Below are 57671 nucleotides of genomic sequence, written 5' to 3'. Positions count from 1 at the left end.
GGTAGGTCCCGATATCCATCAGCGAGGGGAGTTCATCGATCGGGATTGCAGAACTGCGGGCGACTTCATTGGTGACCAGGATACCTGCCTTGCACCGGATGCTTATAGCGATACCATCACTTGGCCTACAGTCCATGGTCATTTCGTGGTGGTTATGCTCAAGGATCATGTTTGCATAATACACCCCATCGTCGATTGAGTCTATCACCAGGGTTTTTAACACGATGTTGAATCGTTCGAGGAAATCCACAAACAGGTCGTGAGTGAGAGGCCTGGGCGGGATCTCGTTGTTGAGAGCGGCCTGAATCGACATCGCTTCCCACAGACCGATATAGATGGGCAGGCACGTATCGTCTCCCAGTGTCAGGATCACTGCAGGTGAAACCCCGGCAGTGCCAACGGCCATGTACACACCTTTCACCCTGCATGATACCGTATCCATACGCACTTGATGATTGTTCGGGGGGCACATAAGGGTTATTCAACCCGCCCCACTCGCTTCACGCCGGATGATGATGAGGCTGGAGATGAGCCCGAGCAGGACGTTGAAATAGAAAAGGATCGAGCGCCACAGCACGACAAGGATACCAAGAATTGATGAATTGACAAAAAGGCCATAGAGAGATGTGAACATTATCTCGGCAATTCCCGAACCGCCCGGTGTGAGTGGAATCATCATGATCAGAGCGATGACCAGCTGGATGATGAGCGATTCGATAAAGATGGGCGGCTGCCCGAGCCCGAGCAGAAGCAACGAGACGATGATAAACTCGCAGAACCAGAAGAGAGCGGTGAACAGCCCGCCTGAGATGAGACCTCCTTTTCCATGGCTCAGGAAATCGGTAAGGGTCTTATGGAAATTATCAACTTCCTGATCGATGGATTGGGCGAAGCGTTCAATCTTCCTGCTTTCCCACTTTCGTGTAAAATGCCCGGAAACTGCATGAATGATCCTCTTGAGCAGGTCTGGCTTTTTTACAGAATAGATAAAAAGGACGACAAATGCAGTGATGACAATCCAGGAGATATACATGAAGTAGCTGAAGGCTGACCCGATACGTCTCCATTCACTTCCCAAAACAAACATAAAGAATGCGCCACCCATCCCAAGAACAATCCCATCGAGGATTCTCTCGGTGAGGACGATGGCGGTTGCATCTCCGATCTTAACTCCTGCTTTATAAAGTTCGTGAATCCTGACGGGTTCCCCTCCTGCCTGGGACGGTGTGATGGCAGCAACAAGCATATTGGCGGAAACGAGGTTCAGTGTATATAAAAAACCAACCCGGTAGCCGAGGGAACGACTCATGAATTTTATCCTGAGAGCCCATAACATCAGAGCAACAATGTGGGTAAAGAGAGCAAGGATAAGGAAAAGGGCATTGAGCTGTTTCAGGTAGGTGACGGTTTCAGCATCAACGGTGAAATAGAGAACTGCAACAAGGACCACCGCAGAAAAGCCAAGCGATATCCAGAGCCATTTCTTTTGATTTTTCTCCATTGACGCAGCTCTTATCCCCCGTTTCGGGATTCATAAGGAATTGCCATGCATAGTATAAACGCTTTGAGGAGTGGTGGTGGTTCTATATGGTGAAGAGTTCCCGGTTCCTGAGGACTTTCAATAGGCCGGTTCGTATCCCTGCATCGAGCCATCCAAACCCATAGCTATAGGCGGCGAGTGCCATCTCGTCCTCCCCTTCTCCTTCGCGTCCTGACCCATGGTCATAAAAGATTTTTCCGATGAGAAGAAACCGTAAACCCCCCTTCGAAAGGCAGGTATCCATTTCAGGTGCAGGCTCAAGACTGGCAAGGGCACGTGATAGGAGAGAACGGTACCGGGACGTTTTCTCATGCAGCGCTATGTTCTCCCGACCAGCAGTACGTTGCTGCGGTGTAACAACCGGGATACCACAGTCCTGCGATGAGATCAGGCCAAGGCAGATAGAAGCATCCATCCATCCCAGCGCATAGCTGAAGCTTGCAAGGGCATTGGGATAGTCACCACGGGAAAGGAATACCAGACCATCCTTGTGATACGCCAGAACCATATCGACACTGTCGCGGGCACAATCATGGAGGATACTTCTCCCGGTAGGGACGAGCATCCTGTCCGCAAGCCGCTTTTCAAGGGCTTCCAGGCAACGGCACATCATAAGCCCGCAAACATCTCCAGGTATTCACGTTCCATGACGTGTAGTTCTGCCGGTATGATAAGGATATGAAGAGGTGGGCCAAAGTCCACCTCTTTCATTCTCGCGGCGTTTCCGGCGGCAACTACAGGAGACTCCGACCCGGCACGGGCGATCCCTACGTAAAGTGGTAAAGAAAGATCAATTTTTCCGGCCATTGTTTCAAGGATGTCGACCGCTTCGGAAATGGTCATGCACCGGTCTTCCTGGATATCGAGATAGACAAGGGTATGGAGGCCGAACGCGCGGTTTGCCTGTACCACTTTGGCAGGCGCCAGAGGGATCCATGACCGGTGGGGATAGGGAAGGGAGCAGGACTTACCGAACCGGTAGTTCTGGAGGCCTGAAAGACCACAGACTGCCGTGGAAATGGATGATGCATGGATGATGCGTGTCGCTATTCCCCGGCGGAAGGCTCGCATCCGCAGGTCGATATGGGTCGTGGAAACCATCGGGTCCCCACCAATCAGGAGTGCCACGTTGAACTCTTCGGCCAGGCCAAGCATGAAGTCGGGGTCGACCTCAACCTGATCACGTGACAGGATCGTTATCGTTTTTCCATAGAGCTCTTCCATATCCCTGATGGTTGTGCCAGAAAGTCGCGAGGTATATGATTCGAGGAAGACGTGATCGGCTTTCCTGATACTGTCGAGCCCCTTGAGTGGAATGTCACCAAGATCATACAGCCCAAGACCCACAAACGTTAGCATCCTGCCTCCTTTGCTGGTAATGTTCCCCGGTCACTTCCTCCCACGAGAACCCACACTCCTGATTCAATCGTTCGGGGCTTTCAAATTAGATGTCACCATCGAAGGATAAAGCAGTAATTGACCGGTGTTTGTCTTCATGTCAGGAGCATATTGAGGAGCGCACCGACAAGGATGCCTGTAATGAGGGTATAGGCCGAAACCACGAAAGCTGTCTTTATCCCCACTTCTTTCTTCAGGACTGCTATGGTTGCGATGCACGGGATAAAAAGTACACTGACCACGGCGAAGATATAAATTTGAGCCATGGAAAGGACCGAGCCGAGATCTGCTGTCCCGGCAAGGATCACCAGCGTTTCGAGGGCCATCTCCTTTCGCAGGATTCCAAATATGAGAGCGGTTGTTGCATAGGAGGGGATGCCGAACACTGCAATCGAAAATGGTTCGATGAACTCCTCAAATGCGGCCATGAGTCCCGAGTACTGGAAGAGTCCGAGCACAATGCTGGCAACGACCAGAAGGGGCATGGCTATGACCAGGAATTCTCTTATCCGCAGCCATGATTTGAGGAGGACGTTCTTTGCGATCGGGCGCCGGAGCGGGCTCATCTCGAGGATCATGCCAAACTGTTCACCAGGAGTGACCCGGGAGAGTATCATCCCGGTAATGAGAATGATGACCATGACAATCAGGTATACGCTCATCGCTGCAGCGAGCCCGATAAATGCGGCAACAAGCCCGGCAATGATGACGGTTCGTGCCGAGCAGGGGATGAGGGTCACGAGGAATGACGCGATCACCCGCTCCCGTCGCGTCCGCAGGAGCCTGATGCTCATGATTGCCGGGACATTGCACCCGAACCCAAGAACCAGGGGAATGATCCCTTGCCCGTGCATACCGAAACTGTGAAGAGTGCGATCAGCCAGAAATGCAGCGCGGGTGAGATATCCAGAATCCTCCAGTAACGCGATGAACACGTAGAAGGTGAAAATAAACGGAAAGGCTATTCCAAACCCAGCCTGTATGGCAAGGATGATCGAGGTTCCGAGTTGCTCGGCGAGGGGATGAAATCCTGCAGCGAGAAACGGCTGCATGACAAGGTTTTCGATAAGGTTCACAATCGCCTCTTCCAGCCATGATCCGATGATGAAGACCGTCAGGAGGATGCTGATAAGAATAGTGGCAAGTATCGGTATTCCGGGAATCCGTGTGGTGAGGAGGCGATCGATATCAGGACCCTGTTTGGGAAGACGAGACAGGATTACTTCAGAGGCAATACGCTCGGCACAGTGATGCCGATTCCCTGCAACAATCTGGGCTACAGTCATGCGATGCATCCGTTCGATCTCCTCAGAGAGGGCGGATACTGCTTCTAAGACATCAGGATTGTCGGTATGACCCAGCAGGGCCATAATGGCCTTGTCCCAGTCCAGATTATGGATCGTCTTAAGGCTTTTTGCCGCAGCTTCGATATGGTGGTCGTAGAGAACTTTTACAGTCGGCACGCGCGCTGCTGAAAGGGCCAAGGGTATGATGGTGCCAGTATTTTTACCCTGAACAGCAACGGTTGGAATAACTTCGACACCAAGGAGCGATGAGAGTTTCCGGGTATCAATCTGGATGCCGGATCTCTCCGCTTCATCCATCATATTCAGGACTACCAGCATCGGGCGCCTGTACTCGGCAACCTGGAGCATGAGGTAGAGATTGCGTTCCAGCCTTCCTGCATCGAGAACTGCCACAATAACATCGGCTTCACCCGAATCGACAAACGCCCTGACGGTTCGCTCCTCTTCGGTATCTCCTTCGATGGAGTAAATGCCTGGCAGGTCTACGACCTCGATAATCTCCTTCTCAAAACAGATATTCCCACTCTGGAGACCGATGGTGGTGCCGGGATAATTGCTTACCTCGACCCCGAGCCCGGTCAATTGGTGAAAGATAAGTGATTTACCTACGTTTGGATTTCCGATGAGCCCAATCTTCATCCTGGCCGCTCCACGAGAATCGATGCGGCAATTTCTGGGCTGAGAGCGATATCCGACTCTTTTACCCGTATTACAATTCCATTCCCGGGGATTTTCCGGACAACCGATATCGGTGTACCAGGGAAAAGGCCAAGGTCGTTCAGGCGGCTTCCCGGACCCCGGCACCTGACACACGAGATGACGAGGTGTTCACCCTCAGCCGCCTCGATAAGTGTCAGGGCCTGCCACCGCTTTCCCCGTCGCATTCCACGGGGCCCGCCACGGCCCGGGCCCCTGATATACCGCCCCAGCCGTTCTATTGTCTCGTCCGAGATACTATGTTCGAGCGTGCAGGCCTCCTTCCCGGCAGTCTCAGGGGCCATGCCAAGCATCTCCGAGAAGAAACATTCGAGGATACGGTGTTTCCTCATAATTTTTCCCCCTGTTTCTGCTCCCCGGGAAGTAAGTATGATGTTGTTGTCAGGAGAGATCTCAAGATCGCCGTCCTTTTCCATTTTACTGAGGATTCCATCGAGATCTTTGGCCTCTCGCCCAAGCAATGTGGCAAGACGCTGGACAGGAGTGGCCGGGGCACCGGTCACTTTCTCTTTATAGAGCGTTTCCAGAATATCCTCCCGGAATGAGGACTGCATTGTGGATAATTCTGCACGAAGCCACTTATGGATTTGTATTATACCTATGTGGCCTGACTGTGCCAGAAAAAGGATATCCTTTTTCTAAGATCGATTATATTGCTTCTGGCGAATTGGGTTAAGTCGTTTAAATTTTATGGAACTACGAAAAAAGTGGCGAAGTTAGTTTTTTAACCCGTCCATAAAGCGAGGATAACTGCCGTATAATTCAGGACAAGCGGGGTGGTAAATTCATCTTCCGATCTTCCGGGGTGAGGACCGGAACATCGCGTCAGGATGGTGTAGAGATGCCCGCTTAGTAACAGGGCACTTATCGCAAGAACACGTATCCGGTCAGCAGCGGGGGCTGACCCCCTGTCCCGGGCCATTTCACCAGAAAATCCACAGGTTCAGCACGATACCGGCCAGCAGCGTAATTGGGACCCAATATACCAGAGGCACACTATCACCCTGATCTACAAGATGGGGGGCGATCACACATGGAAAGGAAAAAAATTATTATTAAATTTGTCTTTTGTTCATTGAGATTAAAATGGCCCCAATATTATCAAGAATTTCCCAAGAACTTTTCTATTTAACGAATAATGCACGGGTGAAATACGACAGAAAAATGCTAAAACGGGATCCCATCCTCACAAAGGCGGCTCTCTATCATAGTCGAGATATGGCAAAAAACCACTATTGCGACCATATTAACTTAAAAGGAGAAGATCCAACCGACCGAGTTATCAGGTTGGGATTTGATGTCAATGCCGGATATTACTGCGGCGTTGGGGAAAATTGTAATCAAATTTCTATTGGCAAAGTGAAAGGATCAGGATTTATACCAAATACCGAAAAGGGAATTGCTTTAGGATTAATGAAAAATTGGAGAAAGAGCGAGGAACATTGGAAAAACATCATAAGATGGGATTATACTCAAATTGGAACTGGTGTTGCTACTACTAACAATAAAACATATTTTGCGACTCAAGTTTTTTATGGATAATCTTCATTTTCATCCTGCATACTACCTTAGGATTAAAAGTATGCGAGGGGTGGGATTCGAACCCACGAACACCTCCGTGACGGGATCTTAAGTCCCGCTCTTTTGGCCTGGCTTAGATACCCTCGCACAAAATGTGATTCTGTAAATAGTAATCATGAACAATCATAAGATAGTCGATTGCATTTTTTGGTAGTGTAAGGATTTTACTGTAAAAACGTAACTCCGATCCTGCACAGTCACTGTACACTCCCCATAGGAAAAACCAACCGAATTATATTCATCAGATTAAGCACTCTTTCCAGTGGAACTTACAGTCCGAGGATATTCTGTGATACGTTACCTTGTTAAGCTGGGGTGGGGATGTGTGTGCCATGTTTTAGTTCCTCCTTAAAATATTCGGGCAGAGCATGCCTCACGGTGAAAGTACAAACAGAATGATGATGGATAAATGTTGTGTAGACTGAAGCGCGGTATCTGAAGGAATTGGAGAGGACCGACATTCTGATACCCAAAAAAATTGGGAAAGAACGGATTTAGTTCAATCAATCCCTCATCAGGCTCCTCGATAAGGGCCGACCAACGTGTCGAAATTTTTCAATTTCTTCGACACGTGTTTGGGACATGTCGATGGTATCGACAGGTGAGAGGAGGAGAGTGGAACAAAATGCAGGGATACTCCTATCTTTTCAAGGACCCCAGCATGTGAGCCATTTGACCCGCTGAAAATCACGTTCGTTCGTGACGATATGAGCGAGAGTGAAGGTATGTGCATACGCTACAATTGCCGCATCCTTTGCCATGAGGCACAGTTCTTTTGAGAAATGATACATGAGGCCTGATATTCCCCGTTCATTCTCGATCATCTCAAATCCTATCGTTGGCAGACTATCGTATACATTCCCTGCGATAGTCAAATGCCTGATTATTGCAGGATCCTCTTTCAATACCCTGACTGCATCCTGGGAGGTGCATGCATACCCCTTCTCAACCGTCTCGGCAATCATGATACGGTGGAGGAGTTCATTCAGAATGGTTGCCGGGATTACTCCCTGAATCTCCCCTTTCTCAACTCGTTTCACGCACTCTGTACAGAGTTTTCCGTATCGGGGATGATCGGTCACCCAGTAGACGAGAATATTTGTATCAAAAATTGCCCTGGTATCGGGGGGAATCTCTTGAAGACTATGCAAGGAGATCACTTTCGGCGATCTCTTCGATAATCCGCGGATCTTTTATTTTAAGAATGCCAGAGAGTTGCTCAGCGCGGGAGTCCTGCTCCTTCCCAAGGACTGTACTACCCTTCCGTTTTGCGCTCTTTATGAGTGGTTTCTCAACGTTCCGATGCACTTCAACAGGGGGCATTTCCGTAATTCCACAGTGTAGTTGACATTCCCGTTACATAAGTGTAATTGAGGGGAGAATCCTCCCGGCATCAGCAAGTCCCAGCGTCCCGCCCACGACCCACGTGACGCCAAACGGGACCCCAGCCGACGAAATCATCATAGGGACGGTTTTGCCAACCAAACCCATCGTGGGAGACCTCGCGGCCACTGCAACACCCGCAGGTGCCATTGCAGTCCTTGATGAAAAACATTCCAACAGTACTCCCCTGCATCTTCCGGGATGTCGAGCGGGGCTACCATTCGCTTTCGATCAGCAGCCCCGGCTATGCACCCTGGAACACAACCGTCTTTGTGAGCGGTGGCGAGACAACCCGCGTGTTCATCTCCCTTGTTCCATCCCCCACGCTCACGGCCACTCCCACGCAGGCGTCTCTCCCGGACATGGGCACGACGTCGATTTCATCCGAGCCATCCGTTGCAGAGGTCTCCGTTGATTCGGTCTTCCGCGGCACTACTCCTCTCACGCTTGGGTCGATTGAGAAGGGGACTCACACGATCCTGATCACCAAAGAAGGGTATGAAGCATGGCAGACAGAGACCCTAGTTCAGAATGCGAGCAATCTTTCGATTGAATGCACAGTTGGTTCCGGTTGAGACGCCAGTTCCGATGAGGGCGAGTGTTGGGGGCTGGGTTGCGGTGTTGGGGGTGATTTTGGGGGTGGTGGTTGTGTGGAGGAGGAGGGAGGGGTGAGATGGATTGGTGAAAATCAATATTGGATCAGGCCCCTCTAAAATAGGTTTCATCAGCCTCAACCGGGGCAGAGAAGATGCGGGGCATCTTTTGCCAGAGCTACCCGGGGTTTAGAAATTCACGGCACTCGCTTTTTTATCGATTATATTGTAATTGGGTAAAGACTCAGATGTACCGCGCCTTCTTTGACAACGTTGCCAGGGTATAGAGCGGACGGAAGGGCATTCCGGAGGTCTTCTTGCGGATCTCCTCGATCAGAACGTCCTCGGTCATGGTCTCCTTATGAGGCTTGTTTGGCTTTGACTTCGATCGGATGGTGACGGTGAGCGTGCCTGAGCTTATCTCGGCATCCCCAATGACTGCCACAAACGGCACCCAATCCATGCCGGCGTCCCGGACCTTCTTGCCGACGCTCTCATCGCGATCATCAACATCGGCGCGGATTGTGGAATTGCGGAGGCGCTCCCCCACCGCTTCGGCAGCAGCGAGGTGACGTTCGGCGACCGGGATCACCCGGACCTGGACCGGGGAGAGCCAGACTGGAAGGTGCGGAATATCCTGGTGGGCGGTGTTCTCGAGGATGGCGCAGATAACCCGCTCCACGCTGCCGGTCGGGGAGCAGTGAAGGATGGGCGGATGCACCTCTTTGCCGTCAAGATGGTACTTGATATCGAATCTCATCGAAGACTCCACATCGATCTGGACCGTGGGGTTTTCGATGGGGCGGCCCTGGCTGTCGATGGCGGCAAGGTCAACTTTGGCCACCCAGTAATGGACCCGATCCGAGAGGATCTCGATCAGCATCGGCACGTTTGAATCGGCGACTATCTTCTTCACCCAGTCGGCATATTCGTCCCAGAAGGCCCTTGTGCAGCGGAATGCCCCGACGAGTTTCGTGCCGAAATCCTCCCCGGTTTTCCAGCCCATGGCCAGTTGTTCTTCGAAGCAGGCAAGGGCTTCGGGCATGTCAGCGCAGAGACTGTGCATGTCGGGCATGGTGAAAGCCCGCAGGCGTTTTAACCCGATCACCTCTCCCTTCTGCTCGTGTCGGAACGAGTAGGTTGAGAGCTCGTACATCTTCATAGGAAGGGTATTTGGAGAGATGTGCATGTCCCGCATGATCGAGAACATTCCGAAGCATGCCGCGAACCTGAGCATCATGTTCCGGTTTCCGCTCTTGAACCGGTACTGGCGTTCGCCGAATTTATCGGCATGCTCGAAGATGGCCCTGTCGTCAAGGTCGTACATTACCGGAGTCTCGACCGGGGTCGCCCCATAGGGAAGGACACAGCCAAGTGCATAGTCTGCGATGAGGTCGCGGATAAGCTTACCCTTTGGCAGCCACCGGAGATGGCCGACATCGCTCGCCGGCTCGTAGTCCACGAACTCTTTCGACCGCATCAGTTCGACATGGATGGGTTCCTCTCCGGCGGGAGTACCCTCGCCGAGCTCCTTGCGTAGCAGGCAGCCGAAGGGGGAATCGTCCATAAACTGCCGGGCTTCATGGCATGCACCGTCAGGTGTGAGCACGAATAATTCGTGGGTGACGGTTTTTTTCTCCTTCTTCACCTTTTCCTCGGATGGGACGATGGTCTTCGAGAGCTCTGAGAGAGGGTGGCCCTTGCATGAGATCTTGAATGACTTGTACCATCCGAAAGGAGCCCGTTTAACCGAAAATCCCATCTCGCGGAGCCCTTCTTCCATGGACTTGAGCGCCCAGACAGCAGCATCCGGTCGGGAAAGATCGTTAGAGAGGTGGGCATAAGGATAGATCACGATATTTTCAACCGAGAGCTTGTCGGCGACAAGCCCTATCTCAGAGAGTGCCTGTTCGATTACGCCGGGCAGGTCGTCCTCGTCAACGGCTTCGATTGCGGAAAAGACGGCAAGGGCCTCTTCCTGGTAGTCTTTCAGCAGGTCGGTATCTTCGGCCATGCTGGTCCGCTTTTTTGCTTCATACTCGATAAAATCAGTATGTATCAGAAGGAGCCGCATGCTTCATCTCCAGGGTATAACCGTTGTCCTTACTCTGTCTTTTTTTCATTGGTCATAACCCTTCAGGCACGGGGTTCTTATGGTAGCGGGAGAGAGTAGCCTGCCGCTGGTCCATGTACTTCGCCCCGGGCTTCCGGTTGTAGGGCTCGGCAGCCCGCTCGGTGGTATAAAAAACCAGCTGGCCGATGGGCATTCCAGCATAGACCCGGACGGGGCGGGCGTTGACGTTGCACATCTCAAGGGTGATTGAACCCCGAAACCCGGCATCGATCCACCCTCCGGTCTGGTGGAGTTCTACTCCAAGACGGGCGATGCTGCTCTTGCCCTCGATACTAGCCACGATATTGTCCGGGAGGCCGATCACCTCCATGGTCTCGGCCAGCATGAACTGTCCGGGAGCGATCACAACCGAGTCAGTGATGCACTCTCGCGTACCGCTGGCGATGGTTTCTTGCCGGTAGGGATCGATCACCTCTCCGCTCTCTTCGTACCATACAAAGTGGTTGCCGAGCCGGATATCGAGCGAGTTTGGCTGCACGAGAGACGACTCGAAGGGGTCGACGCAGATAAATCCCCTGGCGACACGGTCCAGGATCTGCCAGTCAACGAGGATCATTCGTGTAAACTATGGGGAATGAAAGGTAATGAGAGTGCCTGAAGGGAGATGGAGAATGATGGCTCCAGGGGATAGGCCGACAGGGTTGTCGAGGTTGACGGGGATAGGAAAGAAAAGAAGGTGTTTCGCAGTCACGGCATGGTATCGTAAATCATGCTGATCTTCCCGGTCCCATCCGAGAGAGTAAGCTCGTTGCCGGATATCTGGTATAGCATTATCTGTGGCAGCACAGCGAGATAGGTCTTCTCGAGCTCCATGACCTCTGACTCATCGCATGACCTGGCCGTGGTTGCAAAGGCGTTGATGGAGATGGTACTCCCGCTCACCGCAAAGGAGCCGGAATAGTCGTTACACCCGGCGTTACCATTGAGCTTATTGTCGTTGGTGAGATGAAGGGAGATAGGGTGGGACTGCCCCTTGGTATAGAAGTTCCCTTCTGCATCAACGAACGAGTTGAGGAACCAGGTGCTTCCGATCAACGGAGCAGGGGTTAGTTCTCTGGGAGGGCTGAGGGAGTAGGTGAGGATGGTATTCCCGTTGCTATCCATGATAGTCAGGATGTTTTTCTCGATCTTGAACCGCGAGGCGCCCTGGAGAATGATAAGGTAGAGGCTCTCCTGGCTCATGGTGCCCGGCGGGGAAAGGCATTTCATATCAGTCGTTGACGGAGTCCCGATGGCAAGGTTGTTCAGAAGCCCTGAGTAGGAAGCAGTATACTGGTTGCATCCCGATGAACCATACACCTTCCCATGCCCGTCGAAGAAGGCCGTTATCTCGGTCCCCGGCAAAACATTGCTGCTGGCTCCGCTACGCATTGAGATCAGGTACCAGGTCACCCCGAAGAGGGTTGCCTGGGGCGGTGGAGTGGAAAGCGGGGTCGCAGTCGGCATCGTGGTCGTTGCCAGGGTCTGGGTGGGCGTAGGGGTTATGGGGAGAGGGGTCGTGCACCCACAGGAGAGGAGCAACAGGACGAGGGCTCCTGCAAGAAGAAAAGAAGCGAGAGGCTGCATATGATGAGGGGTGTGAGAGAGATGTATTTAAAGCCGTGGTGGGTATCCGGAACATTGTTCTGCGATCCCCGGATTGGGAAGATATCCGGCTGCGGATACAGGCAGGCAATCCAGGAAATGCGCCGGGATACCCGGAATACTCCTGAAGTTAATCCTCATCCTGCATTGTGATGGACGAAATAACAAACTCTGTATTGCAAACCCGGAACACCCATGAAGTTAATCCTCATCCTGCGCCTTCTTTCGCACGAACGCCGCAGGATTGAAATGCCACTCGGACCGCCGCATCAGGCCATGCAGGGTGCTCGCCTCCCTGGCGGTGAGTTTCGTCCTCCCCAGCACCCGGCGGATCAGGAGCATGGTCGGCTGGCGCTTGAACAACGGATGGTCGATCTTGTCCAGGTAAGAATCGATATGGGCATAGAGATGGTCCATCTCTTCGCGTGATGCGAGCAGGTAGTCACCGCGCGAAAGGCGTGAGAACTCGTAGCAGATGATGCCCACGGCGTGGGATAGGTTAAGGATGGGATAATCAGCTGATGCAGGGATGGTGCAGATAACATCGCTCCTGAAGATTTCATCGTTGTTCAGCCCCCAGTTCTCCCGTCCAAAGAGAACGGCGATCCGGCCATCGATGTCGGCGATGATGTCCCGGATCTCGGACGGCTGGAAGTACGGCATCCGCATTGGGGTGCAGACCGATTTGCTCACCTCACCGGTGGTAGCGATTACAAGATCACTTCGCGAGAAAACTTCTTCGAGGGTAAGTATCTCGGCAGAATCAAGCACATCGCCTGCATGCGCCGCCCGGGCCCGGGCTTCCAGGCCCAGCGTGCAGGGATCGATCAGCACCAGGCGGGAAAACCCGAAATTCTTCATTACCCGCGCGGCAAATCCCACATTACCTTCGTACAGGGGGGCAACCAGGACAATATCGATCTCGGGCATCGATGGCCTACTGGACCGCTTTCACCGTCTCTTTCAGAACATCGATACACCGGTCATAGACGGCATTACCGACCACGATGGTATCGGCGTACTTGGCCATCTCCGCTGCCCGCTGGCCCGAATTGATCCCGCCGCCATAGTACAGGACTGCAGAGTCGATTACTTCCGATGCCGCCTTCACCGCGGCAGGATTCCCGTACATGCCGGAATACTCGATGTACACGATAGGAAACCTGAAGTAACGGTCGGCAACCATGGCATAGGATGCGACTTCCGCAGGAGAGAGCATGCAGTTCGACCGTGTAACTTTCCCGACCGCAGAATCCGGATTGAGCACGATATAGGCCTCGGGAATCACCCGCTCCCAGTCAATACGGTTGTTGTGGAGGATCCAGTCCCGGTGCTTCCCAACGATCCATTGGACCTCGGATGAGTTGAGGACGCTTGGGACAAACAGGAGATCGATTCCGTTTGCCAGGACCGCCTCTGGGCTGGCCGGTTCCATGACCAGGGGGAGGCCCGATACGGCGACTTCCCGGTGGAGTCTCTCAAGGTTCTCGAGGGTGACATTGAGAGTTCCCGAAAGCATGAGTGCATCGGTCCCGCTTGCGGCGATCTCGCTGACGATTCCCGGAGGCAGGGTCTTGTCGGGATCGAGTTTGGTCACATGGACCCAGTTCTTCCATTTAGTGTGCATCGTCAGGGCCTCAGATCACAATAATATCATTGCGGGCCTTCTTCTCCCTTTCCTGTAACACTGCCTGCCAGGCTTTAATTTTCCCTTCCGGGATACCGCACTGTGCAGCAAGGGTCGCGGGATCCGCAGCGAGAAAGAGGGTGCCGCTGATGATCCCCATCTTCTGCAACTGCCCGATCAACGGTTCGGTCATACCCGGGAGAGAGCGGAGCTCTGCGCTGCCACGAGCTACCTGCCCTTTTGAGTACTTCACCGGAGGGGTCTGCCCCTTCGCCCGTGCCACCATCTCAACGTGGCGCTGGACGGTATCAAGGGAGAGTCCGACAACTCCGGAGAGCCAGACCGGGTGGCCGGAGAGGAAATCCTCCGGGGAATAGATGCCGGCAGCGAAATATTTCTTCATGCTCACCGCCGGGATCCCGGCATTCCTGAGGAACTGTTCGTTTTCCACCATCTTTGCTTCCCGGAGGATGGAGTCGCTCTCCTTCTCACTGATACCCAGTTTTTTCAAGAACGCGGGATCGGCACCGGCAAGACCCGTTACATCGTTGATCCCTGCATCCTGGAGCTGGCGGATGATCTTTGCCGGGCTTCTCCCCTTCTTGGGGGCGAGCATTCTGCGGACGAGCTTGCGGCAGTCGGTCCGGCGCCGCAGGAGGGTGAGAGCATCCCCGGCTTCCCGAAGGAGGGTCTGCGCGGTATCATGGCTCACATTGAGAATCTCGGACAACCGTCCAGGAGTGGTTCCGGCTAACTCGGAGACAGTATAGATGTGGTGGGCGAACAGGGCTTCGCGGTGTGCCGAAGAAAGAGACGGCATGAAGGTGAACGCCTCACGGTTCGACTCGATATGGTGGCAGAGGGGACAGCCGATCTCCCAGGGTCGGTTGCCTTTCCGCACCAGCCTGACGTGGTAGAGCCCGTGCACCGGGCACTTCTTATCGGTCCTAAGCGCTTTGCCCCACATAGCAGCCGGCAAGCCAATATTGAAGCTGCACTCCGGGTATCCGGTGCAGCCGATAAACTGGGTCTGGTTCCGGAGCTGCCGTATTCGGAGGTCGCGGCCGCAGACCGGACAGGGCCCAAGTGTCTGTTCTTCTGCGGTCTGCTCCATGATCTCGGACCCTATTTCAGCCCCATGGGCTTCCAGCTGGTTGAAGACTGCGTGGAGCATGCCGCGTGACTCGGTGATCACATCGCTGCTGGTCCGCTTCCGGGCCTTGATTTGTTCCATGTGCTCTTCGAGGGTCCGGGTCATGGCCGGCCGGGTGATGGTATCGGCATGGTTCCCGAGCGATTCGGTAACCGCCCGCCCCACCAGGGTAGGACGAAGCGGGGTTCCCTCGACATACTTCCGGGAGAGGAGTTTCTGGATCACTTCGTGCCGGGTACTCTTGGTGCCGAGCCCGAGCTCCTCCATCTGCTGGATCAGCTTGCTCTGGCTGTATCGGGGCGGGGGCTGGGTCTCCTTCTCTTCGAGATCCACCTGCCGGATCGGGAGCCGTTCTCCCTCCCTCATTGCCGGGAGGATATACTCTTTTGCGCTGCTGTAGGGATAGACGTACCGCCATCCAGGACTGGTGAGCTGGCCTCCCGTAGCGGTGTAGGGTTCGCCGCCGGCATCGAAGTTCACCTTCATGGTCCGCCATTGTGCGTCCGGCGAGAGGGTGGCCAGGAACCGGCGTACTACCAGCTCGTAGATCTTCCACCGCTCCTCGCCAAGCGATGCCCTGGTAGCGGCTGAAGTAGGATGGATTGGCGGGTGGTCGGTCGAAGATTTCTTGCCCCGGGCAGGGGAGACACGGCGGTTGGCCATCACCCAGGAGATGTCCTCCGCAAACTCGGTCGATTGGAGTGCGGTAAGAATTCCTTGGATGTCGAGAGTTGCAGGATAAACGGTGTTGTCGGTGCGGGGGTAAGAGATGTACCCGTTCATATACAGGTCCTCGGCCACCCGCATAGCACTGGCTGCCGGAAACCCAAGGCGGGCGGCAGCTACGATGAAGCCGGTGGTGTCGAACGGGAAGGGGGCCTTCTCGGTCCGCGTCCCTTCCTTCACCTCGGTCACCACCAGGGGTTCCCGGGTCCGTTCCAATGCGGAGGTTGCTGCTTCCTTGTCGCAGAACCGGGTGGTCTGGTGCCTGGCTTCAACCATCTCCCCATCCTTCTCGGTGGAGAGTGATAGCTCCCAGTAAGTCTGGGGGACAAATGATTCGATCTCCTTCTCCCGGTCGACAATCATGGCCAGCGTCGGGCTCTGCACCCGGCCAACAGAGAGGATGTTTGCCCCACCCCTCCGGGCGGCAAGGCTGATGAACCGGGTAAGGGATGCCCCCCACATCAGGTCGATCACCTGCCGGGCTTCACCAGCAGCAGCGAGGTCGAAATCAATTGTGGTGGTCTTCGCAAAGGCTCCCCGGATTTCATCCGGGGTGATCGCGGAGAACCGGGCCCGGTCCACCATCACCTTCGGGTTAACCTCCCGGATAAGTTCGTATGCCTCCTTGCCGATCAGCTCCCCCTCGGTGTCAAAATCGGTGGCGATTGTTACCCTATCGGCCTGCCGGGAAAGCTTCTGGAGAAGCTGGACGATCCTCTTCTCAGTTGGTACCTTGATGGTCCGGGCATCGATCAGGCTCCGCGGGGTCTTCTCCCGGCTTCGCCAGTTGGTATAACCTTCCTCGAAATCGACCTCGACAACGTGACCCCGGAGCCCTATAACGGCACAGTCGTCAAACCGGTAGACCGGGACCCCTGCATCGCGGGATTCCCGGAGCTTCTCGTGTCCGGCAAGAATGGCGGCGATGCGGCGTGCAGAAATGTTCTTCTCGGCCACGATCAGGTGCATCAGGACACTACGCCTCCTCGAGCAGATCCGAGAGAACCTTGTTCACATCGCCTGGCTTGGCGCAGCCGCGGGTTTTTTTCATCACCTGGCCGACCAGGAAGTTCAATGCCTCTTTCTTCCCGGCCTGGAAATCGGCGACCGCCTGGGGCTGTTCGGCGATGGCTTCCTGTGCTGCTTTCACGATCGGATCCTCACCGGAGAGCGTGGGTGTGGCAGAAATAACCCGGAGTCTCAGGCGGTCGACACATTCCCTTGCCCCCTCGCACGTACCGCACTCCTTCAACTGGTCAAGCAGCACCCGTAATACTTCAACGCCGCTCTTGTCGGTGATGCTCCCCTCCTTAAGCAGCCCCAGGAGCTCCCGGAAATGCCCGGGGGGGACGAGCTTGATGCTCATGTCCCGGTAGTTGAGTTCCCCGAGCAGGGTGTCAGCGACCCAGGTGGCAGCAAGCGCCGTGTCGATACCGGCAACCTGCTCGTAGAACTCGGCAAGCCGCAGCTCGCCGGTCAGGGTCCGGGCATGGTCCTGCGAGCAGCCGTACTGCTTCACAAACCGCGCCCGCCTTGCGTCCGGAAGCTCGGGTAGAACGATCTCCGCTGCCCACTCGCATAATCGAAACGGCCGGAGGTCCGGTTCCGGGAAGTAGCGGTAGTCCTGTTCCATCTCCTTGCTCCGGGATGAGGTAGTGACCCCTCGTGCCTCGACAAAGTGCCGGGTCTCCCGTGCAATCCGCTGTCCCCGCCGGATGGCGTTGCGCTGCCTCGTTATCTCGAAGGTGAGTGCCTTCTCAACGCCTTTGAACGAGGAGATGTTCTTGACTTCCACCCGCTCGTGGCCTTCCTGAGAGATGTTGGCATCGACCCGGAGCGACCCTTCCTTCTCGCTGTCAAAGACACCGAGATATTCCAGGGTTGCCCGCAGCTTGGTGAGAAACTTGCGGGCTTCTTTCGGCGATCTGAGGTCTGGCTCGGTGACGATCTCGATCAGGGGGATCCCGGCCCGGTTATCGTCGACCAGGGTATACTTGGGCCGGTCGGCGCCTCCCTTGTGGACCAGCCTGCCGGGATCCTCTTCCATGTGTACCCGGGTGATCCGAACCCGTTTTTCGCCATAGTCCCCCTCGATGTCAAGATATCCCTCCACGGCAACAGGCTTGTCGTACTGGGTGATCTGGAACCCTTTGTTCAGGTCGGGGTAGAAGTAATTCTTCCTGGCAAACTCGGCTTCGGCTACGATCCGGCAGTTAAGGGCTTTTCCGACCCGCAGCGCATATTCCACCGCCATCCGGTTCACCCGCGGGAGCGATCCCGGCAGGCCGAGGCAGATGGGGCAGACATGGGTGTTTGGTTCATCATCGCGGTAATCGGTCGAACAGCCGCAGAAGAGCTTGGTCTTGGTGTCGAGCTGGCAGTGAATCTCGAGGCCAATGATGGTCTTCATGCCGTTCCCCCATGTTCATAGGCAGCGGCCACATCGATCACCTTTTCATCCCTGAACCACGGGCCCATGACCTGGAGGCCTACCGGGAGTCCGTCCTGGGTCCCGCAGGGAACTGATATTGCCGGAACCCCGGCCAGGTTGGCAGGAGAGGTCAGGACATCAGAGAGGTACATGGAGAGCGGGTCGCTCTTCTCCCCGAACCGGAAGGCAACGGTAGGCATGGTCGGCCCGGCGATCACGTCGACGGTCCGGAACAACCTGACAAAGTCCTCGCGCACCTGCTGGCGGGCTGCCTGGGCCTTTGCATAGTACTTACCGTAATATCCTGAGGAGAGGGCGAAGGTCCCGAGTATGATCCGGCGCCGGACCTCGGTCCCGAACCCCTCCCGCCGCCGCTCCTGGTATGCTTCGTGCCAGGGCCGTTTCGTGTCGGCCGGAGGACCATAGCGAATCCCGTCAAAACGTGCCAGGTTAGAGCTCGCCTCGCTCGTGCAGGTAACGTAGTAGGCGGCGAGTGCAAAGGTCATGCTCGGCATCCGGCAGGCCACGATCTCGGCTCCATCGCCCTCAAGCCGGGTTATGGCTTTCCAGACCACTGCGGCAACCCGGGGGTCCACGCCTTCTCCAAAGAACTCTTCAGGGACCCCGATCTTCACACCGGTGACTGAGGGATTGGGGATATGGCGATAGGGGCATGAGATGGCCGTCGAATCCCTGGGGTCATATGCGGTAAGAACCTCCATGAGGAGAGAGACGTCTTCAACGGTCCTGGCCATAGGCCCAATCTGCTCGAGCGAATTGGCATAGGCGATCAGCCCGTAACGGGAGACCCGTCCGTAGGTTGGCTTGAGCCCAACGATGCCGCAGAATGCGGCCGGACAGCGGATGGAGCCTCCGGTGTCGGTCCCCAGCGCCATCCTGACCATACCGGAGGCGACCGCTGCAGCGCTCCCCCCTGATGATCCTCCAGGCACCCGGGAGGGATCGACCGGGTTTAAGGTTGGACCGAAGACAGAACTCTCTGTTGTGTTACCCATCCCGAATTCGTCCATGTTGGTCTTTCCGACAATGGCCGCTCCTTCCCGTTTCAGCAGTGTGACAACGTGGGCATCGTATGGGGGAACATAGCCGGTAAGGATCCGGCTGGCGCAGGTGGTAGGGATCCCCCGGGTGGAGATGTTGTCCTTGATAGCAACCAGGGTTCCAGAGAGCTTCCCGGCACCAGTCTCCGCGGTCGAAAGCGTGGTGATGAAGGCGTTGTACCGGTCATCGGGCGAGAAGGTAACGGAGGTCACTCACATCACCCGTGGTGCCCGGAAGAATCCGTCTTCGGTGTCAGGGGAGTTAAACAACGCCTCGTTCTGCGGAAGAGACGGCTCGATCTCGTCCTCCCGGAAGACAGTGGCATGTTCATGTTCGAACGTCACGGTTCCTTCCACCTTGTCGAGAATATCAAAATGGTCGAGAATCTCGTTGAACTGCATGGTGAACTCAGACAGTTCCTCTCTGGTGATCCCGATATCAGCAAGCATCGCAATATGCTCTACATCTTTTTCTTCTATCATGGCGTGGATCCCCGGTCCGGTAGTTTCTGATCTAAGTACCCTTGCAAAGACCGTTTATAACCATTGGTACATGCTATATTCTGCAGGGCCGACTTGATCCCCGGTCCCGAATTGCATTGTATTCTTATCGTAATAGGCGATTTACGGGGGGAAATACCGGGCTGGAACCTCCCGAAGCGATCGTCCCCGGACCCCGTCCTGCACTGGCAGAGAGGACGGTATTGCGCGGGCAGCGCGCACGATCCCGGCAGGGCAGGGAGAGGGAGTTGCATTCAGGCTGGCAAGGTCTGGTCCTGTAGGGCCTGGCGCTGGAGGCTGGTGAAACCGTGTTTGAGTTCACGCCCGGGGCCGGGCAAGGATTGGTAGCGGGCAAGCCCTCCGAAGAACTCATCGGCTTCCTGTTCCTGGCCGGACAAAACCCGCTTGTAGCCGGTCTCGCATCCAGGATGGGTGATCAGGAACTGGGTGACGGTGGTGGTCGCGTTGACGGGGCGAGGTCTGGATAACCGGGAGCACGGGCATAGAGCGCTTCACGGCTATCTCGTTCCGAGAACTTCACGATGGTTCGGGATGACTCCATCAGGGCTGCTGCCTTTCCATGCGTGGGAGAGATGGTGAGATCCTGGCAGCCCTGCCGCTATCCAGGGGCGGATCCAGAGGCTGCCGGAGAGGACGGCGACTCTTCCCTCAAATACGCGGGATCCCTTAATTGCTCCGGAGCGGGAACCACGGAGAGAATGGCCCTTTTGAGCGCGGCATCCCGCGGTCCGTGTTGCAACCCTCAGACTCTCAACCCTGGCAGATGCCCGACCAGGGTTCGATGTCACCGGGAACACTCCCGCATAAGTCTGGGGCGGTGTACCTGTCCCGGGCAAGGAAAAATTCATTGCCGGACCAGACAAACATGCCGGGCGGTTCTGCAGCGATCTGCCGGATCTCCGGCAGTGCGAGCCTTCTTCCTTCGTATTCAACCCTTTCGGAAGATCATCATACGACAGTCACCTCACCGGCTCTCATCAGTTAGACATCAGGGATTAGCTCCCTGAGCCCCTTACTGGATGTACCTCGGTAACTTCATTGCCCTCCCGGTCAAACCACCGGGCATGGTGCGCGTAGTCGCCGTTGATCTCGGAGCGACAAACACGAGGGTTGGAGTCCTCGACAACGGTGGCATTATGCTCGAAAAGATCGAAGCAAAGACCCCGACCGGGGGAGCCGATCCAGCCATCCTCACCGGGTTTCTCACCGACATGATCGGGCGGGTATGCGGCACCGGAGCCCTTCGCGGTTTTTCGGGCATCGGTCTTTCAGTTGCAGGGCCGGTCGACATCAGGAGGAGGATACTGCTCAATCCGCCAAACCTGCCTTTCCGTGATGTGCCGCTGCCCGGTTCGCTTGAAGAGCAGTTCGGCATCCCTGTCCGAATGGTCAATGATTGCCATGCCGGTCTCATCGGTGAACTCTCGTATGGTGTGGCGAGAGGGAGGAAGAACGTGGTTTATATAACAATTTCCACCGGGATAGGCGGGGGGGTGCTGGCAGATGGCAGGATCCTGCTTGGACGGGACGGCAACGCCGCCGAGATCGGCCACTTCCACGTGGATGACACCTACAATCTGGTCTGCGGCTGTGGGCATTCCGGGCACTGGGAGGGATATGCATCCGGGAAGTACCTCCCCTGGTTCTTTGCCCAGTGGTGCCACTACCATGGTAAACCCCACTGGGGTCCGGATACAGCAGAAAATATCTTCCACTCGGCCCGGGAGGGTGATGATGACGTGATGCGGTTCCTCCGTGACCTTGCCCGGATCAACGCCAGGGCGGTCTCCGATGTCATCGTCGCTTACGATCCGGAACTCATCGTCTTTGACGGTTCCGTGATACGGTCTAATGCTGATCTCCTGCTGCCACCGATAATCGATACTGTCGACCGCCATCTCAAAGTGCCGGATATGCTCATGACCGGGCTGAAGGGCGATGCCCCGCTGCTTGGTGCCGGGGTGATTGCCCAGGGCTACGATACACGATACAGGGACTTTCTGGATTTAACCGGGGTGTAACTATGAAGGCTTGGCACCGGAACAGGGTTGAACAAAGGTAGATCTGATTGTGATGTTTGCAAGAACTCAAACCGGGTCCTTTGAAAAAAAAACCAGGAGTGCACGGAATGAGAACAGAATGTGACTCCATCGAAACCAGGTTTCTTGCCTGACCTTTTTCAATCCCACGGGATTGATTCCGTTTATATTTTTTCTGTCCTCGAATTGTAGGTTAAAGCTGGTTATCAGATTATTTAAGAGAAGGAAATCCGGGAACCGGATTTCCCAGGTGTTCATGACAAACCAGTAATTATTCATCGGGTTAAAAAAAATCCCTGAAACAGGCTGCTACTCTTCTGTTGCTTCAGGAGTAAGCGTAATCACCACGAGCCCGATGCTTCCCGCCGGTACCTGAACGGTCTTTGTTGCAGTCTGGTAACCGGGCTTCTCGATCTCTAGAGCATGGGACCCGACTGGCAGGTTCTGGATGAGCAGAGGAGTATATCCTTTCATCTCCCCGTCAAGCAGAATTCTGGCGTTCCAGGGGAATGATTTGATGCTCAAGCTTCCAGAGCCGGATACAAGACCGGCAGTCAGGATGTTTGAGCTTCCCTGGTGGATGGTGATTGATTTTTCCCAGGTGAGATATCCCTCTTTTTCCACCCGTACCACGTAGGAACCGGGCATGAGACCTGGCCGGGTTATGGGGGTTGATCCTACCAGTTCATGGTTGAGATAGACCCGGGATCCGGAGGGAACCGAGAGAACTGATACCGATCCGGTTTTTGCTTCCGGGAAAGGCGATACTTCTCCGGAACGGGGGATAACCAGGACTGTGAAGATAGAGATCGGCTGGGGCCCGGTCATGAACGGCGATGCATTCGGACAGAGTGCTGCAGATGCCTGGCCTGATATAAAGGTTACATTCACACCCGATTGGTCTTCCTGATCAAGATAGAGGCATGTATCACCCGGATAAAGAGATGCCGTCGCCACGGTTTCACCGTTCCTGGAGACGGTTATCCTGGCAAGGATTGCTTCACAAACCGAGCCTGTACAGGTATGGCAATCGGGCTCGGTCACCGGAGTGACTGAATAGCCGTCGATGAGGGGGACAGGAAGTGAGCCAGGATCACCCACCAGTGCGGTGCCGAAGTATCCCTGCTCTGCATAGATAGGAGCGAGGACTCCGATTCCCGTCCAGTGCCCGCCCGGCATGCCGAGGCTCGATGCTTCGATGACCTGACCGGAAAGGATCATGGAAAAGGCAGCAGCAGAAGGCACGGTTCCCATTAAAGGAACCGGGGTGATGCCGGTCCAGCCACAGCTGGCGGTGCCGTTCTCATAGGTGCACCGCCACTGATGGGTTGCCAGCATTGAGAGGTTGCCGCTTTCAGTGTCGATACGTGTAACATACCCCCGGTAGGTGAACGATTGCAGTGTCGCTTCTGCCGGCAGGCAGCATACACACAGCGCCAGGGCGAGGGCCAGGGTTGCTAGAAAACGTATAGTTGTCATATGAACATCATCTCAGTTGCGATATTTGGTGCTTACCGGTAATGACCGTTGTGCTGACTCCACACAAATGAGTACTGGGACCCGGGAAGCGAATTCGAGATGATGATAAAATAATGAGGGAAATGGGATACCTGTGGATCCTATTAATACATTGGTCTGCCCGAAAGGGACTGGAGCAGGGATTGTTTTTGCGGTGAAATTGTTATCATGGACTGGAATAATTCTTTCTTCGTGATCGGCAGAGGCTCGGGCACTATCTTAATCGGTTTCCAGGTAGGTGTTTCATTTTCAGGAGTAGTTATTTTCGGAGGAGGATAGAACTCGTCATAGAGATTATAAATCTTGAATTCACCAAACGGACTTAATTTTTCCATAAAACTTCTTGAGAATCCGGTCCAGTTGGGGTTGTTCATTTCAATCGGTTCGTCTACAAATCCCGCGCAACTTACTGCTACCAGCAAGCCGGCAACAAGCATCGTGATTATTCCATGTTTCATCATGTCAATTCTCCTGTGGCATTATCTTATTATAAAACCAGGTTTCCCTCCATGTTAATTTGGATTGACATGCTGGTTTTGTTGTTTCATGTATCCTGAAAAATTAAATCCTTTCTCCTTTTTTTATCATGGGCAGTGGTCATGCATTGCACTATTCAGAAAAATACAGGGGCGGATGGCCAAGATCCAGTATCCGAAAGGCAGGTCGAAGAAAAGATACCTGCCCGGGACCGGATAAAGGCGATGTTCGTTTTTTTCAAAAGAAGGTGGAACACGGCAGGGATAAGTTGCCTCTTTGCCTTGGTGAGTAATGTGTGAAGAGACCACAGAGAGGGGATGCTAAAAAAAAAGATACAACGAATTCTCTTGCTGTTAGAGCAGGATGCTGGTATCCCAATTGTCACCACGCCTTTTTCCTGTTCCTGGCTACCTGTGTTCAACAGGCTTTTTTTTAGCCGGCAAAATGGTACAATACAGGGGAAATCTCACTACGCCGGGATATACCAAACGCCACTGGAAAGGTCTCCGCACGCTTTCAACCAGTTATCATCTGGCCGACCATCCTTTTTTTCAGATTTGATTTTTCCTTTATTCTTCTAATCGTGAGAGAGCGGGGCTCTTCTCCCTATATAGACCATCACTGGTTGATGTGCACCACTTTTGCCGGGGGAAATCCATTGAAGTAGGTGGAGGAGGCGATCGAATAGGCACCGATGTTCTCGGAATAGACCAGATCCCCGATCTCGAGATCCGGGAGCTCGGCGGAGAGGGTAATAGTGTCAAAGGCATCGCAGGTTGGACCAAATACCGCCGAGATAGTTGTCTCCTCGTCTTTAAAGGCCCTTACCGGGTAAACGCAGTGGTCGAAAACCTGCCCCGAGTAGGTATGGTAGATTCCATCATTGATGTAGTAACACGGTTTCCCGTCACGGAACGCTTTCCCGATAACCTTGGAGACCAGTGTGCAGGAGTTTGCTACCAGAAAACGCCCAGGTTCAGCGAGGATCTGCATGTCGGGCTCAAATAACCTCTTCAATTCGGCATCCAGTTTCCGCGTGAGCACCCGCAGGGAAAGGACACCGGGATGGTACTTTACCGGGAATCCCCCGCCGATATCGAGGATTCTTATCTTTCGTCCCGTCCGGGTCTCGACCTCTGAGAGAACGTTTGCTGCCAGGTTCAGGGCCTGGACGTAGTTATTGAAGTTGGTGCACTGGCTGCCGACATGGAAGCTCATCCCTTCCACAACAAGTCCCATTTTGAAGGCCTCGATGATCAGGTCGACCGCCTCACCAGGGTCGGCCCCGAACTTGGAGGAGAGTTCGACCATCGACCCGGTATTGGGGACGCGCAATCGCAGGACCAGCCCCGCGTGGGGGGCATGCTTCCTTATCTTCTTGAGCTCCTCGATGTTATCGAAGGTAACGAGCGGTTTATACAGGTCAAGGGCTTGGAGAGTCTCGATGGGCTTGATGGTGTTTGCATAAATAATCTTGTCCCAGATCCAGTCCTGCCGTTCGTGGTCCGGCAGATCCCTGATGTTTTCATAGACGATCATGAACTCCGGCATGGAGGCAACATCGAAGCTGCAGCCGATATCATAGAGCGTCTTTACAATGCCGCGATCCGAGTTTGCCTTGACCGCGTAGTAGACCTGGACCTGAGGCAGGAGCTTCTTGAACTCGCGATAGTTCTGCCGTATCTTTTCATGATCGATCACGAATATGGGTGTCCCGTGTTCCTTTGCGAGGTTCTGCAGCTGCTTCTTCTTTGCCTTGCTGATATGATGGACATCGCTGTCTTTCCCACTCCTTTTTGGTTCCCCGTTCATGTCCTCCCACCTGTTTTCTGTTATTCTAGTGGTTCATTGCACGAATAAGAAATTTTTGAATTGCCAGGGATCGGTCATATCGAACCTGTTTTTTACACCACTCACGAGCCTTTGCCAGGCAAAGGGCGAAATGAAGCCGGGGTTTGGCTTGTAGTCTACAATGCAGGTGAGAGCATCGTTCTACCTTTACGTAAAGTCCGTGCAGATTCATCTGCCGGCGGTGAAGCGATTCTTCTTAGGGACTCGAAGAGAACAAACCGGCTTTGAGGCCCCATATCTCCACGGGTGGATTGATTTTTCAGGACATCATGGCCATGGCACCACTGCAAGAACTCGCCAGCGGTTGACAGTCCAGGAAAAGGGCCCCCCAATACCTCCAGTTAGCCTGATAACACCTGATCGAAGTTGCCCGGAGTGCCCCTGTGTCATACAGAGAGGAGGTTTCACGGGGTTTGTCCTCGGAATCGATGATGTAATAGTCTCATCAGCGAAATGCAATATGCCTCAGCAGGATGGTTAGGGCGCACTTGACTCCAGATCCATAGCCGATAGTGAGCATCCAGTCCCCGAAATCTACCCCAGTCTCCCCATGGTATCCTTTCGGAAGCGGGGTGGCGCTTTTTTCGTTTATGAGTGGATCGCGGAAGAACCACTCATTACAGGAAGTTCTCCAAATCATCACCAGACCTGGATCAAACCGGTACTGTCCCCGGTTATGCTCCTGCCACCCCCCGGTGTCACCACGAAAGTATTCTCGATTCCCACCATTCCGACCCCCCTGATTCCCTTTTTCGGTTCGAGAGCAATGGTCATCCCTTCCTCGAGGGGTTCATCAAACCCCCTGGCGATAACCGGTATTTCATCGACCAGGAGCCCTACCCCATGACCGAGGAACTGCGCCTGCCGGCTGCCATATCCCATGAAATTCTCCCGGAACTCGGGGCTGAGGCCACCCATTACCTGGGAATAGATCCGGGAGGGAATATTCCCCGGCTTCAGGAGCGTGGCGAGCTCGTTTTGAAGATCGACACACTGGTGGTGGATCGCGATGGCGTTGTCGGGTATCGGCTTTCCGAACATGTAGTTCATGGTCTTATCAGTCTGGTATCCTTCGAATCCGCAGGCGTTGTCGATGAAGACCAGATCTCCTTCGTGCAGGGTCCGCTCGCGGCTTCCGAGCAAGGGCGCTGCCGGACACAATCCACGGCACCCGCCCGGCCCGTCAAAGCTTGTGGGATAGAGCGAATTTTCACCAAAACCGAGTTGCCCGACTTCGATCTCGATTCCCAGTCCGCCAAACCGTACGACCCCCTGGTGCCCCTCGCGGACCATCACCGAATAGACCATGGTTCCGAATTCAGCCTCGCTCATCCCCTCGGTGAGGATCAGGGGGACACATTTCTCGAGCACCCGTTCGTGTATCGCCCCGGCCTGTTCCATGCGCGATAGTTCAAAGGCGCTCTTCACCGCCCGGACCTTCCCGACCTGCAGGTCGAGAGGCCTTGCCCGGGAGAACGCGAAATGTTTCTGCAGCCGCTCGAACAATCCCAGTGTAACATATTCCGATTCGAGATAGACGGTGTCCGGGACGTTCCGGGAACCCGACGCAGCGTCCCGGTAACTTTGCATCGGCTCGATGCGGGGGAAGGAGGATTCGGCGAGCGCCCGTTCGTAGCTCCTCCGGACAAAGAGAACTGCCTCCCCGTCACGGGGAACGAGGAGCATCGCATCCTGGATCGTCCCGGTGAAATAGTAGAGGTTGACTCCTCTAAACAGCGCTGCATATTCCCATTCGGGGTTATCGATATCCATCCTATCGATGAACCTGCGCATCCGTCGTTCAAGTTCATCGGGCGGAACCCTGCCCTGCATGCTCCAAGGTTAGACGCCAACCATATTTTACGACTGCGCCAGGGTTTGAGATAATACCGGAACTTCAATCAGGAAGATAAACTGACGTCATCTCCATGCAAACATATCCCGGCCTGGAAATCGCCATATTTGCTGCCGGCTGTTTCTGGGATGTTGAGGCTGCGTTCAGGAAAATCGATGGGGTCGTGGGCACCGAGACAGGGTACACAGGAGGAACCATACCGGACCCGGACTTCGAGCTGGTAAGATCCGGCACCACCGGGCATGTGGAGGCGGTCCGGGTTGCCTTTGATCCTGCAGTGGTCAACTACGATGAGCTTCTCGAAGTATTCTGGAATATCCAAGACCCCACGGAGCCCGCCGAAGAGGCTTGTGAGCTATCTGCTATATTCTTTTCCACAGAAGAACAGCAGCGAACCGCTGAATCTTCCCGGAACCGGCTACAGGCGTCCGGGGGATACGGAAACAGGCCCGTTATCACAAAAATTCTCCCCGCATCCCGCTTCTGGAGGGCCGAGGATCACCACCAGCAGTTTTTCGAGAAATGCGGCCGGAGTTATGTGGCAGCAGGGAAATACTGGGATTGAAATGGTTCCCGGGCAGGACCGTGGATTTCACCGGATTCCCCTGGTGAGATCCAGGTTTCCATCCACTTCCAGCGATTGTTTATGGTGGTGGCGGGCAATTCTGGAGCGGTTCCGGCAGCCTGGCCGTAGCATCCCGGGAGAAATGAGTGGCAATTCCAAAGTCCATCTCAGCGGAGTGTGGAAAAACAAAACCAGATCCTCTGGCCTCCTGGCTGGCGACACCTCCTTACCAATGGACTGATAAGGATTGGCTAAAAAACATTGATCCATGCGAAGGGATCTCTTAGTCATCGCTGCCATAATCCTGGTCGTAGTGGTGGCTATAGCCATAATCACCTTCTCTTCGGGTCCAACCCTGCCAGATATTCACTCTGTTTCAACCGACAAAGATCTGTACCACTCAAATGAGGTGATGATGGTCTCTATCGAAGTGACCTCATCAGGAACACTTGACAACACCCTGCTGAAGATCGAGGGGATCGAAGACCGGTACGGGAATTATCACGTTTCCCGCGAGATCGAAGCAAACCTCACGCCTGGAACCAATCCGTTCTCCGAAGAGTTCCGGCTCCCTGCCTGCTCGAGCTGCGCCGGTATCAGCGCCGGCACATACTTTGTCAACGTCACCATCGAGAAAGACGGAGTGGTCATGGACGCGGTCAGCCACCAGGTGCAGATAGCACTGTGACACAAGGGTAACTGATGCCCTGAATCCCGGAGTGTACCATCATGGACAGGAATACCGTGGGCCTCATCAGTGCAACGGCATTATTTGTGGTGTACGCCATATTCGCTGCAACATCATCCCTGCCCCCGTCCACCTCTCCGGGAAACTGGTCCGGTCTCTCGATCGTTGCCGATGGAGTCATCCTCATTCTCCTCGGGTATGGAGTTTTTTATTTCTGGAGCGTCCGCACATAGACCGGCAAGTAATCTAGAACCATGCTGGCATCTTGCGTATCCGCCGCCTCCGAACGGTTTATCCCCGTTTATACCCGAATTTCCGCAGCAGGTCGGTCCGGTTCTTCACATCCTTTGGCCCTTCAACACCCAGGGGTGGATACCCATCGATGACTCCCATGATCCCCCGGCCGAGGGAAGACTCAGCGATGACCACCTCGACCGGGTTTGCAGTGGCACAGAAAACGTTGCATACCTCCTGGACGCCTTTGACTGCATTCAGCACGTTGATGGGGTAACAGTCCCGGAGCATGATGATAAATGAATGGCCGGCACCGATTGCACGGGCATTCTCCGCCGCGAGTTCTGCCAAATCGTCCGCGGTCCCCTCCACCCGCACCAGGCGGTCAGCGGACGCCTCGCAGAAGGCAAGGCCGAATTTTGCGCCGGGAACGGACCCTGTCAGCACCTCGTAGAGGTCTTCTGCAGTCTTGATGAAGTGGGACTGACCGAGGATGACGTTCACATCGTCAGGCTTTCTGATGGATACCCGGGAAAATATAATAGAGTCACTCATAGGCACTACGATGATCCATCGATCCTGCAGGATATAACCCTTGGCGCTGTACACCCGGATCGGATTCCTGTGGCGGCCCAGGAAGAGGGATTTCATAAGCCATCCTGGTATCCACCACCCCCGGCCAGGGCAAGAGAAGAGGATATGGATTGCACTTTCTGTCAGGTTGGCTCCCGCATCATGGGTGCGACATTGGCTTGCTCCATCTCACCCTGTGCCCATGCGAACCGTTCCCGTATGGTAGGAGGGAGCGCTCCCTCCGGGATTGCCACGAACCCGTAACGGGCATAGAACCCGGTGAGATTCCTGAGGGAGTGCATATACAGGGGATCGTGGCCGCAGGCCTCGACAAGTCCCTGGACTGCGGCATTGGCATACCCGTGACCACGGTGCCGTTCAGGAGTGAAAATCCCGTCCACTTCCAGGCCGTCGGGGTGCCTCCGGCACCGGGCAAGCGATACGGCATTCCCATTGATAAATGCTGCAAAGATCCGATCAGATGCCGGGTTCCCGGTAGTGGAGTGGTAATCGACCCAGAGGGCATCCGCAACCGTGAACTCGGCAGAGGTGAGTTCCCGCACAGTGACGTCCCCTGAAAGGCGGGCGCCGCGGCCTGCCTCCCCGGCCGGGAATGGCGGCGCATCCCCAACACCTTCGATGCGGAAGTTTCCTTCCGGGATGTGGATAGCGAACCGGGCACCGGCCCCCTCTGTTCCGATCTCGGTCATGGTCATCCCGGTAACACCGAGGATCTGGCGACAGATGAAGAGGCCAAGGCCGCCATGGCCCCCGGAGTCGTATTCGAAGATGGTATCCTTCATGGCGGCAGGGATACCGGCGCCATCATCTTCGATCATCAGCGTAAGGCCTCCGTCCATCCGCTGGTAGGTGACCAGGATATTCTGAAGCGATCCTCCATGCCGGAAGGCATTACCCACCACATGGCCGAGGACATCCCGGAAGAGTGGATCGGCATAGACTTCGAGCCGCTCTACCCAGAACCGGAGAGAGACCTCCCCTTTCTTCCCTGCCGGTTCCAGGGACTCGAGAGCTTTCTGAACCGGGATCCACTGGGGCGGCCGGGTCCCGAGTTCCTGGTACGTCTCCGTCAGGGAGAGGTGGCGGGCCAGGGTCCCGGCCAGAGCCCTGATCCGGGGCAGGACCCCGGCTGGTGCTGCCGCCATACTTTCTGCCCCAGGTGCATCGAGGATCTCGATCATCTCCTTGACCGTGCGGTGGAGGTGATCCCCGGAGATGCGGGAAAGGAGGTGCAACTTGTCGCGGGCATTCTTGAGTGCCTGTTCGGCAGCAACCCGCCTCGTGATATCCACAAAGGTGAGAACAGCCTGGTTCTCGGGGATACGCGCTATGGAGATAAGCACTCTTTGCTCATCGCCATCAGCGGCCGAAAGCGTGGTCTCCACGGCATACACTCTTCCCTGCCGGGAGAAGAGCGAGAGGATGTCCTCCCCTTCCTGCCTGCTCCAGAACGTGGTCAGGGGCTGACCCCGGAGGTCTGCAGGGTCCCTCTTTAGCAGGGCTGCGGCATTCCAGTTTGCCTCTTCAACCTTCCAGGTTCCTCCCTCATTCCGGATGAGAATGCTTCCCGCCTCTGAATTGTCAAAGAGGCCCTGGTAAAGGCGCTCCTGGGTGCGCAGGCGAAGGGTGAGGAGGGCAACCAGCTCGCCGATGATGATGACCACCATGGCACGTATGAGCGCCTCGGCAACGGTCAGCGATGCCATTCCCACAACCGCAACGACCATTAGGGCATAGGCCCCGCTGATACACCCGGCAAGGATAAGCCCGCGTTTCGGATAACGGTAGGCGCTGATGACCACCGGGATGTAGAGGAGGTGGGGGATGATGATCGTGATCCCGGTCAGGAGTCCGGCAAGATTGACCCCGAGTGCAACGACTGTCGAACCGACAATAGCGCTGTTCCAGAGCGCATTGCGTCCCCTCAGAAGATTCGGCACTTTCACCGCGAAAGCACCCCCGGATCGCCAGTCGTTTGCAGCACACCGGCACTCTTCCAGCCTGACTTTCGCGCCTGTTTCACCCAGCGCAGTTCCATACAGGAATGGTGCGGGGACAGGTATGTAATGATTTTCAAACCTTTCGGATGGAGACTCCTTCCCCGGGCAGACCCGCTGGTTAAGGGTACCGGCACTGAACCGGACTTCATGGATGAAGCAGGAATTCCCCCTGGTTTTCGAAGAAAGCATGATGAACTCTCCCATCTTATCCAGCGGTATGGCCGACAAGACGTTCTGCATCACCCTCGATCCCGATCTCGAGGAACCGATCCGGCAGCATTCCCGGAAGCAGGGCTGTCGCACCCCTGACGACCTGGTCAACTCTGCCCTCCACATGTACATTGATACCTTAAGGGGGGCAGGGGCTAGCGGAAAGGATCTTGCATTCGAGAACCAGATACTGCGAAGGAGGGTCGGGGAACTGGAGCAGGAGATACAGCGGAAAGACGAGCAAATCTCGGTGCTGCTCAGGCTCTGGCAGCAGTGCCCGCTGAAGGGAGGTGAACGGGAGGTGCCGCCCGAACTTGAAGAGCAGATCTCGTCCCTGCTCCAGGGCTGGTACAACGACTTCGAAAAGAAGGACTTCTCCGGGGCAGATGGCGGCGAACCGGGCCGGATGTGATAGTATGCAAACTGCGCCATGCGTCATGGTTCGATCGTTCACCTCCCATCTCCCAAACCAGCCCGGCCCTAAAGACCAATTCCACCGGAACAAACTTTATGCTCTTTTTGGCCTGTACAAGGGGGATCCTTTCCCCGGATATCATTGCGCCCGTTTTCCCTGCAACAAGCCTCTCGATGCTGTATGCGGTATGGACACTCTTCAGAAGGCCTGATACAGAATGAACAGTGTTATAATGAACGCGGACCGCTGGTCGCTCCCGGATCTTCCGGCCGCCCTTTCCTGGTGCGGTGAACGGAACCGGCAGAGGATAGCCTGCACCCTCCACGCACTCGGAGAGTCTACCCGGACACCGGAAATGGCTGATACCATCACGGCACTATACCGGGAGACCATTGCTGCTATCTCTGGAAAAAGCCTCGCGGCATCGGTCTCAGTCAAGCTCTCATCCCTTGGAGCCCTCTTTGACCCGGACCTTGCCATCGAGCTGACCTACGAGCTCTGCAGCGAAGCCCGGAAGAACAGGGTTGGTTTCGAGATCGATATGGAAGGCCGGGATCTGGTGGGGACCACCATCGAGGCCGCAGCCCTCTGCGCGAGAAAGAACCTCCCGCTCACCCTGGCCCTTCAGGCCTACCTGTTCCGTTCACCGGGGGATCTCCGCCTGCTCCTGGCCCTTGGGGTTGTCCCACGGTTTGTCAAGGGCGCCTATCTCGGAGACGTGGAGGACATGGAAGAGATCCGGAGCCGCCTGTTTGACCTGGTGCGGGAGGCTGCCAGGTTCGAGGTGGCCTTCCAGGTCGGCACCCATGATCCGGCACTCCTGCCGGAGATTATGTCGCTGATGGAATCCCACCGCGACCGGATCACGTTCGGGTTCCTGATGGGACTGGCAGACAAGACCAAGCAGGAGATGGCAGCAGCCGGATGGCAGGTGTCGGAATACGTCCCGTTCGGCAAAGATACCGGCCCATACGTGGCCCGGCGGGAACGGTATCTCCGGGGCCTTGCAGGGGCAGGAAGAACCCCGGTGGGATAAAAAAAACGGCCCTATGACGGGACGAATCCCGGCGCTCCCGGGGTCGTGCCGGTATCGGTCCTCCACCCGGTTTCCGGGAAAAGATCTATTGCGGGAATATAAGAGAAGGCCCCTTCCGGGAAACATGCAATCAGGCGGTACAGTCAATCCATCATCTTTCGGATGCTACTTGCCCGGCCGGAAAACAAAGATCCGCGTGCAACGAGCCATCTTCATTAACAGGCCGACCTGAGGCGGGCTTGAGCCTTCCCGGGGGTCCCTCTAAATCGCGCGCACCATAAGTCTCTTCGAATGAGCCGGAACCCTGCAGGACAACCTCACTTCGCGACGCCAGTCCACGGCAATGCGATGCCTGGGGCGCTCTCTCCAATGCGGCCTACCGGAGGATGTTTGGCAGGGTTCCCCCCCCGGATTACTGCTTCATACACATGTACCAGGATGGTCCCCCGCTCCACCGGCATCTGCATGATTTGCTGACCGGGCGGGCAATCTTGCCGGAGAGCTTTATTTATTCATTATTCCATCCCCTAACCACGGTGATGCTCACAACCGGCATCGAAAAAAGAAGGGATCCCCGGATGATATGAAACCTGTCGGTATTCACCCGATATCCCGGGCTACACCCGATACAACTGCCGCTTCCCGGACGGCCGCTGAAACCGCCTGCACGACATGGCGGTCAAGGACCGGAGGCATGATGTGTTCCGGGGAGGGTTTCTTCACATACCCGGCGAGAGCATGGGCCGCAGCGATTTTCATTTCATCAGTTATCCGCTCGGCGCAGGCATCGAGCGCGCCGCGGAAGACTCCAGGGAAAGCCAGGACGTTGTTGATCTGGTTTGGAAAATCGCTTCTCCCTGTGCCGACGATAAAGGCCCCGGCGTCCAGGGCGATACCCGGCATCACCTCTGGAACAGGGTTTGCCATGGCAAAAACGATGGGATGATCGTTCATGCGCCGGATCATCTCGCCGGTCACGATTCCCGGTGCCGATACCCCGATGAAGACATCGGCCCCTTCCATCGCATCGGCAAGGCTCCCGGCCCGGCCGGAGCGGTTGGTCTCACCGGCAAGGATGAACTTGAACTTGTTGGCGTACAGGCCTTTCCGGTTGCGATGGATGATCCCCTGGGTATCGCAGACGATGATATCGCGGACCATGGTGCAGACGTCCTGATTGTAGCCGATGCACTTCAGCAGGCGGGTGATGGCATAGCCCGCTGCTCCGGCTCCCGAGACCACGATCCGGAGGTCGGCAAACTCCTTTTTCGAGGCCCGGCAGGCGTTCAGGAGCGCGGCAAGCACGGTGATGGCCGTCCCGTGCTGATCATCGTGCATCACCGGGATGCCAATATCCTGGAGGGCCTCTTCGACCTCGAAGCACTTGGGGGCTGCGATATCTTCGAGGTTAATCCCGCCGAAGACCGGTGCAATATTTCTCACCTCGTCCACGAAATCGGTATGGTAGCTTTCAAAACAAATCGGAAAGGCGTCGATTCCGGCAAACTTTTTGAAGAGGAGCGCCTTCCCCTCCATCACCGGTATGGCCGCGTATCCCCCGATGTTTCCGAGGCCGAGCACGGCCGAGCCGTCGCTCACGATTGCCACGGTGTTCGACTTCAGGGTGTATCGCCAGGCCATGTTACGATCCTTCTTGATAGCCCGGCAGACTTCTGCCACTCCCGGGGTGTAGGCAAGGGAGAGATCCTTTCTTGTCTCGATAGGAACCTTTGCCCGTATCTCGATTTTTCCCCGGTGCTGTTCATGGAGCATGAGGGATTCCTGGTAGAGCCGGGTTTGTTCGTTCTCGTCCACGCTGTTGTCACCCTGCATGAGAGTGCATCAGAACAGGAGAACAAAGCCATTTCGGTCTCTTGCGGGCACGGGACGCAAGGTGAGCCTGGAATTCGGCGTTCTGGTGCAGGCAGCTCTGCAGGATACCCCGGGTTTTTTCCCTGATGCACGCAAAACGATGGGAGATGAAATCCTGCATGCTCCCGGCAATGCTCCTGGCCGCCCTCGTTACCGCCTCCCTGCTCTCCACTGGATGCACCCTGCACATCGGTAACGACAGGCTAGGGGGTTCGGGCATGAACCGGTTCGCCCCCGGCACTCCGTATCCCTGCCGGGTTGTCCACGTGACCGACGGAGATACCCTACGCGTAGCGTTCCCGGGCGGGAACGAGGAGACAGTTCGGATTGTGGGAATCGATACTCCCGAGGTGACACCGGAAGGAAACGAACCATCATCGTTTGCAGGAATCTCCGATCCCTGGTTCCTCTCGGCCTGGGGCAAGGAAGCGTCATCCATCCTGCGCCGGGAAGTGGAGGGCGGGGTGGTGACGATCACCACTGACCGGGCGGCTGGCGAACGTGACCGCTATGGCCGGCTCCTCGCCTATGTCCATACCGCGAACAGGACCGATGTTGGAGAACTCCTCCTTTCCCAGGGACTGGCACGGGTGTACACCAAGGAATCCTTTGGCCGGCGAGCGCATTACCTCGATATACAGGACCGGGCCATGAGCAACCGGATCGGGGTATGGAGCGGTATGGTACCCAGCCCGTTACAGCAGTCCGGAATCTTCATCGCTGCTGTCCACTACGATGCTGCAGGAGATGACCGCTTCAACCTCAACGATGAGTACATCACCCTTGGAAACGAAGCTGGATACCCAATCACCCTCACCGGATGGCAGGTCCGGGACAGCGACGGATTTTGCTATATCCTCCCGGAAACCGCACTCCTCCCGGGTGGCAGGCTCGTCCTGCACACCGGGCCCGGCACGGATAGCGGCACCGAGATCTTCATGGGGTCACCGACCCCGGTGCTGAACAACGATGGTGATACCGTTACTGTCCATGATGCTGCTGGCACCGAGATTTCCCGGTTTGCATGGTAGGCACGGATCTCCGAGTAGAAGCATCACCGGGCAGCCAGGCACTGTTTGAATCCAACCCCTTTTTTGCCTGGTCGAGAGCGAATGCCACTTCGAGCCATGCCTTGTCAAGGAGCTTCCGGTAGTAGCCTACATCGAAGCGGGTCGCGGACCAGTCGAGTTCCACCGCCCAGGTCCGTGCATCGGTGACCACATAGCTCACCTGCATCCCGGGGAATATCTCGATCCCGGCCGTGGTACAGGCCGCGACCGCTGAAGCCTCCGGGCAGCGGTGGGAGTACCGGAGCCTGCTGATCCGGCGGGAGATAGCCATATCCTCAGGGGCTGCCATGGAGAGACCGGCCACCGCTTCCCGGTACTGTTCGCCGACCCTGTCCGACAGTGCGGCCAGCTCCTTGCAATCCTCCGCATCCCTGATGGTGGAAAGCATCCGCTCCTGCACGTCCCGCACGAAGACCGGAGTGTCTCCCCTGCGGGCAGCGATCCCCCGCACCTTCAGATCCCCGGTGGAGAGTCGCCCGTAATAGCGGTTGTAGGCACCGAAACCATCCGGCATGGGGAGAAAGGCGATCCAGTCGTAAGCATCCACTGTCGTAGGAAGTCCGGTCTCCGACTCGACCCGCTCCTTGAGCACCGCTGCCGGCCCGTCCTGCACAAAGAGGCAGTCCACGATCCCGTGAAGGACAGAAAAACCCAGGTCTTCAGCGATCTCCTTGGTCCGGACCAGGATCTCCCGGGCGTGCCCCGTGATCTTCTCGTGCACTTCAATCTGCCCGAACTTGGCGTTCTTGTATCCTGTGTACCCAAAGCAGGTCACGAGCATCCACTTGAGGAGGGCATCGGTCCCGGCAAACGCCGGATCCGTGGCCTTCCGGGCCTTGCTCTCTTTCCGGAGGGAGAGGAGCGGGGCAAGCACTTCGGGCAGGAACCCCTGCCGCTCCGGGAAACCGAGGGTCTCGGGTGAGAGGTTGCAGGCAACGATTATGGAAGGGTAGAGGGAGGTGAAATCGATCTCGTACACCCGCTCGTACAGGCCCGGAACCGGCTGAAACATCATCCCACCCCGGTCGGCAGCTTTCAACTCGTCGAACTTACGCACGCACTCGGGGTCGCTCTTCCGAAAGGGAACAGCGATACCCTGCCTAAGGGCTTCGTAAACCTCGTAGGCCGATATAAGGGTCCCGGAGGTGAACCGGGCGGTGAGGTTCGGGGGAAGCCCGGTGAGCCGGGCACCGAGAATGATGCCGGGAAGCCCGCTCTCCCGGTACTGGAAGCTCTGGATGGTATCGACCAGGATCCTCCCGTCCGGGATGAGCGATCCGGCCCGGAACTCGGTCCTGCCGTAGCTCCAGTAGGACTTCTGAGCCATTTCCCGGTACCGCCCGCTCCTTGAGAACGGGAGCACCACACCTTCCTCCCGGGCCAAGGAGAGGAGCCGGGGCAGCCAGAGGTCCGAGCGGGGGAAGAGCACCACGTCAGGATCGCAGGATGCCAGCAGCCCTGCAAGGTCGGCGAGCGCGGTCCGCCACGGGCCCCCGAGCCGCTCGTGCCGTTCGTGGACCACCGTGAGGGCACGGAACGCTTCTCCCCTGAAGGAACTGCCCTCCACCTCCACGGTCATGGTGCGAAACGGGATCGGGAAATCGAGAGAGAACCGGGATTCTCCCAAGCAGCAGCAGGGGACCTGCCCCACCCCGGCGAGATAGCGCTGGTCGAGCCGGACGTCTACGTTGTAGAGCTGCGCGGCATACCCGGTCTGCCGCTCGATCGCCTCGGCGATTTCGCGGCCAGCCGGGATCCGGTAGCCATCACACTCGCCGAAAATAGTCCGGAACGTGCACTCCTCTGCTCCGTACTCTGCCTCGAGAGATTCCAGGAGCTCCCGGTGGAGGGCAGGATCGGGAAGGTGGAGATAGAACGAGGGGGCGTACGGTACCGTGGTCCGGCGGGTCGTCCCTGCCGACCACTCCCAGATCTCGACCCCGTCACGGTAGTACCGGGTGTCGATGATCATGGTCCTGCCTCGCCACCACCGGGAGGCCTGGCATCGCGCGATCGGGCCGGACCAGGCGTGCGATCACCGGCACTGCGGTCCTGCTCTTTCTGGAGCTCGATGAGTACCGAGAAGACCGCCGCCTCAAGCGGGTCGCTGAAGGCATAAAACCCCTCGCTGGCGTGCTGTTTTGCCATGGCAGCCACCCGGAGGGCGGCCTCCCGGTCGGCGCCCGGAAGGACACGGGCCATCCGTTCCCAGCGCCCGGTGATAGCTTTTACCCCTATCCGGACGCTCTCGAAACTCCGGCCCATCAGAACCGCTCCAGGGTGGTCTGGTCCCGGGCAAGGGCGACCGGGTGGCGCACCTTCCCTGCACGGCGGGCCCGCGACAGCGGAGGGGCAGGGGGTGAGGAGAGCGAGAAGAAGCGATCTGCCACCCGGGCCATGCCCGAGAAGGAGGGGTCCTCTGCCGGGGCGTACAGCACCACCGCCGAACCCTGTCCGGCGCTCTTCATGGCCTCCGACACCTGCCCGAGGACCTCCGCTCCTACCTCCTCGTACAGGGTGGGGTCGTGCTCGATAAAGATGATGGTGTGGTAGGACTCCCGGAGGATGGTGAGGAGCTGGAAGGCGGTGAACGCCCGTCGCACCTCGATGCTGACCGACCTGCGGTTGATGCCGGATAGGAGCCGGGAGTAGTTCCCGCAGATGAAAAGGAAGAGGAACCGCTTCAGCACGGGGTTGTCGTTGAGACCGGCAAGCACCAGATCCTCCGGTGCCACCAGGGCGGAGAACGTCCCGCTGGAGAGCGTGACCGAGGGGTGCAGGTCGAACTGCATGCAGGTACTCCTCATCCTGCCAGCCCCATAAGGGTGGAGAGCATGCAGGGCGAAAGTGAGAACGATACGTTCAAGAGCAGGAAAAGGGGCGATAAAATCTGCCGGAACGGGGAGATACCTTTTTTTTCACGAGAAAGCGGGAAGAGCCCTGCCAAAGAAACAGGATTCCGGGTAAACGAAAACCCCCCGGCTTTCCGGGAAGAGCACTGTCCTGTTCGTTCAAGCCTTAGGGCGGAAGGTGCGGGATGGGCAGCGACCGGCATCGCGGTCGGCAGGGACCGGGCCGTTGATGGCGCACACCCCCTCCTTCCCGTCCTTCGGGGTGTAGAGGAAACAGTCGGCACAGGTAGGCATGGGAGTCTATTTTCCCCCATGCCACGTGAAGTTTGCCTACAGGAATGAAAGTTGGAGGTAGGTGTAAGCGAAGGAGGAGCCCTGCACCGGTTATCTACGGGACGGCCGCCCTGTCTTCGATCCCCGGGGTGGTGCCCGTATCATGTCATTTTCTATGGAGTGGGAGGCGCCGTCATCATCGTCGCCATCATTCCGGACTTCGATACCTTCCGGTTCGTTTTCCTTAATTTTTTGTTCATGCCCTCATCGGGCATTCCGCATCCTCTGACCTTGTTAGCAACCATCGCCCTGGCTTATTTAAGGTCGCTGGTGGCTGTGTCAAGAGAAGCGACCGTGAAGACAGGTCATCTCTGGCAGGGCAGTTCGTAACAGCGCTGATCAATACCTTTCCAGGCCTGATCGTGATAGGGATTTCGATCTCAGGATCGGTCCTTTTTTGATCTGCCAACCCCGTTTTGTACATTTGTTACATGGAGGATGGTTACGTGACATTTATGAAAATAATCGTAACACCAACTCACAAAGAATATATAGATCGTGATATAATCGAATGGAGTGGGGGTGATCGAAGAACCAGGGAAATCTCCACCCTGCCAGCCGACAGATTCACGCCATCCTCATTGAATGGATGAACCGAACTATGCTAAAATGGGGGTTTTAGCGTCATGCAAATGAAATTTGTTACCACGACAAAACGGGAAATCCTGGATACCGACAAAGATGTGTGTCTCTACAGGTCACCCCGGCCGCCTTTTGAAGGTTCAAAAGCCAATATCCGGGGTCGCGATCTCTACATCCACCAATCGAAGAATAAGAAACCGGTGTATTATTTCCATGCCTGGAGCATGGAACCCGCAGAGACCGAGCGTATCATCCCTGCATCCACCCGGCTGGTCGAACGGTATCTCGCATCCAGGGGGTTGGTGTGCGATGATTTGCCGGGAGCGGAAGCAGCGCGGAAGCTCATGCAGTGGGGATACGGAATTCTCGAAGAGTTCTGAAGAGGGAGTACCATTCCTTCATTTCCGGCAGAGGATAGACCTGCCGGATCACATCCCCTCACCTCATCATGTCGTATGCCCGGAATGAAGCGATCACTCAATAGTGCGGCAGGGACTCTTACCGGTCTCTCCAGTAATCGGTTTACAGGAAGGTGTAATACCTGGTGCGACACTCTAAAACACTTTTCGGTCTTCTTGCTAAAATATTGAAGTCTTATCGTTTTTTCCCGGAAAAAAGGATAATTTAAGGGTAATGTTTATAGTTCATGGACGAAGTGCAAGACTATTGGGGTAAAACATGGATAATGGTTCCGGGAACTTGACCTATCCGGATCTGTCAGCCACCGGGGAAACTTTTCTTCGATCGGATATTCATCTCCATCTTTTCCTGGGAATCCTCATCCTGTACATCCTCTTTAGCATTGATATCATTACCACGGAAGCAATCCTTCTCTTTGGAGGGGTTGAACTGAACCACCTGATGACGGCCGTGGTGGCCTGTCCAATGGTCCATATTATCGTGAAGGGGGGAGTGCTGATCTATATTTCCGGGATCTGCACGTGGGCAGAAGAGAAAGTCGCCTGGAGCGGAACCTCCGCCATGGCGCTCATCATCGCCTTCTACGTGATCGTCGCTCTCCACAACACCGGGGCGCTCTGGCTGATGACGCAGGCGGGCTGAAGGTCGATCTCACAAAGAAAAAAGGTCAGATCCTGCCGCACGATTGATTGTTCCCGGGATCTCTTCACATCTCCTCCATCATCCGGAGATACTCTTCTTCGCTCATGACTTCCCTTACGACTGGTCGGGGAACACCCCATTCGCCATACGGCTCTGCAGCCGATTCGTCAACCCCGCCCCTGAACTTTACCTCGATCCCACTTCTCATCCCATAGATATTGACATGGAACTGCCCGCTCTTCCGGATGACCATCCGCTTGTAGGGATCCGAGCTGTAGAGCCCGTTGTACCCGTCTTCAAGGATAATCTCCCCGGTGCAGGGATCCCTGACGGTGATGACCACGAGCGAGTCGTAGGGGTTCTGGTTGTAGGCGCTGGTCCAGAATTCGATCACGAACGGTGCCTGTTCAACCGTCGCGAGCAGACCGATGTCGGTATACCTCAGACTGTACACCGATGATTTGAACGTAGCCGTCGGCATCTCGTTTGGCCGGGCCAGATTCCCCCCGTCAGGGCTCATTTCCCGGTAGGAGGGGGTGACTGCCACCGAAGGAGGGATGGGTTCTGCGTCCACAACCGTCCCGATGACCTGTGTAGGAGATGGTGTGACGACCGGTCCGGAAGGAGTGAATACCGGAGCTGGAGATAAAGGCTCCGAGGGAACTGAGGTCTGCACGCGATGTATTTCGTCAACCTCATTTCCCATCTCAATACAACCCGGAAACAATGAGAATGCAAGTAAAAAAAACACGATCAGTAGGGTTCGTGGTCGGGGGGGAGAGCGTGCCATTCGAAGTTTTGTATGACGTAATATCATAAATATCTTACAGATTAGGTTTTTTCGCGGAGAAGTTATATACGTCATCGGATGCACAATTCGAATCGTCAGGTCGATGCCAACCAGGTATCACGACCCCTTCTTCATAGCGGGACAGTGCCAGGGCACTCCTTTCCTGGCACAGGCAACACGCTGGCTTCTCACGGGAGTCACTGTGCCAGGTGCAGCAGTGAACCGCGGCGTCCTGGCAGGTCATGGTGGTTGCATCGGCAGTAGTATCTTGAATCCCCTTCCCGGTCTCGAGGATTGCCCGTGTCTTTGCACTGGCCGGCTATGTAAGGCCTTCCAGCAGCCCGTTGGCGCGAGATGCCCTCACCGCTCATACCGATGGTACTGATGATGTTTCCCGAGATTCCCACCGTGATTAACACGGCTGGGAACCCGGAACGGGAGATCACCATGGCACCCACGGGAACGGCAGGTGAGCATCCCGAAATACAGCGGACCCGCCCTACTCGTTCCAGGCAACCTCCAGGGTGGTCATCGTGCCACATGCGCGGAACAGAATTGTTGAAAAGGGCGGTGGCCGGACCGATACCCTCCATCTGTTCCTCTCGGGTTCATCTTCAATAATAAGGGTGGAATCTGGAAAACAGCATTTCATGTCAGTTCTCCCAGGAATGAAAGACTACCCGGAAATGAAATATGTATTCGTCGACTTAACAAGTAAGCCTTAGTTACAGAAAATAAGATTGATCAATATTTATAGTTCTAACTAAGACTCAGTTGTGTTGTTCAGGGACGGGCCCTCCCTGTGCAACTCCAGAAGTTGGAGGAATACTGATTATGAAACGAAACGAAGATGCCGTCTCACCGGTCGTTGGCGTCATGCTCATGCTGGTGGTGACCATCATCATCGCCGCCGTGGTGAGCGGATTTGCCGGCGGTTTGGCGGGCGGCACGAAGGCAGCGCCACAGGCATCGATCGATGTCAGGTTCATGCAGGACGATGGCGGCATGAGACCGGCAAATGTCCAATGGAAGATGGTATTTGAGCATCTTAGTGGCGATTCAATCCCTACGAAGGATCTTGAAATCGTCACATACTACACATTAACAGATGGTACCATAATAAAACACAGACAGACACCAGCAAGCGAGAGCACCGATCTCTACGGGTATGGAACATTTACCAGGGTGCCTTACATCAACGATATGTCATTGGGATATTCTGGCATCAATCTAGTCACGGACTTTGGTAATTATACCTGGACGACAGGTGATGTCTTGAGTTCGGGCTCTGATGCGGGCACCAGTGCCCTCCTCGGATTCGATATTACTGATTCTTCCTATGGATTCGGATCGGGAGGGGTTGTTGACGTAAAGATCCTGCACACACCGAGCGGGAAGTACATCTACGACAAAGAGGTGATTGTTCTATGAAGAGGAGGAATACTGATGCAGTATCTCCTGTCGTCGGCGTTATGCTGATGCTCGTCGTGACTATCATCATTGCTGCAGTTGTGAGTGCCTTCGCAGGAGGCCTCGCATCAGACACGAGTAAGGCTCCGCAGGCGTCACTCTCGGTTGTCGCGGTGATAAAAGATATCCAGGACACCAACAAGACCAATTGGGACCCAAATTATCCTGATGATTTCACCGCCAAGAACGGGTTGCTCTTCGAACACATGGGTGGCGATGCCTTCGCCCTCTCTGATATTTCCATCCAGTTGCAGAGCCGTGATGCAAAGTATACCATAAGCACATATGACAAGATCCCGACAACGAACTGTCTTCCCAATGATGTGGAGTCCTACATCATGGAGATCGGTGATAGCGACGGGTTCATCACTCCGGGCGACAAGTTCATGCTCTATGCAGATAATTGCCGCATTGATGATCACTCTGGTTTCAACAATGCAGCCCAGATCTCCTGGAAACCCGAAGGCGCTGCTGGCGGGATGGGACTTTACCTGAACACGAAGGCGGAGTATAAGGTCATCAACAAAGCGAGCGGGAAGGTTATCCAATCGGGAACTGTTGTTCTGGTATAATTGCCAGGTTATCCGGTTCTGATGCTACCGATAACATGCTTTGTCGAACGGCAGAGAGGAATGGAATGATTTGGAGTGATTCTCCCCATTCCTCCTCTTCATCATTACCTTGCTTGTTAGGAAGACAGGATGAATGTCAATATGATCCAGGATAAACCTGATAATATGCATGTATCAAAACGGCACATTACACTCACCATCGTACTTTTTGTCGGTTTTATTGTATTGCCAGCCACCGCCGTCGCCCTCACCGACGACATGGGCACCGCGGTGATCATCAACGGCACACCGCAGCGGATCATCTCCCTCTCCCCGTCAAACACCGAGATCCTCTACGCTCTCGGCCTGGGTGACCGCATCATCGGTGTCACCGAGTACTGCAACTACCCCCCTGAAGCGCTGGAGAAACCGAAGATCGGAGGATACAACACGGTGAATATCGAGAAGGTCATCGCGCTCAAGCCAGACCTTATCCTCGCCAGTTACGGCAACGGCGAGGAGATCCTGGAAAACCTGCGTATGCTCGGCTATCCCGTCGTCGCCCTGCACCCCCGAACGCTCGCTGACGTGCTGGATAATATCCGGCTGGTCGGCAAGGCTGCCGGCGCGGAGGCTAACGCCGCCGCTCTTGCAGGAGGCCTTGAACAGCGCATCAATGCCGTGGAGGAGCGGGCCGGCATGGCATCGGAGCGCCCCACCGTTGCCCACGTGATCTGGAACGATCCCATTTACGTGAGCGGGAAAGGCACCTTCCAGGACGAGTTGATCATGAAGGCTGGGGGAGAGAACGCCTTCCCCGGGGTTGAGGGATGGAAGAACATCGGCATCGAGGACTTCATCCACGCCGACCCTGACGTTCTCATCGTGAACGCGGGCTCCGGCATGGGAGGAGGAGAGGATGCGATTGCCCGGTTCTTCCGAAACGAACCGCGGTTTGCCGGGGTTACCGCCATCAAAGAAAACCGGATCTCCATCGTAGATTCGGATACGGTGGACCGCGCCGGCCCGCGTATCGTGGATGCACTGGAAATGTTTGCGGCGGCCATTCACCCGGAGTTGTTTGGGAACGATACACCGGTTATGACGCCGACGCAGGGAGCCCGGGTGCCCGGGTTCGGGATGCTGATCGCATGCATGGCCTGCATCGGTGCAGGCCTGATCGCCATGAGGAAGGGGTTCTGAACCAGGTCTGGGGGTCCTTCCCCTGCGTGATGCGATGTCACCCATATTTTGGACACAGTCCATACGGCACCGTGAAAAGTGCCGTGGAATCGTTTGAATCGACTACCCATGTCCGGCGCGCCGGGGGTACTTCTGGGGACCGTGTTACGTGGGCATCCACAGGACGAAATGGGCCGTTGCCGTCGCCTGCGGGTGGACCCACCACCCGGAAACCCGGGGACCTTTCACCGGTCTACGAGGTCAGGTGTTCCTTCCGGACAGGGGACGGTGCACAGTTCACCATACTTGATACGCGCGAGGAATCGCCCCGGATTATCTCCGGAAAATCATTTCCCCCGAGTGATGCATTCGTGCTGTGGACCCTGAAGGAAGAGAGCAGGCGGGTCGGCGGGAGTGAGAATAATTTACGGGACCACTCTTCTCCGCGACTTTTTTTGCATTGATGGCTGAACAGACAGGTTTCGCCCCCATTCACTGCAACCACCAGTATTATGTACTACCCCGGGGGGGCGCTTGGGAAGGTATGTACAAATGTCTTTGCTAAAATAGTATTTGCGTAGAGTAAAACCAGTTGAACTTTTTAAAAAACATCGTTTGCGGCCGGAAACACCGCTGCAGTGGCAGAACACGTGGTAAAAGAACATGGCAAAGGGTGGTCCCGGCTGCACCACTTTACTGTTTCAGACTGAATCAATCCGGTAAGCCCGGTTCATGCCGGTTGTTGATTCCGTCTCCTGCCTGGAAACAAGCATTGTCACCACGCCATGACAGCGGCAGGCTGTCCCGATGATGACCTGCTTTCTTCCCCCTACCTGCCTGATTAGGTCCGCGACGTCGTTTCCCCGCAAGGCCCCGAGCCCGGGAGCGACCTGGATGCTCTCCAGGATAAAGGCCCGCGGGAGAGCCTGCCGGAGCCGCTGATGGAGCGGTTCACTGCGGTCCTCTCCGGTGACAGGGCAGGTATCAGGAGAGGGGCAGTCAGGGATGCAGGTGGAATCCCGGTTCACCGAGAGAAACACCGACCCGCCCCGGGTGCCCAGCACCAGTCCGGGCGGGATACGCTCCAGGATCCCTGGGATGCCGCCAGGGGATTCGCGGAACCCTCCTGCTTCGCACACCAGCCCTGCTGCCACGTGCGCCGGTGCGGTGGGAAAGACCAGTCCCGGTCTGTAGTCCATGAATGCCCGGAGTGCAGCATCAAGCCCTCCAGGAATTACTGGATATGTTCCCTGCTGTTTCCTAATGCCTGCAACTGCCGTGCATTCCGGATCAGGGTCCACTACCACGAACTGCCGGCGCTGCTCAATGAGATATTGGGCCGCCCGCTCACCGTACCGACCCCCGCCAACGATCAGGTCAGCCATGTCATCCCCGGCTTCATATGAATAAATATAATTTTAATTAAGACAAATAAACTTTCATCATCATGCAGAAACGTGGGTTGTTCCTCGTCCCCCTCTCCCTGGCGGTGGTGGCAAGCGTCCTGGTCTGCACCGCAATCGGACCGGCGGGTACCCCTTTCCTGGGCCTGGCATGGGATGAGACCTCCTCGATCATCCTTTTTTCCGTGAGACTCCCCCGGGTGATTGCTGCCCTGCTGGTCGGGGCCGGCCTTGCCGCGGCAGGTGTGGTGATGCAGGGATTGTTCCGCAATTCGATGGCCGACCCCTACCTCCTCGGGACCTCCTCAGGCGGTGCGCTCGGGGCGGCGATTGCTATTGTTTTTCTGGCCGGCGCGTTCCACTGGGTGCTCGCCTTCGTAGGCTGCATCGTGGCCACGTTCCTTGTCTACGGGATTTCCCGAAAGGGAGGGAGAATCCCGGTAGAACAGCTCCTTCTCACCGGGATTGCCGTCTCCCTGTTCCTTTCGGCAATCCTTTCATTCCTGATGTATACCGCTGGAGAGAGTCTCCACCAGATCTTTCTCTGGCTGATGGGCGGATTCTGGAGTACCTCATGGAATGACGTATGGATAGGACTCCTGATCGTTCCCGCTTCGCTCTCGCTCTTTCTCTTCTCCAGGGAGCTGAACATCTTCGCCTTTGGTGAGGAGGATGCCCTCCACCTTGGCGTGGACACCGAGTTCCTGAAGAGATCGCTTTTACTGGCAAGCTCGTTCATCACCGGCCTTGCCGTTGCCATCGCCGGCAGCATCGGGTTCATCGGGCTGATCACCCCCCACCTGGTGCGCCTGGTGGCCGGACCGGACCACCGGATCCTCCTGCCGGCATCAATGATGACCGGCGGAATCCTGCTGGTCTTTTCCGACACCCTGGCCCGGACGGTTGGCAACGAGGTTCCCGTCGGGGTGGTTACTGCATTTTTCGGCGCCCCGTTCTTCATCTTCCTCCTCAAGCGGAGGTACATGAAATGATAAAAATCCGGGATGTGGACCTTGATTACGGGGCGCAGGCAGTGTTGCGGGAGGTCTCGTTCCAGAGCGGGACAGGAGAGTTCCTCGGAATCATCGGCCCCAACGGGTCGGGAAAGACCACGCTCTTAAAGGCGATCTCCCGCATCGTCCCTCCTTCGAGAGGCGTCATCCTTCTCGATGACCGGGCACTCGGCGAGTTTTCCTCCCTTGAACTGTCGCGGGAAGTCGCTGTCGTCCCCCAGGCGTCCGAACCGGGGTTCGACTTCACGGTAAGGGATGTGGTGCTGATGGGGCGCTATCCCCATATCGGGAGGTTTGGGCGGGAGAAAGACGAAGACCGGGAGATTTGCCGGAACGCCATGGAGACGACCGGCATAACCCACCTAGCAGACCGGTCCGTCCGGGCTATCAGTGGTGGGGAACTCCAGCGGGTTATCATCGCCCGTGCCCTTGCCCAGCAGCCCCGCATCCTTCTCCTCGACGAACCTACCGCCCACCTCGACCTCGGGCAGCAGGTGAGCATCCTCCATGCCATGAAGGACCTGTCACACCGGATCGCCGTCCTCGGGGTCTTCCATGACCTGAACTATGCCGCCCATTTCTGCGACCGCCTCATCCTCCTCCACAATCACCGGATCCTGGTAATGGGCAGCCCTGAAGAGGTGCTTACCCGTGACGCAATCCGGACCGCGTTCGGGATCGACGTTATTGTCCGGAAGAACCCGTTCACCGGCCGCCCGGTCATCTCCCCTCTCACGAGGCCGGAGAACGGCCAGGGGAAGGGCGGGAGAGTGCATGTCATCTGCGGTGGCGGAGAGGGGTCTGACCTGCTGCAGGGCCTCTTCACTGCAGGCTACCAGGTGACCGCCGGGGTGCTCTCGGTAAACGACTCCGATTACCGGACCGCACGAATGCTCGGGATCCCATGCATCTCCGAGCCGCCCTTCAGCCCGGTTTCCACCGGTTCCATGGGTGAACTTGCCCTGGTGCTCGATGAGACAAACGTGGTGGTCCTGACCCGCGGGTTGTGGGGAGCAGGGAACATCGGGAACCTCCGCGTCCTCGAATCGGCGAAAGTCGGGGGTATCGTGATTCTCGACAGCCACCAGAAAGAAGGCGAGGAATGGGACTTTACCGGTGGCGAAGCCGCAGCAGCCCTGGAGCGACTGGCGGCAAACGGGGCCGTCATCACAGAGGATGTCCGCTCGACTATGAGTGCCGTTGCCGGGATTATCGGGAGAAGTTCATGACGGAGTTAGGGTGCTCGACCTGGTGCCTCTTGAACCACGATCTGGCCGATGTCCTGGATATCCTCTCGGCCCGTACCGGAACCGTGGAGATCCTCTCGGATGCCAGGCACGATCTCCTTGCCTGTTCAGAAGCCTGCTCCTCCTTTGACCTCCGCTACACCGTCCACTCCCCGACAACCGATATCAACATCGCCAGTTACCGGGAGCCGATCCGGCAGGCTTCGCTGAACCTTCTCCGGGAGGTATGCAGGGAGGCGGGCGGGATCAATGCCGGATGCGTGGTTGTGCACCCGGGGTTCTCTCCATGGCTCGGGATGCGTGACCAGTCTTATGAGGCTTTGAGGGCTTCCCTCCGGGATCTTGCGGCAATCCAAGAAGAGTATGGCGTACCGGTCGCCATCGAGAACATGGGGGCCTGGCAGGTCTGCCATTTTAAGGACCCCTCCTTCCTGCCGGTCCTGGAGGAAGAAGGGCTTTCTTTCTGCCTGGATATCGGCCATGCCAATGTCAACGGGCTGCTGAAGAAGTTCCTCGCTGCCGGAAATCCACTCCACGTCCATCTTCACGACAACAACGGATACTCCGATGAACATCTGGCCCTGGGGACCGGGTGTATCGATTTTTCCCGTGTGTTCCCCAGGCTTCCCAGCGAGGCCACATGGATCATCGAAGTGGAGAAACTGGAAGCATTTGATGAGAGTGTCCGGTTCATGGCGCAAAACAGGAGATGGCGGAGAGATATGAATCTTCAACCGAAGGGTTAATTTCTGGTGGATGGATCTAATTACAGATCAATAAAAAAGTATGAAACAATATGGATGAACAGTATATATCAGTTATGCAACCCGGTGATCCGGAATTTACCCGTTTCCCCGGTGATACGCTTCCCGGCCCCCCTGCAACGGGAAACATCCTCAAGGTCGTGATATGACAGGTAAGAAAGGTCTTGCCGCTGTCCTGAAGTCACAGGGCGACGAATCGGCAAAAAGCGGCGATTTTGACCAGGCAATCAGATACTACCTGAAGGCACTCGATCTGGACCCTTCCTATAAAGCGGCCTGGAACAACCTCGGGTATTCCTACGTAAAGTCCGGCAGGGACAGGGATGCCGAGCGGTGCAGGGAGAAGATCAGGGAGCTGAAGACTTCCGGGGTAACGGAGAGCGAATCTTTTTCGGGATCAACACCGGGTGGTTCACATACATCGGAGCCTTCGGGGAGAGAGACCACATCGGTTGAAGAACCTGCCGGTCTGTCGGCAGACGGGCTCCTGGCCAGGCTCGGCTTGCTGCATCAGGAAAAATCACCCCGACCCGAAGGAACAGGACAGGGCATCGCCACGGTTGCAGTCCCCGTGGAGAAAGGGAGGGGGGAGCGGCTCTGGAAGAGGTTGAAACATTCCTCTTCGGGTCCGCATGAAGCGGATGGCTACGAAGGCAGCCGCGGGGAGCAGGTATCCAGCGAAGCAGCTCCTGCCCGGGGGCTCTGGAAGAGGCTGAAACATTCCTCTTCGGGTCCGCATGAAGCGGATGGTTACGAAGGCAGCCACGGGGATCAGGTATCCACTGAGGCAGTACCTGCCCGGGGGCTCTGGAAGAGGCTGAAACATTCCTCTTCGGGTCCGCATGAAGCGGATGGTTACGAAGGCAGCCACGGGGAGCAGGTATCCACTGAGGCAGCTCCTGCCCAGGGGTTCTGGAAGAGGCTGAAACAATCTGGAGGATCTACCGATCAGGATGAAAAGAAGGAGACCGGGGTTCCCGGTAGCGGATCGGCACGGGCCTCCGATACGGCCCTGTCCCCGGGAAGGGGTCCCGGTATCCTCACCGGGCTGAAGTCGCTGGCCGGTGGAAAGTCCCGGGAAGGTCTGACAGCCACGAAAAAAGAGCAACTTCTGCCCGATAATGGGGCGGATACCGTGCTCGATGCCCTCAGCATGGAGGGTGGCGAAGTCTACCGTTTCCAGGGAGGGCGAAGTGTCTGCACCATCAAGAACTGCGGCCAGCTGGTTGACGGGTTCGACCGGGTGCTCGAGCAGCGTCCGGAACTCTCGGCAGGGTTCCGGGGAATCGCCCTGTACTCCCTCGGACGCTACCAGGAAGCGCTCGAGGATTTTGACCGGGAACTGGGTCGTGACCCCGGGTCCGCAGGAATCTGGATCCTCCGGGCCTGGGTGCTCTCCCGGGTGGGGAGGGAGGAGGAGGCCCTGTATTCCTGCAAGCAGGCACTAAGCCTCGACCGGGACAACTTCGATGCCTGGCGGCAGCAGGGATTCGTGCTCCAGAACCTGGGGCGCGAACAGGAGGCACTTCATGCCCTGGACCGGGCCCTGTCGCTCAACCCGCATTCGGCCGAGATCTGGGTCGCCCGGGGCCGGATCCTCCATAGCCTCTCGCGGGACCACGAGGCCCTCCAGTCCTATGACCGGGCTCTTGCCATCGACCCGCGATCATCGGATCTCTGGCTTTCCCGGGCACGGTCGCTCGCCAGGCTCGGGAGGGAAGAAGAGGCCCTTGGCTCCCTTGAGCAGGGGATTGCCGCGAACCCCGGCAACCCCTCGCTCTTCATCTGCCAGGGGAGGATATTTCATGCACTGCGCAGGTTTGGCGAGGCCCTGACCGCGTACGATCGGGCCCTGACCATACAGCCAGATGACGGCCGGACCTGGGAAGCCATGGGGGATGTGCTGCACGAGCTTGGAAAGTTCCGGGACGAGGCCGCGGCATATGACCGGGCGATCGCCCTCAATACCGGAAACATGTCTCTCTACGAGAAGAGGGGGGAGGCCTTTGCCCGGAGCGGAATGTATTCGGAAGCCACCCGCGATTTCCGGAAAGTTATGGAGCACCAGCCTGGCAACATCGCCTTCATCCAACGCCTGGGAAGGGTACTTGCCGATGCTGGAAGGGTAGAAGAGGCCCTTGAGATCTTCAAGCCCCTCCTGGAATCTCCTGCAGGAGGAAAGGAGATGCTGAAGGCCCGGGGAGAGGCGTTCCTTGCGCTTGGCCGCTCACGCGAGGCTTTGGCCGCGTTCCGGAAGGCTGTCTCCCTCGACCCCGGCGATGCTGAAGCGCAGCAGGGTTTCCGAAACGCTGAAGCAGCACTCGGAACCGGTCAACCGGAAGGACCGGGGACGCCTGCCGTAGAATCCACAAGATACGGGCAGGAGGAGAGAGAGTGAAAGGCCTGGAGTGGGTTCGGGGAGCTGTGAAGGAGAAAGAGAACGGAGACGGGAATGCAGGTTCCCCGCTTTCATGGCTTTCCGGTCTCTTCCGGGAGAGCAGGGAGGCGGCAATTCCTCCCGGATCAGCCGATGATGTACCACCTCCCGATGCCACCCCCCTCCCCGGTGAGCGCCTGGTCGACCGTTACTGGCTGAAGAAGGGGTTCTCCTACGCCCTGGTAGTGGAAAACGACCTCTTCGACCTCCTGTACCGGATCGTTGAGCCACCGGTCAGCTTCCAGGAACGGCTGCTCCTTGAAGAAGTGCACACCTACCTCCGCGACGTGGTGGTCTTCGAATCGCTTCGCAAGAAAGGTGAGGTCCGGCTGGTTTTCCCCGAGGTCCGGGGCGCCGTGCACCGGTTCTCGCCGGGCATGCCGGACGAACGGGTCTCGGTGCTCTTCTACTACCTGGAGCGGAACCTCCAGGGATACGGCCCCATCGACCCGCTGATGCACGACCGGTTCATCGAGGATATCACCTGCAACGGTGCCGGAAGCCCTGTGTACATTTACCACAACGAGTTCGGATCGGTGCCGACAACCCTCTCTTTCACCGGTGAGGAACTCAACCGGTTTGTCCTGAAGCTCTCCCAGAAAGCGGACAAGCAGGTCTCGATCGCCTCACCCCTCCTCGATGCCCCCCTCCCGGACGGATCCCGGGCCCAGATCACCTATACCGACGTGGTCTCATCAAAGGGAAGCTCCTTCACCATCCGGCGGTTCAAGACCGACCCGATGACCCCTGTGGACCTGATCCGCTACGGGACCTACAGCCCCGAGATCCTGGCCTTCATCTGGCTTGCCGTGGAGAACCGGAAAAGCATGATCATAGTGGGAGGAACGGCGAGCGGGAAGACATCCACCATGAACGCTATCTCCTACTACATCCCTCTCACCGCAAAGATCGTCTCGCTCGAGGATACGCGGGAGATCCAGCTCCCGCACAAGAACTGGCTCCCCACGAAGACGCGGGAGACCACGGGGCACGCGGTCAAGGGGGATATCGACCTCTTCTCCCTGCTGCGGTCTTCCCTCCGCCAGCGACCGGAATACATCATCGTAGGTGAGGTCAGGGGGCCCGAGGCCCAGACCCTATTCCAGGCCATGAACACCGGGCATACCACCTACTCCACCCTGCACGCCGGCAGCGTGGACGAGTCCATCAACCGGCTGGTCAACCCGCCCATCAACGTCCCGCGGGCCATGTTCGGTGCGCTGGACCTGATGGTGGTCCAGCTCCTGCAGTACAGGGAGGGCAAGGCCATCCGGCGCTGTGCATCCCTCAATGAGATCTCGGTTGACCGGAACGATGCCATCCAGTCCCATGAGCTCTACACCTGGTATCCGCGGACCGACCGGTTCCAGCGGAACTTCAACCATTCCCGCGTATTGGACAGCATCGGCTACGCACGGGGATGGTCCCGGAGCGAGGTCGAGGAGCAGCTGGCCATCCGCAAGCACCTGCTCGAGCTGATGGCCCGCAAGGGGATTACCCGTTCCGCCGAGGTGAGCGGAGTCTTCAACCTGATCCGGAAATCGGAACGGATCACTCCCGAAGATATGGCAGAGGAGATGGCCGGTGGCAGCAGCTGATGCTTTCCGTTCATTGAGAGACAGCTTCCTTGACCGGGATAATTACAGCCGGACGCTCAGGGGGTCAAGGACCCCAAGGACCTATGATGAGTACATCCGCTACCTTCTCCAGCAAACGGCGATGATCGCTGCCGCGATGGTAGCGGTGGTGGTAATCTTCCATGTCCTTTCCATCCGGTTCACGGTGCTGAAACCATACCCTTCCTGGGTCCAGGATATTCTCATCGTGGTTATCCCCACCCTGCTGGTCTTTGGTGCGGTCTACGTCCAGCCGGTGCTTACCGCAAAAGGGCGAAAGACGCGAATCGAGATCGATCTCCCCTATGCCATCACCTACATGCAGGCCCTCTCCACCACCCTGACGCTCTATAATGTCTTCCGGAGCGTGTACGAGCAGCATGACCTGTACGGCGAGGTATCCACGGAGTTTGGCATGATCGTGCGGGACGTGGAACTGTTCGGCGACGACCTGGTCACGGCCATGCGCAACCTGGGGAGGACGACACCTTCAGCGAACCTGAAGCGCCTGATGGACGACCTGATCCTGATGTTCGAGAGCGGCGGGGATATCACCGAGTTTTTTGCTTCCCGCTCCGCCCATTTCCGCGAAGTTGCGCGAAACGAGCTCGAGATGGGGTTGAAGACCATGGAGATCATGGCCGAGGTCTACGTATCTGCGTTTGTCGCCGCCCCCATCGCCGTGATCATCATGACCGCGGCAGAGACCATGACCGGCCAGAGCCAGCTCTCGGCCATGATGGTCTTCTTCTTCATCGGGCTCCCGCTCGGGGCGGCGGCGATGATCTGGATCCTCTCCCTGGTGCTCCCTGCCGAGCGGCTGGAGATCACCCGGCGGGAGATTGAAGAGACCGAGTACGAGACCGGTGTCCCCCTGTCCGGCGGGGAACGGGAGGCGCCCGGAAAGTTCTCGCGGAGGATGAAGTCCACCCGGGCCATGATCCGGTTCCAGGACATCACCCGACACCCCCTCCGCCACTACGTTGCCGACTACCGGTTCGGTGCGGTTCTCGGGGGCATCCTAGGCCTGGCCGTGACCCTCCTCTTCTGGAACGGCACCCTTGCCGCCCTTGTTCCCAAGTACCCTTTCGAGGTCTTCATCAGCCTGTTCTGCATCGCTGTGCTCTCCCCGGTGATGGTCGCCTTCGAGCTCCGGCGCCGTTACGTCCACCGGGTCGAGGAGCAGATCCCCGATTTCCTGCGGGAGCTCGCCGACCTGAAAGATATCGGGATGACCCTTCAGGGGGCCATCCACCTCATCTCTCATTCCAAGCTCGGGCTGCTTTCGAGCGAGCTCAAGGTCGTCTCTGATGAGGTTCGCTGGGGCTCTCCTGTATCGAGCGCACTGGTCCGGATGGAGGAGCGGATCGGGGTACTGATGATCAAGCGGGCCATCTCCCTGATCGTCCGGGCAAGCGAGGTGACCGACTACATCCGGGACATCCTGATGATCGCTATCGGGGACATGGAGCACTACCTGAAGATGAAGCGGGACAGGTTCACCACCTCGTTTGCCTACATCATGATCATCTACCTCTCGTTCGGCATTTTCCTCTACACTGCTTACGTGCTGAACGTCTCTTTCATATCCTCGTTTGAGAAGCTGAACACTGCCATCGATATCTCTGGAAACGTGCTCGACATGTTCCGGATCGCCATCATCCTCGGCCTCTTCTCCGGGATCATGGCCGGGCAGCTCTCGGCGGCAAACATAATGTCCGGGTTCAAGCACAGTATCCTATTCCTCATCGCGACGGTGGTGATGTTCGTCTATGTCCTGTGAACGGGAGGAGGCGTTGTCGGAACTTGTCGGGGAGATGCTGATGCTCACCCTGGTACTTATCCTGATGGCCGTGTTTGCGGCGACTGCATCGAGTTTCCTGCCGCCGCCGCGCGACCCGAGCGTGACGGTTATCATGGACTGGGAGGATAAAGGAACAGGTTTAATCGACGTTCATCTCTATCACAAGGGGGGGGACTTTATCAAGAGATCTGACCTGACCGTGGTGCTGTCCGAAAATGATACAAACCGGAAGTATTCCGATTCTAACGCGTCCTTCTTGCTTGGACCACCCGATTGCAAGATGTTCGACCTCGGCTGCTGGATCACCATAACCAATGTCCCCAGAAGAACCTACAAAGTCTCGCTGGTCACCCCGCGGGCGGTTGTCTTTTCCGGGATGGTGAACCCGCCATGAAAAATGATGATGCCATCGCGCCGGTGGTCGCGGTCATGATGATCCTTGTCGTTGTGGTGACACTCTTAGGGATCTGGAATGCCATCTATCTGCCGGGTTTCAAGCAGCAGGCCGAGGTGGAACATCTCAGGGATGTGGAGAACGGTATGGTTCGGTTCAGTGCAGACATCGACAATTCCATATTTCTCTGGCGGAACGGAACCATGTCCGAGTCCATCCCCCTGGGCGGGGGGGATATTCTTCTGAACAGCATCCGTTCAGGGGGAGGGATTCGAATTAATCAACGGGAAAGCGCTACAAACGTCATCGATGTTGATGGAATTCCTTCCGCATATGGCTTTCTTTCGAATATCACGTATGAACCGGTATCAAACTTCTGGTTGAACCAGGGATATTCATGGGAGGAAGGAACAATCAATGTCAGCAGGGGCCCTGTCAGTGTTCCGATCTCCCTTGAAAACCAGTACCTGGAGGCCAGGGATGCGTTCCGGAAAAATCTTTTGAAACAACCCGAATATTCAAACGATTACCATAATATCACCATAAAAATTGTCAATATCACACCGCATTCCCTGAACAGCGCTTCGAGCGGGAACGGTAATTCACAACTGAAACTGAATGCAACCGTGGTGAGACTTCCTGAATGGAGCGGTGTCACCAATCTCACCGTGAATGGCCTTCCCCCGAGTGATCTTAAATATCCCGCGAATGTGACCATAGAAAGGCTGGATATTATTCTCTCTGCAGAGTAATCGCTATTCTCCCCTTGCCGGAAGGGGAGGGCTTTCCCCCCTCGTGGTTCTTCGTCATCGGAGAACCATATCCTCATTACACCGGCTAATAACCGTCCAATTTCATATACCAGCTCAGTTTATACCTAAAATGCTCGAGTTAACGAAAGTGCCAGCTTTTCTGCCAAAATCCAACTTCGTCGATATATAAACAACCCTCACATTCGCAGTTCAGACCCGGATCCCATCTTTGATCGATGTACGGGGCTTGTCCACTGCTGTGTCAATTGCAGGTTCGATAAAAAGCATTTTCTTGAAGCGATTTACCGGGTTATTTCTAACAGATAACCGGTTTTATCGATATTTATCATGCGGATGGACACCATTTCCCGTGGAGATGCCACCCTGTCCCGATTCACCGGTAAAAGAAGCCTGAAATGGGCCCGGATTGGGTTGTTCGGGATATGGTTGACCGGCTATGTCTATTGTCCTGTCTCAGTATAAGGTTTACGATAAAAAACCCGGTTTAAAGGGTGCGGGCTCCTACCTGGGCGATGGCATTCGAGCAAGCCCTCCATCATTTTGACTGGGGCATCAATCAGTTCACGGGCGGATCTTTCCTCCCACGGCAACAGACCCTGCAATACTTTTTCCCGGAAACACCGGGGGCCGGATCTACACCGCACCAGAGACATTCTTCATCGTAATTCGCGATTTTTCCAAGGTTCCTGAAAATACCTGCTCTCCGGTGATTCTGGAACTGGAACATCACGCCCCCAATCTCCCTCCTCTCATTCAAGAACTCCCCCTTGCGTTATCTTCACTTCCAGGTAACAGGGATTGTATCACGGATTATTAAATCTTTGTAGTTTCGTAATAATGGTTTGATATCCTGAATCATGTTTACACATATAACCATTCCTGGACAAACCAGGGATCCGCTCTGGAGGGAGATGATGCCAGAATGCGTTATAAGGTTCACCATAATTGGGACACGACCGGGGTTTGATATTTTTACGCCGGACTGAAATTCTGACCGGAATGATTTGATTCTACCTGTAAAACCCGTTCAATCTTGCCGCTTGTCCGGGGATGCTTGACCTGTTTGACGATTCGCTCAATATCGCGGTCAGTTAAGTTCTGCACATATTCGCCTGGTCTTGGTGCAAAGTTATTTCGGGATACTGCAGTTGTGTGATAATGCTGATAGAAGAACAATTCTGCATCTTTTTAAAAAAATAATCCGGACTCTCCTGAAC

At 56.2% G+C, this 57671-nt stretch carries 52 protein-coding genes and 1 tRNA gene (1 of these 53 running past the window's edge); 23 read left to right on the top strand and 30 right to left on the bottom strand.

What is annotated here, in order from left to right; genetic code table 11:
• The 6 genes from IPI71_08415 to IPI71_08390 form a co-directional block, all read right to left on the bottom strand.
• A protein-coding gene (locus IPI71_08415; GenBank protein QQR70672.1) for a bifunctional nuclease family protein crosses the window boundary here: on the bottom strand, positions 1-442 show its 5' portion. It extends 11 nt beyond the left edge of the window; 442 of the gene's 453 nt are visible here — the first part of the coding sequence; it begins with the start codon at positions 440-442; the stop codon falls past the left edge of the window.
• A 39-nt stretch (positions 443-481) separates the two neighbouring features.
• Positions 482-1501: a flippase-like domain-containing protein gene (locus IPI71_08410; GenBank protein QQR70671.1), complete on the bottom strand. Its 1020-nt coding sequence runs from the start codon at positions 1499-1501 to the stop codon at positions 482-484.
• An 82-nt stretch (positions 1502-1583) separates the two neighbouring features.
• Positions 1584-2153: a DUF357 domain-containing protein gene (locus IPI71_08405; protein QQR70670.1), complete on the bottom strand. Its 570-nt coding sequence runs from the start codon at positions 2151-2153 to the stop codon at positions 1584-1586.
• A complete protein-coding gene (locus tag IPI71_08400) occupies positions 2150-2899 on the bottom strand; it encodes a diphthine synthase (protein ID QQR70669.1) in 750 nt (249 codons plus the stop codon). The genes IPI71_08405 and IPI71_08400 overlap by 4 nt, the downstream gene beginning before the upstream one ends.
• A gap of 134 nt (positions 2900-3033) precedes the next feature.
• Entirely contained in the window at positions 3034-4884 is a 1851-nt protein-coding gene (gene feoB, locus IPI71_08395; protein QQR70668.1) for a ferrous iron transport protein B, read from the bottom strand.
• Entirely contained in the window at positions 4881-5516 is a 636-nt protein-coding gene (locus IPI71_08390) for a metal-dependent transcriptional regulator (protein ID QQR70667.1), read from the bottom strand. Before IPI71_08390 ends, feoB begins: the two co-directional genes overlap by 4 nt.
• A gap of 532 nt (positions 5517-6048) precedes the next feature.
• Here IPI71_08390 and IPI71_08385 point away from each other — a divergent pair.
• Positions 6049-6504, top strand: coding sequence for a CAP domain-containing protein (locus IPI71_08385; GenBank protein QQR70666.1), 456 nt, complete (start codon positions 6049-6051; stop codon positions 6502-6504).
• 41 nt (positions 6505-6545) lie between these two features.
• Here the strand turns inward: IPI71_08385 and IPI71_08380 are convergent.
• The 3 genes from IPI71_08380 to IPI71_08370 all read right to left on the bottom strand — a co-directional run bounded on the left by IPI71_08380 (position 6546) and on the right by IPI71_08370 (position 7866).
• A tRNA-Leu gene (locus tag IPI71_08380) sits at positions 6546-6630 on the bottom strand.
• Between the two features lie 560 nt (positions 6631-7190).
• Positions 7191-7694: a PIN domain-containing protein gene (locus IPI71_08375; protein ID QQR70665.1), complete on the bottom strand. Its 504-nt coding sequence runs from the start codon at positions 7692-7694 to the stop codon at positions 7191-7193.
• On the bottom strand, positions 7687-7866 hold the full coding sequence (locus tag IPI71_08370; protein QQR70664.1) for a hypothetical protein: 180 nt from the start codon (positions 7864-7866) through the stop codon (positions 7687-7689). Before IPI71_08370 ends, IPI71_08375 begins: the two co-directional genes overlap by 8 nt.
• A 218-nt stretch (positions 7867-8084) precedes the next feature.
• On the opposite strand from IPI71_08370, the gene IPI71_08365 reads away from it, so the two are divergent.
• Positions 8085-8501: a PEGA domain-containing protein gene (locus IPI71_08365; GenBank protein ID QQR70663.1), complete on the top strand. Its 417-nt coding sequence runs from the start codon at positions 8085-8087 to the stop codon at positions 8499-8501.
• 262 nt (positions 8502-8763) lie between these two features.
• On the opposite strand, the gene IPI71_08360 is transcribed toward IPI71_08365, so the two are convergent.
• The 9 genes from IPI71_08360 to gatC form a co-directional block, all read right to left on the bottom strand.
• Complete coding sequence (locus IPI71_08360; protein QQR70662.1) at positions 8764-10593, bottom strand: threonine--tRNA ligase; 1830 nt, start codon at positions 10591-10593, stop codon at positions 8764-8766.
• A 52-nt stretch (positions 10594-10645) separates the two neighbouring features.
• Positions 10646-11209, bottom strand: coding sequence for a dCTP deaminase (gene dcd, locus IPI71_08355; GenBank protein QQR70661.1), 564 nt, complete (start codon positions 11207-11209; stop codon positions 10646-10648).
• A gap of 131 nt (positions 11210-11340) precedes the next feature.
• Complete coding sequence (locus tag IPI71_08350) at positions 11341-12219, bottom strand: META domain-containing protein (GenBank protein ID QQR70660.1); 879 nt, start codon at positions 12217-12219, stop codon at positions 11341-11343.
• 219 nt (positions 12220-12438) lie between these two features.
• Positions 12439-13167 (bottom strand): RNA methyltransferase, encoded by a 729-nt coding sequence (locus IPI71_08345; protein QQR70659.1) that lies wholly within the window; start codon positions 13165-13167, stop codon positions 12439-12441.
• Between the two features lie 7 nt (positions 13168-13174).
• Positions 13175-13864: a phosphoglycerol geranylgeranyltransferase gene (locus IPI71_08340; protein ID QQR70658.1), complete on the bottom strand. Its 690-nt coding sequence runs from the start codon at positions 13862-13864 to the stop codon at positions 13175-13177.
• Between the two features lie 10 nt (positions 13865-13874).
• A complete protein-coding gene (locus IPI71_08335; protein ID QQR70657.1) occupies positions 13875-16712 on the bottom strand; it encodes a DNA topoisomerase I in 2838 nt (945 codons plus the stop codon).
• Positions 16713-16719: 7 nt separating this feature from the next.
• Complete coding sequence (gatB, locus tag IPI71_08330) at positions 16720-18153, bottom strand: Asp-tRNA(Asn)/Glu-tRNA(Gln) amidotransferase subunit GatB (GenBank protein QQR70656.1); 1434 nt, start codon at positions 18151-18153, stop codon at positions 16720-16722.
• Positions 18150-19448 carry an Asp-tRNA(Asn)/Glu-tRNA(Gln) amidotransferase subunit GatA gene (gene gatA / locus IPI71_08325; GenBank protein ID QQR70655.1) on the bottom strand — a complete coding sequence of 433 codons (1299 nt, stop codon included), beginning with the start codon at positions 19446-19448 and terminating at the stop codon, positions 18150-18152. The genes gatB and gatA overlap by 4 nt, the downstream gene beginning before the upstream one ends.
• Positions 19449-19718, bottom strand: a complete 270-nt coding sequence (gene gatC / locus IPI71_08320; protein QQR70654.1) for an Asp-tRNA(Asn)/Glu-tRNA(Gln) amidotransferase subunit GatC — start codon at positions 19716-19718, stop codon at positions 19449-19451.
• 326 nt (positions 19719-20044) lie between these two features.
• Here gatC and IPI71_08315 point away from each other — a divergent pair, with 326 nt between their 5' ends.
• Entirely contained in the window at positions 20045-20224 is a 180-nt protein-coding gene (locus IPI71_08315) for a hypothetical protein (GenBank protein QQR70653.1), read from the top strand.
• Positions 20225-20821: 597 nt separating this feature from the next.
• Complete coding sequence (locus IPI71_08310; GenBank protein ID QQR71997.1) at positions 20822-21778, top strand: ROK family protein; 957 nt, start codon at positions 20822-20824, stop codon at positions 21776-21778.
• Positions 21779-22105: 327 nt separating this feature from the next.
• On the opposite strand, the gene IPI71_08305 is transcribed toward IPI71_08310, so the two are convergent.
• The 4 genes from IPI71_08305 to IPI71_08290 all read right to left on the bottom strand — a co-directional run bounded on the left by IPI71_08305 (position 22106) and on the right by IPI71_08290 (position 27475).
• Positions 22106-23275 (bottom strand): PEGA domain-containing protein, encoded by a 1170-nt coding sequence (locus IPI71_08305; GenBank protein QQR70652.1) that lies wholly within the window; start codon positions 23273-23275, stop codon positions 22106-22108.
• Positions 23276-23418: 143 nt separating this feature from the next.
• Entirely contained in the window at positions 23419-23775 is a 357-nt protein-coding gene (locus IPI71_08300) for a hypothetical protein (protein QQR70651.1), read from the bottom strand.
• Between the two features lie 634 nt (positions 23776-24409).
• On the bottom strand, positions 24410-25603 hold the full coding sequence (locus tag IPI71_08295; protein ID QQR70650.1) for a type III PLP-dependent enzyme: 1194 nt from the start codon (positions 25601-25603) through the stop codon (positions 24410-24412).
• A gap of 678 nt (positions 25604-26281) precedes the next feature.
• Entirely contained in the window at positions 26282-27475 is a 1194-nt protein-coding gene (locus IPI71_08290; GenBank protein QQR70649.1) for an aminopeptidase P family protein, read from the bottom strand.
• 95 nt (positions 27476-27570) lie between these two features.
• Between IPI71_08290 and msrA the strand changes: the two genes are divergently transcribed.
• The 3 genes from msrA to IPI71_08275 all read left to right on the top strand — a co-directional run bounded on the left by msrA (position 27571) and on the right by IPI71_08275 (position 28983).
• Positions 27571-28062, top strand: a complete 492-nt coding sequence (msrA, locus tag IPI71_08285; protein ID QQR70648.1) for a peptide-methionine (S)-S-oxide reductase MsrA — start codon at positions 27571-27573, stop codon at positions 28060-28062.
• 268 nt (positions 28063-28330) lie between these two features.
• On the top strand, positions 28331-28750 hold the full coding sequence (locus IPI71_08280) for a hypothetical protein (GenBank protein QQR70647.1): 420 nt from the start codon (positions 28331-28333) through the stop codon (positions 28748-28750).
• 41 nt (positions 28751-28791) lie between these two features.
• Positions 28792-28983, top strand: coding sequence for a hypothetical protein (locus IPI71_08275; protein ID QQR70646.1), 192 nt, complete (start codon positions 28792-28794; stop codon positions 28981-28983).
• Positions 28984-29041: 58 nt separating this feature from the next.
• Here the strand turns inward: IPI71_08275 and IPI71_08270 are convergent, their stop codons facing one another.
• Positions 29042-29527, bottom strand: coding sequence for an adenosine-specific kinase (locus IPI71_08270; protein QQR71996.1), 486 nt, complete (start codon positions 29525-29527; stop codon positions 29042-29044).
• A 173-nt stretch (positions 29528-29700) separates the two neighbouring features.
• A complete protein-coding gene (locus IPI71_08265) occupies positions 29701-31818 on the bottom strand; it encodes a PAS domain-containing protein (GenBank protein QQR70645.1) in 2118 nt (705 codons plus the stop codon).
• Between IPI71_08265 and IPI71_08260 the strand changes: the two genes are divergently transcribed.
• Both IPI71_08260 and IPI71_08255 read left to right on the top strand, forming a co-directional pair.
• Positions 31796-32200 (top strand): hypothetical protein, encoded by a 405-nt coding sequence (locus tag IPI71_08260; protein QQR70644.1) that lies wholly within the window; start codon positions 31796-31798, stop codon positions 32198-32200. The genes IPI71_08265 and IPI71_08260 overlap by 23 nt on opposite strands.
• A gap of 220 nt (positions 32201-32420) precedes the next feature.
• The gene (locus tag IPI71_08255) at positions 32421-33239 is read left to right on the top strand and encodes a proline dehydrogenase family protein (protein ID QQR70643.1); all 819 of its coding nucleotides are present in this window, start codon (positions 32421-32423) and stop codon (positions 33237-33239) included.
• Between the two features lie 600 nt (positions 33240-33839).
• On the opposite strand, the gene IPI71_08250 is transcribed toward IPI71_08255, so the two are convergent.
• A complete protein-coding gene (locus tag IPI71_08250) occupies positions 33840-35072 on the bottom strand; it encodes an NADP-dependent malic enzyme (GenBank protein ID QQR70642.1) in 1233 nt (410 codons plus the stop codon).
• Positions 35073-35197: 125 nt separating this feature from the next.
• Here IPI71_08250 and IPI71_08245 point away from each other — a divergent pair, with 125 nt between their 5' ends.
• Complete coding sequence (locus IPI71_08245) at positions 35198-36142, top strand: thermonuclease family protein (protein QQR70641.1); 945 nt, start codon at positions 35198-35200, stop codon at positions 36140-36142.
• Here the strand turns inward: IPI71_08245 and IPI71_08240 are convergent.
• Genes IPI71_08240 through IPI71_08230 form a run of 3 tightly spaced genes read right to left on the bottom strand, consistent with a single transcriptional unit; the run spans position 36093 to position 38973 of the window.
• A complete protein-coding gene (locus IPI71_08240; GenBank protein ID QQR70640.1) occupies positions 36093-38153 on the bottom strand; it encodes a type B DNA-directed DNA polymerase in 2061 nt (686 codons plus the stop codon). The two genes, IPI71_08245 and IPI71_08240, sit on opposite strands and share 50 nt — an antisense overlap.
• On the bottom strand, positions 38150-38446 hold the full coding sequence (locus tag IPI71_08235; protein QQR70639.1) for a hypothetical protein: 297 nt from the start codon (positions 38444-38446) through the stop codon (positions 38150-38152). The genes IPI71_08240 and IPI71_08235 overlap by 4 nt, the downstream gene beginning before the upstream one ends.
• Positions 38446-38973 (bottom strand): hypothetical protein, encoded by a 528-nt coding sequence (locus IPI71_08230; protein QQR70638.1) that lies wholly within the window; start codon positions 38971-38973, stop codon positions 38446-38448. Before IPI71_08230 ends, IPI71_08235 begins: the two co-directional genes overlap by 1 nt.
• 1019 nt (positions 38974-39992) lie before the next feature.
• Here IPI71_08230 and IPI71_08225 point away from each other — a divergent pair.
• Together IPI71_08225 and IPI71_08220 are read left to right on the top strand one after the other, a co-directional pair.
• Complete coding sequence (locus IPI71_08225; GenBank protein QQR70637.1) at positions 39993-40328, top strand: hypothetical protein; 336 nt, start codon at positions 39993-39995, stop codon at positions 40326-40328.
• A gap of 319 nt (positions 40329-40647) precedes the next feature.
• Positions 40648-41010, top strand: a complete 363-nt coding sequence (locus tag IPI71_08220; GenBank protein QQR70636.1) for a hypothetical protein — start codon at positions 40648-40650, stop codon at positions 41008-41010.
• Positions 41011-41074: 64 nt separating this feature from the next.
• On the opposite strand, the gene IPI71_08215 is transcribed toward IPI71_08220, so the two are convergent.
• Positions 41075-41716, bottom strand: a complete 642-nt coding sequence (locus IPI71_08215; GenBank protein QQR70635.1) for a hypothetical protein — start codon at positions 41714-41716, stop codon at positions 41075-41077.
• A 915-nt stretch (positions 41717-42631) separates the two neighbouring features.
• Between IPI71_08215 and IPI71_08210 the strand changes: the two genes are divergently transcribed.
• From IPI71_08210 to IPI71_08200, 3 genes are all read left to right on the top strand, one after another.
• Positions 42632-43231, top strand: coding sequence for a type IV pilin N-terminal domain-containing protein (locus IPI71_08210; protein ID QQR71995.1), 600 nt, complete (start codon positions 42632-42634; stop codon positions 43229-43231).
• Positions 43228-43842: a type IV pilin N-terminal domain-containing protein gene (locus tag IPI71_08205; protein ID QQR70634.1), complete on the top strand. Its 615-nt coding sequence runs from the start codon at positions 43228-43230 to the stop codon at positions 43840-43842. Before IPI71_08210 ends, IPI71_08205 begins: the two co-directional genes overlap by 4 nt.
• Positions 43843-44007: 165 nt before the next feature.
• Positions 44008-45024, top strand: a complete 1017-nt coding sequence (locus IPI71_08200) for a cobalamin-binding protein (protein QQR70633.1) — start codon at positions 44008-44010, stop codon at positions 45022-45024.
• 680 nt (positions 45025-45704) lie between these two features.
• Here the strand turns inward: IPI71_08200 and IPI71_08195 are convergent.
• Positions 45705-46388: a hypothetical protein gene (locus tag IPI71_08195; protein QQR70632.1), complete on the bottom strand. Its 684-nt coding sequence runs from the start codon at positions 46386-46388 to the stop codon at positions 45705-45707.
• A gap of 62 nt (positions 46389-46450) precedes the next feature.
• Between IPI71_08195 and IPI71_08190 the strand changes: the two genes are divergently transcribed.
• The 8 genes from IPI71_08190 to IPI71_08155 all read left to right on the top strand — a co-directional run bounded on the left by IPI71_08190 (position 46451) and on the right by IPI71_08155 (position 56433).
• Positions 46451-47398, top strand: a complete 948-nt coding sequence (locus tag IPI71_08190) for an iron chelate uptake ABC transporter family permease subunit (GenBank protein QQR70631.1) — start codon at positions 46451-46453, stop codon at positions 47396-47398.
• Positions 47395-48648: an ABC transporter ATP-binding protein gene (locus IPI71_08185; protein ID QQR70630.1), complete on the top strand. Its 1254-nt coding sequence runs from the start codon at positions 47395-47397 to the stop codon at positions 48646-48648. Before IPI71_08190 ends, IPI71_08185 begins: the two co-directional genes overlap by 4 nt.
• Positions 48645-49412, top strand: coding sequence for a sugar phosphate isomerase/epimerase (locus tag IPI71_08180; GenBank protein ID QQR70629.1), 768 nt, complete (start codon positions 48645-48647; stop codon positions 49410-49412). Before IPI71_08185 ends, IPI71_08180 begins: the two co-directional genes overlap by 4 nt.
• A gap of 163 nt (positions 49413-49575) precedes the next feature.
• A complete protein-coding gene (locus tag IPI71_08175) occupies positions 49576-51828 on the top strand; it encodes a tetratricopeptide repeat protein (protein QQR70628.1) in 2253 nt (750 codons plus the stop codon).
• Positions 51795-53465: a type II/IV secretion system ATPase subunit gene (locus tag IPI71_08170; protein ID QQR71994.1), complete on the top strand. Its 1671-nt coding sequence runs from the start codon at positions 51795-51797 to the stop codon at positions 53463-53465. The genes IPI71_08175 and IPI71_08170 overlap by 34 nt, the downstream gene beginning before the upstream one ends.
• 121 nt (positions 53466-53586) lie before the next feature.
• Complete coding sequence (locus IPI71_08165; GenBank protein QQR71993.1) at positions 53587-55266, top strand: type II secretion system F family protein; 1680 nt, start codon at positions 53587-53589, stop codon at positions 55264-55266.
• Positions 55256-55681: a type IV pilin N-terminal domain-containing protein gene (locus IPI71_08160; protein ID QQR70627.1), complete on the top strand. Its 426-nt coding sequence runs from the start codon at positions 55256-55258 to the stop codon at positions 55679-55681. Before IPI71_08165 ends, IPI71_08160 begins: the two co-directional genes overlap by 11 nt.
• The gene (locus IPI71_08155) at positions 55678-56433 is read left to right on the top strand and encodes a hypothetical protein (GenBank protein QQR70626.1); all 756 of its coding nucleotides are present in this window, start codon (positions 55678-55680) and stop codon (positions 56431-56433) included. The genes IPI71_08160 and IPI71_08155 overlap by 4 nt, the downstream gene beginning before the upstream one ends.
• The last annotated feature ends 1238 nt before the right edge of the window (positions 56434-57671 follow it).

Source organism: Methanolinea sp. (assembly GCA_016699325.1).
Classification (GTDB): Archaea; Halobacteriota; Methanomicrobia; order Methanomicrobiales; family Methanospirillaceae; genus UBA9949.
The sequence above is the reverse complement of the archived record's forward strand: the minus strand, read 5'-3'. Positions and strand labels throughout refer to the sequence as shown.

What these genes read in the sequence shown, in the direction of transcription:
- IPI71_08345 (QQR70659.1), bottom strand. Translation starts at nt 13,167, where the DNA reads ATGCCCGAGATCGATATTGTCCTGGTTGCCCCCCTGTACGAAGGTAAT.
- IPI71_08255 (QQR70643.1), top strand. Translation starts at nt 32,421, where the DNA reads ATGAACAGTGTTATAATGAACGCGGACCGCTGGTCGCTCCCGGATCTT.
- IPI71_08175 (QQR70628.1), top strand. Translation starts at nt 49,576, where the DNA reads ATGACAGGTAAGAAAGGTCTTGCCGCTGTCCTGAAGTCACAGGGCGAC.
- IPI71_08410 (QQR70671.1), bottom strand. Translation starts at nt 1,501, where the DNA reads ATGGAGAAAAATCAAAAGAAATGGCTCTGGATATCGCTTGGCTTTTCT.
- feoB (QQR70668.1), bottom strand. Translation starts at nt 4,884, where the DNA reads ATGAAGATTGGGCTCATCGGAAATCCAAACGTAGGTAAATCACTTATC.
- IPI71_08370 (QQR70664.1), bottom strand. Translation starts at nt 7,866, where the DNA reads ATGCCCCCTGTTGAAGTGCATCGGAACGTTGAGAAACCACTCATAAAG.
- IPI71_08400 (QQR70669.1), bottom strand. Translation starts at nt 2,899, where the DNA reads ATGCTAACGTTTGTGGGTCTTGGGCTGTATGATCTTGGTGACATTCCA.
- IPI71_08180 (QQR70629.1), top strand. Translation starts at nt 48,645, where the DNA reads ATGACGGAGTTAGGGTGCTCGACCTGGTGCCTCTTGAACCACGATCTG.
- IPI71_08385 (QQR70666.1), top strand. Translation starts at nt 6,049, where the DNA reads ATGGCCCCAATATTATCAAGAATTTCCCAAGAACTTTTCTATTTAACG.
- IPI71_08405 (QQR70670.1), bottom strand. Translation starts at nt 2,153, where the DNA reads ATGATGTGCCGTTGCCTGGAAGCCCTTGAAAAGCGGCTTGCGGACAGG.
- IPI71_08240 (QQR70640.1), bottom strand. Translation starts at nt 38,153, where the DNA reads ATGATCATCGACACCCGGTACTACCGTGACGGGGTCGAGATCTGGGAG.
- IPI71_08215 (QQR70635.1), bottom strand. Translation starts at nt 41,716, where the DNA reads ATGGGAAATGAGGTTGACGAAATACATCGCGTGCAGACCTCAGTTCCC.
- IPI71_08245 (QQR70641.1), top strand. Translation starts at nt 35,198, where the DNA reads ATGCACGCAAAACGATGGGAGATGAAATCCTGCATGCTCCCGGCAATG.
- IPI71_08290 (QQR70649.1), bottom strand. Translation starts at nt 27,475, where the DNA reads ATGCAGGGCAGGGTTCCGCCCGATGAACTTGAACGACGGATGCGCAGG.
- IPI71_08260 (QQR70644.1), top strand. Translation starts at nt 31,796, where the DNA reads ATGGCCGACAAGACGTTCTGCATCACCCTCGATCCCGATCTCGAGGAA.
- IPI71_08265 (QQR70645.1), bottom strand. Translation starts at nt 31,818, where the DNA reads ATGCAGAACGTCTTGTCGGCCATACCGCTGGATAAGATGGGAGAGTTC.
- IPI71_08155 (QQR70626.1), top strand. Translation starts at nt 55,678, where the DNA reads ATGAAAAATGATGATGCCATCGCGCCGGTGGTCGCGGTCATGATGATC.
- IPI71_08160 (QQR70627.1), top strand. Translation starts at nt 55,256, where the DNA reads ATGTCCTGTGAACGGGAGGAGGCGTTGTCGGAACTTGTCGGGGAGATG.
- IPI71_08225 (QQR70637.1), top strand. Translation starts at nt 39,993, where the DNA reads ATGCAAATGAAATTTGTTACCACGACAAAACGGGAAATCCTGGATACC.
- IPI71_08235 (QQR70639.1), bottom strand. Translation starts at nt 38,446, where the DNA reads ATGGGCCGGAGTTTCGAGAGCGTCCGGATAGGGGTAAAAGCTATCACC.
- IPI71_08350 (QQR70660.1), bottom strand. Translation starts at nt 12,219, where the DNA reads ATGCAGCCTCTCGCTTCTTTTCTTCTTGCAGGAGCCCTCGTCCTGTTG.
- IPI71_08360 (QQR70662.1), bottom strand. Translation starts at nt 10,593, where the DNA reads ATGCGGCTCCTTCTGATACATACTGATTTTATCGAGTATGAAGCAAAA.
- IPI71_08300 (QQR70651.1), bottom strand. Translation starts at nt 23,775, where the DNA reads ATGATGAAACATGGAATAATCACGATGCTTGTTGCCGGCTTGCTGGTA.
- IPI71_08280 (QQR70647.1), top strand. Translation starts at nt 28,331, where the DNA reads ATGCGAAGGGATCTCTTAGTCATCGCTGCCATAATCCTGGTCGTAGTG.
- dcd (QQR70661.1), bottom strand. Translation starts at nt 11,209, where the DNA reads ATGATCCTCGTTGACTGGCAGATCCTGGACCGTGTCGCCAGGGGATTT.
- IPI71_08205 (QQR70634.1), top strand. Translation starts at nt 43,228, where the DNA reads ATGAAGAGGAGGAATACTGATGCAGTATCTCCTGTCGTCGGCGTTATG.
- IPI71_08295 (QQR70650.1), bottom strand. Translation starts at nt 25,603, where the DNA reads ATGAACGGGGAACCAAAAAGGAGTGGGAAAGACAGCGATGTCCATCAT.
- gatC (QQR70654.1), bottom strand. Translation starts at nt 19,718, where the DNA reads ATGATAGAAGAAAAAGATGTAGAGCATATTGCGATGCTTGCTGATATC.
- IPI71_08335 (QQR70657.1), bottom strand. Translation starts at nt 16,712, where the DNA reads ATGCACCTGATCGTGGCCGAGAAGAACATTTCTGCACGCCGCATCGCC.
- IPI71_08200 (QQR70633.1), top strand. Translation starts at nt 44,008, where the DNA reads ATGCATGTATCAAAACGGCACATTACACTCACCATCGTACTTTTTGTC.
- IPI71_08165 (QQR71993.1), top strand. Translation starts at nt 53,587, where the DNA reads ATGATCGCTGCCGCGATGGTAGCGGTGGTGGTAATCTTCCATGTCCTT.
- IPI71_08230 (QQR70638.1), bottom strand. Translation starts at nt 38,973, where the DNA reads ATGCAGTTCGACCTGCACCCCTCGGTCACGCTCTCCAGCGGGACGTTC.
- IPI71_08195 (QQR70632.1), bottom strand. Translation starts at nt 46,388, where the DNA reads ATGGCTGACCTGATCGTTGGCGGGGGTCGGTACGGTGAGCGGGCGGCC.
- IPI71_08250 (QQR70642.1), bottom strand. Translation starts at nt 35,072, where the DNA reads ATGCAGGGTGACAACAGCGTGGACGAGAACGAACAAACCCGGCTCTAC.
- IPI71_08310 (QQR71997.1), top strand. Translation starts at nt 20,822, where the DNA reads ATGGTGCGCGTAGTCGCCGTTGATCTCGGAGCGACAAACACGAGGGTT.
- IPI71_08305 (QQR70652.1), bottom strand. Translation starts at nt 23,275, where the DNA reads ATGACAACTATACGTTTTCTAGCAACCCTGGCCCTCGCCCTGGCGCTG.
- IPI71_08275 (QQR70646.1), top strand. Translation starts at nt 28,792, where the DNA reads ATGGACAGGAATACCGTGGGCCTCATCAGTGCAACGGCATTATTTGTG.
- IPI71_08185 (QQR70630.1), top strand. Translation starts at nt 47,395, where the DNA reads ATGATAAAAATCCGGGATGTGGACCTTGATTACGGGGCGCAGGCAGTG.
- IPI71_08390 (QQR70667.1), bottom strand. Translation starts at nt 5,516, where the DNA reads ATGCAGTCCTCATTCCGGGAGGATATTCTGGAAACGCTCTATAAAGAG.
- IPI71_08340 (QQR70658.1), bottom strand. Translation starts at nt 13,864, where the DNA reads ATGCACACTAAATGGAAGAACTGGGTCCATGTGACCAAACTCGATCCC.
- IPI71_08190 (QQR70631.1), top strand. Translation starts at nt 46,451, where the DNA reads ATGCAGAAACGTGGGTTGTTCCTCGTCCCCCTCTCCCTGGCGGTGGTG.
- gatB (QQR70656.1), bottom strand. Translation starts at nt 18,153, where the DNA reads ATGAAGACCATCATTGGCCTCGAGATTCACTGCCAGCTCGACACCAAG.
- msrA (QQR70648.1), top strand. Translation starts at nt 27,571, where the DNA reads ATGCAAACATATCCCGGCCTGGAAATCGCCATATTTGCTGCCGGCTGT.